General features: G+C 53.1%; 47 protein-coding genes (2 of these 47 cut by a window edge). 17 read left to right on the forward strand and 30 right to left on the reverse strand.

The features are described 5' to 3' along the window. From HW115_RS09300 to HW115_RS09315, 4 genes are all read left to right on the forward strand, one after another. A protein-coding gene (locus tag HW115_RS09300; RefSeq protein WP_178932345.1) for a LamG-like jellyroll fold domain-containing protein crosses the window boundary here: on the forward strand, positions 1-1398 show its 3' portion. It extends 147 nt beyond the left edge of the window; the window shows 1398 of its 1545 coding nt (coding positions 148-1545); its start codon lies beyond the left edge, outside the window; it ends in the stop codon at positions 1396-1398. A 21-nt stretch (positions 1399-1419) separates the two neighbouring features. After that, positions 1420-2187 carry a hypothetical protein gene (locus HW115_RS09305; protein ID WP_178932346.1) on the forward strand — a complete coding sequence of 256 codons (768 nt, stop codon included), beginning with the start codon at positions 1420-1422 and terminating at the stop codon, positions 2185-2187. A gap of 122 nt (positions 2188-2309) precedes the next feature. Continuing rightward, the gene (locus tag HW115_RS09310; protein WP_227021393.1) at positions 2310-3137 is read left to right on the forward strand and encodes a PEP-CTERM sorting domain-containing protein; all 828 of its coding nucleotides are present in this window, start codon (positions 2310-2312) and stop codon (positions 3135-3137) included. A 241-nt stretch (positions 3138-3378) separates the two neighbouring features. Beyond that, complete coding sequence (locus HW115_RS09315; protein WP_178932348.1) at positions 3379-6336, forward strand: sulfatase-like hydrolase/transferase; 2958 nt, start codon at positions 3379-3381, stop codon at positions 6334-6336. 1 nt (position 6337) lies between these two features. On the opposite strand, the gene HW115_RS09320 is transcribed toward HW115_RS09315, so the two are convergent. The 3 genes from HW115_RS09320 to HW115_RS09330 all read right to left on the reverse strand — a co-directional run bounded on the left by HW115_RS09320 (position 6338) and on the right by HW115_RS09330 (position 10084). Further along, complete coding sequence (locus HW115_RS09320; RefSeq protein ID WP_178932349.1) at positions 6338-6679, reverse strand: DUF4870 domain-containing protein; 342 nt, start codon at positions 6677-6679, stop codon at positions 6338-6340. 175 nt (positions 6680-6854) lie between these two features. Next, the gene (locus HW115_RS09325) at positions 6855-8366 is read right to left on the reverse strand and encodes an aldo/keto reductase (protein ID WP_178932350.1); all 1512 of its coding nucleotides are present in this window, start codon (positions 8364-8366) and stop codon (positions 6855-6857) included. 206 nt (positions 8367-8572) lie between these two features. Next, the gene (locus HW115_RS09330; protein WP_178932351.1) at positions 8573-10084 is read right to left on the reverse strand and encodes a S10 family peptidase; all 1512 of its coding nucleotides are present in this window, start codon (positions 10082-10084) and stop codon (positions 8573-8575) included. A 324-nt stretch (positions 10085-10408) separates the two neighbouring features. Here HW115_RS09330 and HW115_RS09335 point away from each other — a divergent pair, with 324 nt between their 5' ends. Further along, on the forward strand, positions 10409-12619 hold the full coding sequence (locus tag HW115_RS09335) for a beta-N-acetylhexosaminidase (RefSeq protein WP_178932352.1): 2211 nt from the start codon (positions 10409-10411) through the stop codon (positions 12617-12619). Between the two features lie 173 nt (positions 12620-12792). On the opposite strand, the gene HW115_RS09340 is transcribed toward HW115_RS09335, so the two are convergent. Further along, a complete protein-coding gene (locus tag HW115_RS09340; RefSeq protein WP_227021394.1) occupies positions 12793-13389 on the reverse strand; it encodes a TetR/AcrR family transcriptional regulator in 597 nt (198 codons plus the stop codon). 60 nt (positions 13390-13449) lie between these two features. Between HW115_RS09340 and HW115_RS09345 the strand changes: the two genes are divergently transcribed. Together HW115_RS09345 and HW115_RS09350 are read left to right on the forward strand one after the other, a co-directional pair. Beyond that, positions 13450-14577 carry an efflux RND transporter periplasmic adaptor subunit gene (locus HW115_RS09345; protein WP_178932353.1) on the forward strand — a complete coding sequence of 376 codons (1128 nt, stop codon included), beginning with the start codon at positions 13450-13452 and terminating at the stop codon, positions 14575-14577. A 100-nt stretch (positions 14578-14677) separates the two neighbouring features. Next, positions 14678-17725: an efflux RND transporter permease subunit gene (locus HW115_RS09350; RefSeq protein ID WP_178932354.1), complete on the forward strand. Its 3048-nt coding sequence runs from the start codon at positions 14678-14680 to the stop codon at positions 17723-17725. A 33-nt stretch (positions 17726-17758) separates the two neighbouring features. Here HW115_RS09350 and HW115_RS09355 read toward each other — a convergent pair whose 3' ends face one another. The 4 genes from HW115_RS09355 to HW115_RS09370 form a co-directional block, all read right to left on the reverse strand. Beyond that, the gene (locus HW115_RS09355; RefSeq protein WP_178932355.1) at positions 17759-18250 is read right to left on the reverse strand and encodes a hypothetical protein; all 492 of its coding nucleotides are present in this window, start codon (positions 18248-18250) and stop codon (positions 17759-17761) included. 145 nt (positions 18251-18395) lie between these two features. Next, on the reverse strand, positions 18396-19055 hold the full coding sequence (locus HW115_RS09360) for a response regulator transcription factor (RefSeq protein ID WP_178932356.1): 660 nt from the start codon (positions 19053-19055) through the stop codon (positions 18396-18398). A gap of 13 nt (positions 19056-19068) precedes the next feature. After that, positions 19069-20562 (reverse strand): sensor histidine kinase, encoded by a 1494-nt coding sequence (locus tag HW115_RS09365; RefSeq protein ID WP_178932357.1) that lies wholly within the window; start codon positions 20560-20562, stop codon positions 19069-19071. A gap of 38 nt (positions 20563-20600) precedes the next feature. Further along, entirely contained in the window at positions 20601-21929 is a 1329-nt protein-coding gene (locus HW115_RS09370) for a hypothetical protein (protein WP_178932358.1), read from the reverse strand. A gap of 192 nt (positions 21930-22121) precedes the next feature. On the opposite strand from HW115_RS09370, the gene HW115_RS09375 reads away from it, so the two are divergent. Beyond that, positions 22122-22994, forward strand: coding sequence for a hypothetical protein (locus HW115_RS09375; RefSeq protein ID WP_178932359.1), 873 nt, complete (start codon positions 22122-22124; stop codon positions 22992-22994). 175 nt (positions 22995-23169) lie between these two features. On the opposite strand, the gene HW115_RS09380 is transcribed toward HW115_RS09375, so the two are convergent. Then, positions 23170-24402: a M28 family peptidase gene (locus tag HW115_RS09380; RefSeq protein WP_178932360.1), complete on the reverse strand. Its 1233-nt coding sequence runs from the start codon at positions 24400-24402 to the stop codon at positions 23170-23172. Between the two features lie 162 nt (positions 24403-24564). Here HW115_RS09380 and HW115_RS09385 point away from each other — a divergent pair, with 162 nt between their 5' ends. Continuing rightward, positions 24565-25443 (forward strand): GH25 family lysozyme, encoded by an 879-nt coding sequence (locus HW115_RS09385; RefSeq protein ID WP_178932361.1) that lies wholly within the window; start codon positions 24565-24567, stop codon positions 25441-25443. 415 nt (positions 25444-25858) lie between these two features. Next, a complete protein-coding gene (locus HW115_RS09390; RefSeq protein ID WP_227021395.1) occupies positions 25859-26731 on the forward strand; it encodes an esterase/lipase family protein in 873 nt (290 codons plus the stop codon). An 8-nt stretch (positions 26732-26739) separates the two neighbouring features. Here HW115_RS09390 and HW115_RS09395 read toward each other — a convergent pair whose 3' ends face one another. The 4 genes from HW115_RS09395 to HW115_RS09410 all read right to left on the reverse strand — a co-directional run bounded on the left by HW115_RS09395 (position 26740) and on the right by HW115_RS09410 (position 29079). Further along, a complete protein-coding gene (locus tag HW115_RS09395) occupies positions 26740-27066 on the reverse strand; it encodes a hypothetical protein (protein WP_178932362.1) in 327 nt (108 codons plus the stop codon). 18 nt (positions 27067-27084) lie between these two features. Continuing rightward, positions 27085-27357 carry a hypothetical protein gene (locus HW115_RS09400; protein ID WP_178932363.1) on the reverse strand — a complete coding sequence of 91 codons (273 nt, stop codon included), beginning with the start codon at positions 27355-27357 and terminating at the stop codon, positions 27085-27087. Between the two features lie 18 nt (positions 27358-27375). Continuing rightward, entirely contained in the window at positions 27376-28158 is a 783-nt protein-coding gene (locus tag HW115_RS09405) for a metallophosphoesterase family protein (RefSeq protein WP_178932364.1), read from the reverse strand. A 177-nt stretch (positions 28159-28335) separates the two neighbouring features. Beyond that, positions 28336-29079, reverse strand: a complete 744-nt coding sequence (locus HW115_RS09410) for a uracil-DNA glycosylase family protein (protein ID WP_178932365.1) — start codon at positions 29077-29079, stop codon at positions 28336-28338. A 61-nt stretch (positions 29080-29140) separates the two neighbouring features. On the opposite strand from HW115_RS09410, the gene HW115_RS09415 reads away from it, so the two are divergent. From HW115_RS09415 to arsB, 4 genes are all read left to right on the forward strand, one after another. Next, entirely contained in the window at positions 29141-29995 is an 855-nt protein-coding gene (locus HW115_RS09415; RefSeq protein WP_178932366.1) for a CPBP family intramembrane glutamic endopeptidase, read from the forward strand. 13 nt (positions 29996-30008) lie between these two features. Continuing rightward, on the forward strand, positions 30009-32342 hold the full coding sequence (locus HW115_RS09420; RefSeq protein ID WP_178932367.1) for a tetratricopeptide repeat protein: 2334 nt from the start codon (positions 30009-30011) through the stop codon (positions 32340-32342). Positions 32343-32972: 630 nt separating this feature from the next. Further along, positions 32973-33347: an ArsR/SmtB family transcription factor gene (locus tag HW115_RS09425; RefSeq protein WP_178932368.1), complete on the forward strand. Its 375-nt coding sequence runs from the start codon at positions 32973-32975 to the stop codon at positions 33345-33347. Between the two features lie 20 nt (positions 33348-33367). After that, a complete protein-coding gene (gene arsB, locus HW115_RS09430) occupies positions 33368-34414 on the forward strand; it encodes an ACR3 family arsenite efflux transporter (RefSeq protein ID WP_178932369.1) in 1047 nt (348 codons plus the stop codon). Between the two features lie 78 nt (positions 34415-34492). On the opposite strand, the gene HW115_RS09435 is transcribed toward arsB, so the two are convergent. From HW115_RS09435 to HW115_RS09455, 5 genes are all read right to left on the reverse strand, one after another. Then, on the reverse strand, positions 34493-35551 hold the full coding sequence (locus tag HW115_RS09435) for a DUF2955 domain-containing protein (protein WP_178932370.1): 1059 nt from the start codon (positions 35549-35551) through the stop codon (positions 34493-34495). A 10-nt stretch (positions 35552-35561) separates the two neighbouring features. Further along, a complete protein-coding gene (locus HW115_RS09440) occupies positions 35562-36773 on the reverse strand; it encodes an HlyD family secretion protein (protein WP_178932371.1) in 1212 nt (403 codons plus the stop codon). Between the two features lie 70 nt (positions 36774-36843). Further along, the gene (locus HW115_RS09445) at positions 36844-37530 is read right to left on the reverse strand and encodes a potassium channel family protein (RefSeq protein ID WP_178932372.1); all 687 of its coding nucleotides are present in this window, start codon (positions 37528-37530) and stop codon (positions 36844-36846) included. Next, on the reverse strand, positions 37527-39062 hold the full coding sequence (locus HW115_RS09450) for an efflux transporter outer membrane subunit (protein ID WP_178932373.1): 1536 nt from the start codon (positions 39060-39062) through the stop codon (positions 37527-37529). Before HW115_RS09450 ends, HW115_RS09445 begins: the two co-directional genes overlap by 4 nt. A gap of 87 nt (positions 39063-39149) precedes the next feature. Beyond that, positions 39150-40265 (reverse strand): AI-2E family transporter, encoded by a 1116-nt coding sequence (locus tag HW115_RS09455; protein ID WP_178932374.1) that lies wholly within the window; start codon positions 40263-40265, stop codon positions 39150-39152. A 228-nt stretch (positions 40266-40493) separates the two neighbouring features. Between HW115_RS09455 and uvrB the strand changes: the two genes are divergently transcribed. After that, positions 40494-42611, forward strand: coding sequence for an excinuclease ABC subunit UvrB (uvrB, locus tag HW115_RS09460; protein WP_178932375.1), 2118 nt, complete (start codon positions 40494-40496; stop codon positions 42609-42611). A 15-nt stretch (positions 42612-42626) separates the two neighbouring features. Here uvrB and HW115_RS09465 read toward each other — a convergent pair whose 3' ends face one another. The 3 genes from HW115_RS09465 to HW115_RS09475 all read right to left on the reverse strand — a co-directional run bounded on the left by HW115_RS09465 (position 42627) and on the right by HW115_RS09475 (position 46126). Then, positions 42627-43796: a right-handed parallel beta-helix repeat-containing protein gene (locus HW115_RS09465; RefSeq protein ID WP_178932376.1), complete on the reverse strand. Its 1170-nt coding sequence runs from the start codon at positions 43794-43796 to the stop codon at positions 42627-42629. After that, entirely contained in the window at positions 43793-45151 is a 1359-nt protein-coding gene (locus HW115_RS09470; RefSeq protein ID WP_178932377.1) for an alkyl/aryl-sulfatase, read from the reverse strand. Before HW115_RS09470 ends, HW115_RS09465 begins: the two co-directional genes overlap by 4 nt. 114 nt (positions 45152-45265) lie before the next feature. Next, the gene (locus HW115_RS09475) at positions 45266-46126 is read right to left on the reverse strand and encodes a DUF4437 domain-containing protein (RefSeq protein WP_178932378.1); all 861 of its coding nucleotides are present in this window, start codon (positions 46124-46126) and stop codon (positions 45266-45268) included. A 120-nt stretch (positions 46127-46246) separates the two neighbouring features. Between HW115_RS09475 and HW115_RS09480 the strand changes: the two genes are divergently transcribed. Further along, on the forward strand, positions 46247-46552 hold the full coding sequence (locus HW115_RS09480) for a PEP-CTERM sorting domain-containing protein (protein ID WP_178932379.1): 306 nt from the start codon (positions 46247-46249) through the stop codon (positions 46550-46552). Positions 46553-46610: 58 nt separating this feature from the next. Here the strand turns inward: HW115_RS09480 and HW115_RS09485 are convergent, their stop codons facing one another. From HW115_RS09485 to HW115_RS09510, 6 genes are all read right to left on the reverse strand, one after another. Continuing rightward, positions 46611-47186: a metallopeptidase gene (locus HW115_RS09485; protein ID WP_178932380.1), complete on the reverse strand. Its 576-nt coding sequence runs from the start codon at positions 47184-47186 to the stop codon at positions 46611-46613. A 35-nt stretch (positions 47187-47221) separates the two neighbouring features. Then, positions 47222-48736 carry a sulfatase family protein gene (locus HW115_RS09490; RefSeq protein ID WP_178932381.1) on the reverse strand — a complete coding sequence of 505 codons (1515 nt, stop codon included), beginning with the start codon at positions 48734-48736 and terminating at the stop codon, positions 47222-47224. Beyond that, complete coding sequence (locus HW115_RS09495; protein ID WP_178932382.1) at positions 48729-50228, reverse strand: sulfatase family protein; 1500 nt, start codon at positions 50226-50228, stop codon at positions 48729-48731. The genes HW115_RS09490 and HW115_RS09495 overlap by 8 nt, the downstream gene beginning before the upstream one ends. Before the next feature lie 85 nt (positions 50229-50313). After that, on the reverse strand, positions 50314-52203 hold the full coding sequence (locus tag HW115_RS09500) for a sulfatase family protein (RefSeq protein ID WP_178932383.1): 1890 nt from the start codon (positions 52201-52203) through the stop codon (positions 50314-50316). A 36-nt stretch (positions 52204-52239) separates the two neighbouring features. Continuing rightward, positions 52240-53622, reverse strand: coding sequence for a sulfatase-like hydrolase/transferase (locus HW115_RS09505; RefSeq protein ID WP_178932384.1), 1383 nt, complete (start codon positions 53620-53622; stop codon positions 52240-52242). A 4-nt stretch (positions 53623-53626) separates the two neighbouring features. Continuing rightward, complete coding sequence (locus HW115_RS09510) at positions 53627-53830, reverse strand: hypothetical protein (protein WP_178932385.1); 204 nt, start codon at positions 53828-53830, stop codon at positions 53627-53629. Between the two features lie 120 nt (positions 53831-53950). Here HW115_RS09510 and HW115_RS09515 point away from each other — a divergent pair, with 120 nt between their 5' ends. Continuing rightward, positions 53951-55114, forward strand: coding sequence for a substrate-binding domain-containing protein (locus HW115_RS09515; RefSeq protein ID WP_178932386.1), 1164 nt, complete (start codon positions 53951-53953; stop codon positions 55112-55114). A gap of 60 nt (positions 55115-55174) precedes the next feature. Here HW115_RS09515 and HW115_RS09520 read toward each other — a convergent pair whose 3' ends face one another. The 3 genes from HW115_RS09520 to HW115_RS09530 all read right to left on the reverse strand — a co-directional run. Next, positions 55175-55798 (reverse strand): PEP-CTERM sorting domain-containing protein, encoded by a 624-nt coding sequence (locus HW115_RS09520; protein WP_178932387.1) that lies wholly within the window; start codon positions 55796-55798, stop codon positions 55175-55177. A 188-nt stretch (positions 55799-55986) separates the two neighbouring features. After that, positions 55987-57372 (reverse strand): sulfatase-like hydrolase/transferase, encoded by a 1386-nt coding sequence (locus HW115_RS09525; RefSeq protein ID WP_178932388.1) that lies wholly within the window; start codon positions 57370-57372, stop codon positions 55987-55989. A 76-nt stretch (positions 57373-57448) separates the two neighbouring features. Next, positions 57449-57671, reverse strand: the 3' portion of a protein-coding gene (locus tag HW115_RS09530; protein ID WP_227021396.1) for a sulfatase family protein. The gene runs 1238 nt beyond the window's last position; 223 of the gene's 1461 nt are visible here — the last part of the coding sequence; its start codon lies beyond the right edge, outside the window — the gene reads right to left on this strand; the stop codon is at positions 57449-57451.

The raw sequence follows: 57671 nt of genomic DNA on the forward strand, positions 1-57671 counted from the left end.
CTGGATCTGGAACACCAACCCAAAGCAGTCACCCAACTCGGAACCTCCAAGGTGATTCCTATCGACCGCATCATCCGACGCCAAAAACGTAGAACCGTCCGGATTGCGCTGACTGCGGCAGCCGCGTGTATTCTGCTCTCACTGGTCGCCCTGCGCCTGTTTTTTGCGACCCCGCCACACACTCCCAGCCTTGCTTTCAAAACCTCACCGGGCACCCAGTTCACCATCAGCCATGAGCAGTCGGCAAACACCCCCACCGGACAAATCATGGCCCCCGGATCGAGACTTCAACTCAGCCAAGGCAGTGTTGAGCTGAACTTCTCCTCGGGAACCAAGGCCGTGGTGATGGCGCCTGCCGATATGACACTGCACGATGGGGACCAGCTCTATCTCCGGCAGGGAACCGCATGGTTTCATGTTCCCAAAGGGGCCGAGGGATTCCGGGTCGAAACCGGCGACCTTCAGATGGTCGATCTCGGGACCGAGTTCGGCGTGATCTCCCACCCCGCTCAACACGATGAAGTCCACATCCTCAAGGGGAAAGTCGAAGTCAGCGCCAAGCGTATTCGCAAACAAACCACCATTCTCACCGCAGGCCAGGCCAGGCGTATCGATCCGATCGGGCGCCTGACCAAGATCCCAAGTAACCCCGAGGCCTTCCTCAACACCCTGCCCACATCCCTTCCCTATCTGCATTGGAGTTTTGACCAAAACAAGCCATACAGCGTGCAAGGGTCCCACCCTTTGGTTCACACTCTTGAAACCCAACCCTTTACTCCTGCCAAGTCATCCCTCTCCGACCCGTCCATCGTCCCGGGAGTCCACGGCAAGGCACTCGATCTCAATGGCGCGGGCCAGCACCTCGTCACCAATTGGCCTGGATTCTCCGATGGTCGACCAGTGACGGCCAGCTTCTGGATCCGACTCCCGGATTCCAGCTACAACGATAACGAAAGCGGTATTCTTGGATGGGGTGACCGCTCACTCAGCACCGGAAAATGGAAAATCACCCTGAAACAACACCCCGACCATGATCGCCCGAACCTGCGCATCTCATGGGGGAACCTCTGGGCAGACAGTTCCACCACACTCAGCCGAGGCACCTGGCATCACATCATCATCACCCACGGACAACAGACCAACGAAAACCCCCAGGCCCAAGTTTATATCAACGGTATCCCAGAAACCATCACCACTCAAAGAAAGTCAAAAGAATCACCAAAAGCCTCCACCCGAACCCGAAAAGCCGTGCCTCTTCTGATCGGTTCCAGCCTGCACTATGCCACCGGACGCCGAAAAACCCTGCACGCAAGCCTCGACGAACTCTACCTCTTCGACGGCCATATGAGCCCGGCTCAGGCACAACAACTATTCCAAGAACAATCGCCCCGCCGCTAATCACAGCCCCAACCATCTCCGATGCTCCGACTCCTACCATGGCTTAGCTTCACAACCCTCGGCACCAGCATGCTGAATGGGCAAATCAAGGAGTCCGTCACCATCCAGGTCACAGCAGCCTCCAACACGCTGAGCCCTCAACATGTCGGCATCGCTTCGATCGGCAAGCTTCACATCCGGCCCGACGACCTCATCCAAGATGATGCCGCCTCAACTGGCACCCTGACCTACACTATCGATCAGCTCGACCTCGATGCCGAAGGAGGCAACAACGACCAAGTCCGCATCAGTTTCAAGATCACCACCGACAGCGGAAACATCCAAACATCCCTCAGTAACAAGTCCGGCTGGCTCAGCCCGAAAGGCACCGCATTAAGCAGCGTCGGACAATTTATTCGGATGGAGTTCGCGTCCCTCCACATCGACCTCAACGGAAAACCCGACTCAGGCGAGGGTAGCTTCACCGCCTTTTCCGCGGTCCAGCTCGGCAAATGGGAAGAGCGGGATGACAACGCCAAGCTGAATTTCAAGCGCATCGTTTGGAGCGAAGGCAATGACTACGAAACCTTCTCCATCCGCCCCAGCAATTACTGGGTTCTGCGCTACGACAACAAAGCCTCCGGCCAGTGGCGCCCACTATCATGGAACTTTTCCTTGGACGTCAAAACCAAGGGAACCGTTCACAACACTCCAAACACACATCCCACACTGGCGGCCCAAGAACCCGCCAAACACAAGAACCCCGGCTCCCTGATCAGCATCGGAGGCATCTCCATCATCCTCGACTAAAATCACCCCCCTCCCAAATACTCTTTCCTGGAAGCAACAGACCACACCTGCAACAGGTCTCGTCCTAACTTCCTAGAACACAACAAGAACACAACAACTAAGAAAAAAGAATACATAAGAATATGGAACATACAACATACGCGCTTCTAGGCGCCATAATAAGCATGAGCTCCGCGCAAGCGGCGGTGATTGCCAATTTTGAAGGGATTGCTTCAGGGGATATTAGTAATTCCGCGAATACAACGGCAACCATTCTTAACAGCGATACGACCACTGGTGGCACGTGGAGCAATGTAACGGCTACAGGAGATGTTACTGATTCCACTTCGGCATCAGTCATTCAAGCTGGTGACAGCACCAGACAAGGAATGACAGGTAACCACCTTTATCTTGGTAGGGCTACTAATGTTGACACCGGCACAACGAGTTCCGCGACAGCTACCTTAACACTCGATAGCGCTCAAACACTTGCTAACACCAGTCTTTCCTTTGATGCATTCATGGATAACTCAGGATCTCAACCGAGTAATGGCTTCATGATTAGTCTGTTTGATGGAAATACTATGGTAATGAGCATCTCACTGATGAATAGCTCTGACCCTGGACCACGTTACGGAGTCGCTGAATACAATGCTTCAGGAGCAAAAGTATCAAATCTCATTACTGATGATATTTTTGCTAATGATACAGGAGCTAACATGACCATCAACCTGTCAGCTACAAGCTACACGGTTGATTACGAGATGTATACAGGTGGCACGACAGGTTCATCTGCTTCAAAAAATTATCTCAACTCTGCTACAGAGTTTAATAAAATCGTATTCACTACTGAAGGGTCAAAATCTGCTTGGGGTCTCGATAACCTCGATATCTCAGCCGTCCCCGAACCCTCTTCCACCGCCCTGATCGGCCTTGGTGGATTGGCCCTCATTTTGCGCCGCCGCAAGTAGAACTTCAACCATAGCCAAGCGTTGGATTCAGACCCGGCAGGATGCCCCTTTCCTGCCGGGTTTTTTACCCCTATGGAGTGCGGCGGCTTGACGCCGCTTTGGCGACTCCCACGAGACAAAGACACCGCCAGCCGCTCCGCAAACTACAAACTACAAACTACAAACCGCCAATCGCCAATCGCCAATCGCCAATCGAAAACAAAGCGGCGTCAAGCCGCCGCATTCCATACATCCACCTGCCATGATCCGCACCCTGTCCGCTCTCATTTTGATCAGCCTCATCCCCTCACTCAGCGCTGAAACCATCACCATCTCCGGGGCCGCCAATACCAGCAGCACTAATGACCAAGGTAGTGCTTCATCCGGAACGTTGACCTGCACCACTCTCGTCGCCGACAACACTTCCGGCACAGCCCCCGGCCAGATCCAGCAGTTCACCATCAGCGGCCTCGACCTCAACAACAGCGGAGGCAGCAACGACAGCGTTGCGATCAACTTCCGAGTCACCGGCTCCGGCAACCTGCAGACCAACACCTCCGGAACCGGGTGGCTCTCCCCGGGCGGCACTTCCCTCAACGGCAACGGCGACGAAATGACCGTCACTTACGAATCCATGTCCGTCAATCTGGACGGAGGAACAGGCAATGGCTCTGGATCCTTCTCTGGGTTCAGCGCTATCACCATGGGCAACTGGGATAACGTCAACGACACCGCCACCATCAACGGCGAACAATTTTCCTACAGTGGAACAACCAACGAAACCCTGCCCCTTACAGACACCACCCAGAGCAGTCTGAGTTTTTCCTACACCACAGCCGATGGAGACTCCGGTGCCTGGCGCCCTCTCGGAAGCCACTTCACCATCGAGGTAAACTCCGCCCCCCCTGCCTCACCCGAACCAGCCATCACTTTCTTCAGCTCCAACCGATATCAAATCGGGTCCAACGAAACCATCACCCTCTCATGGTCAACCACAGACGCTACCAGCCTGAGTATCGATCAAGGGCTTGGTGATGTCACCTCCCTGAGCACGGCAGGAGCCGGCAGTATCGAAGTCAACGCCAATCCTGGAACCACCTACACCTTGACTGCAACCAACAGCGAAGGAAGCAAAACCGCAGCACTCACCGTTCACCCCAAACCCAACAAACCCAACATCCTCGTCATTCTAACAGACGACTGGGGGACGGAAGACGGCACCGTCAATTTCAACCTCGATAAAAATGGCAACCCAATCGCCAAAGGCAACCCCGACAGCCTCGGGCTACCATCATTCAGCCAAACCAACGAGCACTACCACACCCCCACGCTTGAGCAGCTCGCATCCCAGGGCACTATTTTTACCCGCGCCTACGTCTCCCCGATGTGCTCACCCACGCGGGTCAGCTTTATGACGGGACAAAATGCAGCCCGCCACCGAACCACCAATTACATCGGCGGTGGAGGCTCTCATTTCAACCTCAAGTCCCAACCGAATCTGGACCTCACCGCTGCCAACCGCACCCTGGCCGAAGTGATGCGTGATGCCGGCTACCGCACCATCATCTGCGGAAAAGGCCACATCGGTAACGACAACCTCGATATCGACCACTACAAAACTCCCGCTGCCGACCCCGCCAACGATTTCTACGGGTTTCAAATCAACGTCTGCGCGACTCAAAAAGGCCAACACAGCAATTGCTATTCCAACGCGACCCCCGCATTTAATCTCAAGGGAAGCTCCACGAGTGCGACCACCTTCATGGCCGAGTACCAGGATAAAACCTACCATGACCTCGACCCGGTAAAATATGCCGACGCTACTTGGAAAGATGAACCCGTGTTTGTCACCGAGGCAATTACTCTGGAAATGATCGAACGTCTCGAAGACAGCGTCATGCTCGGTAAACCCTTCTTTGCCTACATGTCCCACTTCGCCACCCACCAACCACATCAGCTCGACCCTCGTTTTGCCAATAACCCGAAGTATGCCGGTCTCACTGGCAACACCCTGGATGTCGCCACCATGATCGAAGGCGTGGATCACTCGACCCATGACATCCTCACCCGCCTCGACGAACTCGGTGTGGCCGAAAATACCATCGTCATCTTCTTCGGCGACAATGGCTCCGAGGTCGACCCCGGTGCCGGAGGCAACCCGACCACCCTCGGTATGAGCAATCCGTGCCGCGGCCAAAAAGGGCACCGCCATGAGGGAGGTACCCGCATACCATTCATTGTCTCGTGGGCCAAACCGGATGCCAGTAATCCTCACCAGCAAGCCTTCCCCATCGCCGCCGGCAAGGCCGTCCCCAATATCATCGCCTCCCAAGATCTATTCCCAACCCTCTGCGATGCAGCCAACATTTCCCTGCCCACTCAGGATGATAACAGCGACCCTCTCGTCATCGACGGATACAACCTCGCTGGCTACCTCAGCAACAGCTCAGGTTTTGAAACCCGTGAGCAACTGCTGATTCATTCGCCAACCCCCCACGCCCACGATTTCTTCTCGATCCTCCACCAAGGCGACTGGAAACTCATCTACAATTACAACAACGAAGTCGAGGACTTCAATATCGAGGCTCCGCTCGGCACCTACGAACTCTACAACCTGCACGACGACCCGTATGAAGCCGACAACCGGGCCAGCGCCAGCAGCCCGAATTACAATTCGGGACAAGTCATGCAAATGGCACGAGATCTGATCGCTGAAATCACCTTCCGCGAAGGACAATACCCCTACCTGCGCGAAAACGACGCAGCCATGGCAGCCATCAACCTGCCCGCCTCACCCGGTGACGACCACCCAATCATCCTACCCGCAATCAATGGAATCGACACCGATAACGACGGTTTGGACGACAACGCCGAGGACCCCAATCGCAACGGCATTCAGGACGGATCCGAAACCGATGCCACCAAGGCTAACAGCGACGACGATAACCTTGACGATGGCGAAGAAGCACGGCTCGGAACCGATCCACTCGACCCCGGAAGCTACTTCAAACTTCAGGCAAGACCTGAAAGCGATGGCTCGATCACTTTGACCTGGCCATCCTCCCCCGACACCCGTTTTACCATTCGCACAAGCAATGACCTCGTCGATTGGTCAAGTATCATTGCCAGCAACATCAGCGCAGACCCGGGCAGCCAAACATCCTACCCGCTACCCGCCAGCTCCAGCCCCCGCCGTTTTTATAAAGTCGAATTAGAATAAATCATCGATCCCCGATAAAACGAATCGCCACCGGGTAGCGGTGCCACTCACCCCGGTTCGCAGACAGGCAGGCCATGATCTCCATCACCAAGGCCGCGATGCCAACACCCCAGATCAAGGGGATAACAACAAACAGCCCAATCACGGTCACGACCCCAATCATCATGGCTGCAAAAGAAGCCAGCAACAAGGTCAGCTGAAAATTCAAGGCCTCCCTGCCGTGGTGATCGACAAAGCGCGATTGATCTTTTTTCACCAACCAGAGAATCAACACACCAATGATGCCGGTCAACAAAGCCAGAAGGTGAACCAACATACCCATGGTGCGATCGTCTTCACTCACATGGAAAGGATCAAGAGACACCGGTGCATGTATGGGCGATAATCCGGATGCCGCTGGTGCGGCTCCACCCGGTGGCATCGGCGGTGGCTGAAGAGTAGGAGGATTCGGCTGGGGAGAAGTTTGGCTCAATGCTTGCATTGCTGCTTACAGATTTGATTCATCTAACGGAAATCTATTAATTGGATGCTTTGGTATTGATCGTTGATCCCTTTGGCTGAACATACGATCTATCACCGTTTTCATCAACGGTGCGAACAGCAATGTCCGTATCCGTAAGTTTGTCAGTCTCGAAGACAAAGGGCTTCGATTTTAATATTTGAGGTTGATGTTTGACTTCCCCTATCTTCTTCCCATTCAACAGCACTTCATAATGGGATAGGGGAACATCCTCCGCAAAGGCCGTTTGCCAGGTCACCCTGGTTTTTTCACCAAGCGTTTCCACTTTCACATCTCTGGGAGCACTCAAACCATTTTTCTCCATTTGAAAGTAGTTGGTCCTGCCGTTTTTCATCCTCGCCGCTTTTTCCTCGATCTTGAGAAGTTCCTCATTCGACAGGCTGTTTGGCTTCACCTGGGAGGCATAATAGTTTTGAGTCAACTGGCACTTCAACGGCTCATCATCAATCTGCCCTATACCGATGATCAAGGTGTCCATATTGGGAGAGTTAAGCACATACTCAATCAGTTCATGACTCGGCAGATCTGGTGAGCCCACTTTCCTGTAGATATCCGAAGAGGTCCTCGAAAACCCTTCCTTTTCACCATACATCACTCCGTTTGCAAAGACTTTCATCCCTATAATACCCAGACCTTTCGCCCGAGCGACAGGAAGCACATTGTTCTGCATATTGAAATAAAGTTTATCGTTTGCATTGAGAGCCACCAACATCGCTTCATGAATGCCAAATTCATCCCGCTGGATCATGTCAACCATGACAGCTGGGTTATCGTGACTGGAAAAGCCAAGATGTTTGATCAGTTTTTCTTTTTTGGGGTTGGTTCCCGTGAGGTTGGTTCCATCACGGAAGTCACGCAGCGCAACCAGAGCGCCAAAATTTTCGTCAGGCTTCAAGGGCGTTTCAAGCCCCTTATAGAGAACATCCACTTCCTCAAAGCTCGTGATGCTATGAATCAGCATAAAATCCAGATAGGCGCCTTCGGGGTAATTGCCTTTTCCATCCCCAAAGAGCTGAGACAGTGAGCGCTTGAGATCGTCAACGGCACATTGCACATCCTCACCATTCGATCCATTTCTCACATTATCTATTTCCTCCCATCCTGGTTTTCCCCACCGCATGAGGGTTTTGCTCGTCAGAAAAATCGATTCCCTGAACGATCTGTCATACCCGTCCTCTCCAGGGATAAGATTGAGCTTTTTAAACGCTGCATTGTAGTTTGTCTGACTGGAGCCATACATGTTGGAGGTGTCGAAAAAGTTGACCCCCAGTTCAAATGCTTTTAAAATGATAGCCACCGGATCAACCCCATCAGGAGTCCACTGAATGGACCCCTGGCCACCAAGTCCAAGCGTGGTGACCAAATGATTTGTCTTTCCAAATTTTCGTAGCAATGGAGCCGGAGCCTCAGCTGCATAGGTATAACCAACCGGCCGCAAGAGCGTGCCCGCCGCCGCGATCGTCGATAGTTTGATAAAATCGCGCCTTGATGATGGGTATGTTGCTTTCATGTTAACTCCTTTGTTCGCTTAATCGAAAACGCATCTGCAGCAATAGAGCCCAGATACCCCACCCTAGCCCCCATCTTCATAAAAACCAGAGAAAACTTCCTCGACACCCTGAATGTGTTAGACTCTACAGGAGAGAAGCGTGATTGTCGGGCGATGGAAATGGGTAAACCCCTCATTCACCCCCGCAGTTATACCAAGCTCCCGGGTTACTTAATAAACTCAACCAAATCCTTACGCATTTTTTTCAAATCCGCTTCGTTGAGGTAAAACATATGTCCGGCATCGTACCAGGCCACTTTGATCTGACTCCGTTGAGCTTGAGGTAACTTCATATGGGCCATGCTGTGTAAAATCCCTCCGGGAGGTGTCGCCAAGTCCGTATGCCCACACTGCACCAACACCCGCAGGTGCGGGTTGTCCCGCATGGCTGAGCTCAGCCGCGAAGACATGTTAACATAGCCGTTCTGTTTCCCCCAGTTCCATGGGCCGACGCTGGCAATGATCTCGTACGGACGTTGCTCCACCCACCCCAAGCCGTTGGCCAGATAATCCAGCATCGCTGTTGAAAAGGCCCCCTTGGCAACCGAAAACGATGGGTCATAGCTGGCAAAATCACCTGCACGATCGGCAACCGGCCAGGCCACTCGGGCGTCAAACCTTCCCAGAACCTTCCCTTCGTCCCGCAGCAACTCCTTGCGGAACCTCGACGGGTGAATGCGTAAGTCATAACGCAAAATCAACTCCTCACTCAAACCGGTGAGAATAGCCAGTTCTGAGGCAATTCTGGCGCGCCGCTCTTCAGGGAGCGTGTAACCTTTAAGCAAAGCCGTCGCATAAGAACTGCGCACAAAAGCATGGCACTGATCCAAAAGCATCTCACGATCGCCCTTGATTTTACCATGAAAATGGGCCGTGGCCGTGTACGCTGGCAAGTAGGCCAGATACGGCAGGTCATTTCCCTCACCCGGATGCAGTGTCCGAAAATCAATCAGGCTGGACAGGAGCACCACACCATTGAGGCTCATGCCATAGCGGCTTTGCAGGTGATGCGCCAGACCGGCGGCCCGAACGCCACCATAACTTTCTCCCAGCACATACTTCGGTGACGACCAGCGTTTTTGGTCGGTCACCCAGCGGCGAATAAAATCGCCAACCGAACTAATATCCTCGTCAACTCCATGGAATTTTTCCTCCTTATTCTCCGAACGTGAATAACCCGAAGACACAGGGTCTATAAACACCAAATCCGCGACGTCCAAAATGGTTTGCGGGTTTTCCTTTACAGTCAACGGCGGACTCAACGCCGCCGTCCCATCAGGGGAAGTAGGAACAACCCTCGGTCCAAGCGCTCCGAGATGCAACCACACCGCGGAGGATCCGGGCCCACCGTTGAAGGCAAACACCACCGGCCGCTTTGCCGGATGCTCCACCCCGTTCCGAGTGTAGGCCACATAGAAAACCGAAGCACGCGCCTTGCCGTCATCTTTTTTCAAAACCAAGCGGGAGGTCGTCACGGTATAATCGATCTTTTTACCATCCACCGTCACCGATGCCTGTTTTTGCACCGATTTTTCCTCCACCTCCTGGGGCCTTGGCTCTCCTTTGGCCGCTGGGGTTTTCTCTTTTTTACTCTGCTTGGCAGCAGGCTCCGCCATACTGAACGAGGCGGTAATCAAAACAAAGAGACAGGATACAATGGGGGAAATCATTCGGGACATAAGCAAAAGAAGTGGTCGTCAGACCATGATTTAACCGCTGCCCGGCTAATTTCAAACTGCAAATTGAAGTTTCCCCCGAAACCACCCGTGGCAGAGCTTGATGGCCCCACATGTTTCCCCCCTCCCTGGCAACGCAACGATAACGATGTGAATAGGGAAATCAGCCTCTCTTTTGGAATCTTTGCATCTTCGACCTTCCATTTTTTGTGACCTGACGAGGCTCAACGATGACATCTGTCGATTTTTGTATGATTTTTACCCGTTTTACGTAGATAATGCGCCCGCCCCCGGCAAACACACACAACGATAACCTGACCATTAACCATGAAACACATCCTCGCATCCTTGCTTGCCACCTGCTCGGTCGGCATGACCTCGATGAACGCTGTGGCCGCCGAGCCACCTGTCATCCCCGTGCCAAAAAGCTCCAAATCACTCAGTGGAGCGCCCGTCCAGCTTAGCCCCAACACCCCGATCTACTACCGTGGAAAAAATGCCAAGGCCGTCGCCGAATTACTGTCCACCTCGCTGAAAGCCCAAACCGGAATCCAAACCCGCGTCACGGAACTACAAGGCGAGGCAACAAAAGGTATCACCCTACAAATCAATCCCAAACACCCGGACAACAACCCGGAAGCCTACGCCCTGAAATCCGAAAAGGGCCTGATTCAGATCATGGCTCCCGAATCAGCCGGACTGTTCTACGGATCCCAGACGCTGCTCCAACTCATCCCGGACGGCAAACCTCAGGTTGCCCCCGTTCTGATCACCGATGCTCCCAACTACCCCTGGCGCGGCATGATGCTCGATGTTTCCCGCTATTTCTTCACCAAAGAGTACGTGCTACGCTACCTCGATATGATGGCAATGCACAAAATGAACACCCTGCACTGGCACCTCATCGACGACGCCGGATGGCGGATTGAAATCAAAAAATACCCGAAACTCACCGAGATCGGTGCTTGGCGCGGCAAAGGAGACAAACGCTACGGTGGGTTCTACACCCAGGAAGATATCAAGGAGATCGTCGCCTACGCCAGCGCCCGCAATATCACCATCGTCCCGGAAATCGAGCTACCCGCACACACCCTGCCTGCCCTCGTTGCCTACCCTCACCTCGGCTGTTTTAACAAACAATTCGAAGTGCCCACCCGTCACTTCATCTCCCAGGATCTCTACTGCCCAGGTAAAGAAACCACCTGGACCTTCCTCGAAGATGTCTTCAACGAAGTGTGCGATCTCTTCCCCGGCACCTTCATCCACATCGGCGGCGATGAAGCCAAGTACTCCCGCTGGAAAAAATGCCCGGATTGTCAAAAAGCCATCAAAGACAACCAACTGAAAAACGAACACGCCCTGCAAGGCTGGATGACCACCCGCGTCGAAAATTACCTCGCCAAGAAAAACAAGCGTATCATCGGCTGGGATGAAATCCTCGGCGCCGGCGTCAGCAACAAAGCCGGAATCATGACCTGGCACAAACCACGCACCGCCGTCGATGGCGCTAAGCGCGGTAACCCGGTCGTCATGTCCCTGACCGGCCACGCCTACTTCGACGTCGCCGAAAGTAAGCTCGAAGGCGAACCTCCGACTGCCGGATGGATCCCACCGATCTCACTCAAAAAAGCCTACCAGTGGGAACCGGCCCCCAAAGAACTCAAGGGAACCCCCGCCGCTAAAAACATCCTCGGCGCCAGCGGTTGTGTCTGGACCGACCAATTCCTACACCGGGCCCACATCCTTGCAGATAAGCCCGGCAAGGGAACTTCGGCCTCCGAGGGCTACGTCGACTACCTCAGCCTTCCGCGTATGGCGGCCTTGGCCGAGGTCACTTGGTCGCCTCAAGGAAAGCGCGATTACGCACGCTTCAGCGAGCGCATGAAGCCGATGTACCAGCGCTACGATCGACTCGGCTACCAGTACCGCGTTCCCGTGCCGGATGTTCAAATCCAACGCACCCCGGAAAAAACCTACAAGCTGAGCGCCACGCCTCCGGTTGCCGGTGGTACCATCCGTTACACCACCGACGGAAGCAAACCCACAGCCAACTCCAAGGTCATGCACGGCTCTGTGACCGTCAGCAAAGTCCACGACTTCCGCGCTGCCACCTTCACCGCCGGTGACAAACGCCAGAGCCTGCTCTTCGAATATGCCGACCCCAACAACAAGTTCGCCAAATTCGGAAAACTCGTCGGCAAGTGGGAATCCGGCAAAGTCGGCAACGGCAAAGCCAAAGAGGTCATCTTCGACGCCACCGGCCTGATCAATAGCAACGGAACCTACATCATCACCTTCCAATACACTGGTGGCCGCGAACGCCTGGACATCGACGGGATCGAGGTGGTCCGCAACGACACCGTGCACGTTGGCAAGGACATCCACCACGGCTTCACCGGTGGATCGTCCAAAAACAACCGCTACACCATCAAGGTAGGCAACTACGAAACCGGCGCCTCGTTTAAGATCAAAGCCCAGATCTACGGTGATGTCGGTGATGACTCGAATGGCATGGTTCTGATTCAAAAGAAGAAATAAACAAAGCCAAACATCGGGTCGCATCCATTGACGCCCTTTTTTCCAAGACCCCGGCTAACCCGCCGGGGTCTTTTTTATGTCGAAGCACATAGGAAAGACCATATAGCGAAACAAATGGCAGGATTCAGATCGGGACGATTGCCGGGAGCAAGATTTGATGCATGCTCCGACCATCAACGGACGATCATCGCCCCCAGATACCATCGACGCATATCTTCCAACAGAGGTAAAAGCAGACCCCGTTCGCGAACTTCCCGCTTCAAGCCCAAGGAACTACTCGCCAACATCTCAGCAACCCGCCGGATCGAAAAACCCGCGGCCCGCACGCGTTGCTCGTCCACTTCCTCTGAGGCCTGCAACACCGCTTCAATCTGAGCCGTGTAGGTTTCACTAAAGCGCCGATGCAAATCCTCCGCAAAGGCGTACCCCGCCTCATAGATCTCCCCGGCCTCCGGACTCTTGCTGATTTCCTCATAGGGCTCGACAACCCAAGTCAACATCAAGGACGCTAACCGCTCTTCCAAACTTCCGGCATCCGCCACCCGCTGAGCCGCCAAACACTCCGACTGCTCACAGTAATTCTCGATCACAGCCCGGAAAATCTCCTCCTTGTTCGCATACAATAAATAGAGGGCAGGACGAGACATTTCCGCCGCACCCGCCAAATCCCCCATCGTCGTCCGACGATAGCCATACCTCAAAAAAACCTGCTTCGCCGACTCCAAAACCCGCCCCATTTTGTCCCGTTTACCTCGCTCGTTTCCGCTCATGAAAATCATATTGACAAAAATCGTCAAACTGTCAAGCTGGCGGCGGATTTTTTAACGCGTATGAAACTATTCACCTGGAAATGGATCATCAGCATTTTTTCTTGGATGCCGATACTCACACTATCACTGGCTCTATTGCTGACCTTCACTGCTTGTCAGAGACCAGCGCAAGAAGCGATTGAGACCAGCGCCCGACCGGTGAAGTATATGGAAATTCAAGATACCGGTGCGGTGAAAATCGTGGAATTCCCCGGACAGATTCGGGCCGTTCAAAAAAGCTGGAAGGCCTTCGAAGTTCCAGGCCGTGTGATTGAGCGGTTGGTCAAGGAAGGTGAATTGATCACCAAAGGGCAGGTCCTCGCCCGCTTGGACCCACGGGATTACCAGTATGCCTACGATTCCGCCAAAGCTCGCTACGAGGCGGCCAAAGCCGTTGAGCTCCGCATTCAACAACTCAGCGAACAACGGGCCGTATCCCGACAGGAGCTCGATTTGGCACGCAGGGATCTGCAAACCGCAACCGCTCAGTTGAAGCAGGCGAAAAAAGCCCTCGAAGACACCGAGTTGATTGCGGACTTTGATGGACGGGTTGCCCAGCTGCTGATTGACGACTTCACCAACGTCAAGGAAAAGGAAAATGTGATGATGATCCAGAACAACAAGCTTCTGGAAATCGTTGTCAACGTGCCGGAAAGTGCTGTGGCTTTACCTCTGGAAGGTAAAACCACCGCCGAAAAAGTCCAAATCACCAAACCGGTCGTGATCCTCAGCGTGCTTCCCAACGAATCCTATCCAGCCGAATACCGTGAAGCCTCCGAACGCCCGGATCCTGCAACCCGGACCTACGAGGTGAAACTCACCTTTACCCCGCCGGAGGACAGTGTAATCCGCCCGGGAATGACCGCCAAGGTCCGCGCCCACATTCCGGCCAATGCCTCCGCAAAAACCGAGGGTTACCCGGTGCCTGTCCAGGCCATGGTTTCCGAACAAGGCACCACCCCCTTTATCTGGAGAATCGATCCCGAAACGCTCACCGTCAATAAAGTCCAGGTCACAGCCGGTGCCACAATCGGCACCTCCTGCATCGTCAAAGGGAAATTAAAAAACGGCGACCTCATCGCCACATCCGGCGTCCATCAACTTCGGGACGGTCAACAAGTCCGCCTCTGGAATAAGGCGTGCCCGTAACCCGCAAAGCGGTGGATTGAAACCAATCTACCAGGCCATGTTAACGCTCAAGCCGTTAACCGGGGGCATTTCCACGAACACACATTCACTCATCATTGCAATGAATCTTGCCGAATTTTGTCTCCGCAGAAAGACGACCACCACCGTGCTCGCTGTCGTTCTCTTTCTCGCCGGTCTGTCGTCCTACTTCGGCATGAGCCGGCTCGAAGACCCGGAATTCACGATCAAGGACGCACTCGTCATCACCCCCTACCCCGGAGCTGCCCCGAAGGAGGTGGAACAAGAGGTCACGGATGAAATCGAGATTGCCATCCAGCAGCTGAGCCAACTCGACGAGATGCAATCCCGCTCCGAACGTGGGCTTTCCACCGTAACCGTCAGTATCGAGGACAAGTACAACGCCAAAACCTTACCCCAAGTCTGGGATGAGCTACGGCGCAAGGTCAACGATGCGCAAGGAAACCTGCCACCGGGAGCCGGCCCCTCCATCGTCATCGATGATTATGGCGCCGTCTACGGCGTCTATTTCGTCCTCTACGGAGATGAGTTCAGCTACGCCGAACTCAAACAACAAGCCGACTTTCTCCGTCGAGAACTGCTGCTTGTCGATGATGTTGCGCGGATTGAAATCCACGGCAACCGGCCTGAAGCCATCTACATCGAACCGATCCGTGACCGCTTGGCCCAATTCGACATGGCACCGGAAGAGTTCCTCAACAAACTTCGCCAACAAAATCTGGTTCTCGACACCGGCCGCGCCAGAATCGGCACGGAATTCATCGCCCTCGACCCTACCGGAGAAATCAACAGCGTGGAAGACTTCGAAGAGCTTCCCTTTTCCCACAATCAGAAAAAATTCTACCTCAGGGACTTTGCCAAAGTGCACCGAGCTTACGTCGACCCGCCATCCGATATCGTCCGATACAACAGTAGCAATGCCATCGCCTTGGGTATCTCCACCGTCGCCGGCGGCAACGTCGTCACCATGGGTGAAGCCCTCGATAAACGGCTCGCCGAACTCAAATCCGATCTTCCGATCGGTATGGAAATCGGCATCATCTCCCATCAGGCCACCTCCGTCACCCTGGCCATCGACAACTTCATCACCAGTCTTCTCCAGGCACTTGCCATCGTGATCGCCGTACTGCTCTTATTCATGGGGCTGCGTAGCGGCCTGCTGATCGGCATCATTCTGGTTCTCACCATTATGGGAAGTTTTGTCTTCCTCAAACCCATGGGCGTGGCGCTCGAACGCATCTCCCTCGGAGCACTGATCATTGCGCTCGGAATGCTGGTCGATAACGCCATCGTGATTGTCGACGGTATCCTGGTTGAGCTCAAACGTGGACGCTCTGCCTTCGACGGTGCCGTTGCCACCGTCAAACAATCCGCCATTCCCCTGCTGGGGGCCACCTTGATCGCCATCTTTGCCTTTGCCGCCATCGGCACCTCGGACAATGCCGCGGGTGAATTCTGCAGTTCCCTCTTCCGGGTCATTGGCGTCTCCCTCTTTTTGAGCTGGGTGACCGCCGTCACCGTCACCCCTCTGCTGGCGGTCCTGATGCTCAAACCACCCAAAGAAAAAAGCGACGGCGCCAAGCGCGCCGAACCGTTCAACAACCGCTTCTATCGAATCTACAAATCGCTGCTCCGCCAGTGCATTCGCTTCCGCTGGGTAAGCGTCACCCTCGTGATCGCCCTGTTTGCCACTTCACTCTGGGGATTCGGCTTTGTTAAACAAGCCTTCTTCCCACCATCCACGCGCGCCCAGTACATGGTCGATATTTGGCTCCCCCAGGGGACCCACATCAAAAGCACTCGTGACGAAATCAGCAAAGTCGAAGGTTGGCTGCAAGAGCGGCAGGGTGTCGGTAATGTCACCTCCCTGGTCGGCCGCGGCGGACTCCGCTTTCTGCTCACCTACAAACCCGAACTTCCGAACAGCAGCTACGCCCAACTGCTCGTCGATGTCGAGGACGCCTCCCGGATCGAAGAACACATTCAAGCCACCGAAGACTACATCGCCGAAACCCTGCCGGACGCCGTCGGTTACGGCATCAAATACGAACTCGGCCCCGGGGGAAAAGGAAAAATTCAGGCCCGCTTCCTCGGCGACGACCCCGAGGTGCTACGCAGCCTGGCTTCCCAAGCAGAACAAATCATGCACGATCACCCGAACGCCAAAGCCATCCGAACGGATTGGAGGCAACGGGTGAAACTCCTCCGCCCCGAACTCGTTGAAGAACGGGCGAACCTCATGGGGATTGAAAAAAAGGAACTTTCCGAAGCCATCCGTCAAGCCTACGAAGGAGCCACCGTGGGTGTCTATCGGGAGGGCGACCTCTTATTACCCATCATCGTCCGGGCAAGCGACGAGGAACGTCAGGAAATCACCCAACTGGAAAACATCCAGATCTGGAGCCCGGTCGCCCGCAAGCGAGTGCCCATCACCCAGGTGATCTCAGGAGTCGAACTCGTCTTCGAAGACGAAATCCTGATGCGCCTCGATCGCAAACCGGTCATCAGCATCTTCGCCGACCCGGAGGAAGGCACTGCCAGCGCTCTATTCAAGGAACTGCAACCACAGATCGAAGCCATCCCCCTGCCCGAGGGCTACGAATTACTCTGGTACGGTGAATACAAAAACTCAAAAGATGCCAACGAAGGCCTTGGCAAAGGTATTCCCATGTTTGCTCTGCTGATGGTTCTCACCACCATCGCCCTATTCAATTCACTGCGTCAGCCACTGATCATCTGGCTCTGTGTGCCGCTGGCTCTGATCGGCGTCTCCGCCGGCCTGCTGATCACCGACCAGCCCTTCACCTTCATGGCGCTGCTCGGTTTTATCAGCCTCTCCGGCATGTTACTCAAAAATGCCATTGTGATGATGGATGAACTGAACACCCAGCTCTCGACTGGCAAGGAAAAGCTTCAGGCGATTGTGGACTCAGCTGCCAGCCGTCTGATGCCCGTGGCGATGGCCGCAGCCACCACCATCCTGGGCATGATCCCGCTTTTCTTCGACGACTTTTTTGCCGCCATGGCTGTAACCATTGTCTTCGGACTGATGTTCGCCACCGTCCTGACTCTGGTCGTTTTACCCGTGATCTACACCATCATCTTCCGCATCAAACCGAAAGAGGGATAGCCGAGTAGCCGAGAACATTCAAAACTCAACAGCCTATCTTCCTTCGGCCGTTTTCTTGATCTGATTCATCAAGCGCGTATAGGCGATCTTACCATTGCCGCGAAGTTTCCAGTTGGCATCCAAAAGCTCGGACCCACTGTGCTCACGCATGTAAACATCACAGTGAACTGTGAAGCTGCCATTCCCTTGGTCGATGACAATCAACTCGGGTTCGGCGCTCACTCCGTCGCTAAACCATGAACCGTAGATCAACTTGGCTGAGTCACCACCCATCTTGCGGAAGTGAATGTCGTAGGGACCTTCACTCACCAGCATAAAGCCTTCGCGCTGAAACACGGATTTGATCGCGGCATCCACCGTCGAACGCGTGGTGTTATTGATGGTCGTGTGCACAAACGAGGTTTTCCCCCGTCCCAAACCAACTGAGGAAGCGCAAGAATTCAACACCACCAGCAAGCCGCAAAGAACCAGCATTTTTGCACGGGTGGACTTCAAACAATTCGTGACAAAGCGAGTATTAATCATGCGCCTAGCCAATCACGCTTTGGTAGAATTGCAAGCACTCAGAAAGCCAACACCAGTCAGAATGATCCAGAGCCCTGACACCTCACCCCTCCCCAGCGAGTTCCGTCTCACACGACGTCGCAGTGCAGAACACCAGGCTCGTACTTCATGAACCATATTGGTACCCCACGCCGCGAACCGTCTCAATCCATCGATCTCCAAGCTTTTTGCGTAAATTCGAAATATGCTGATCCAGCGTACGTGACTCAGGAAAATAATCCATCCCCCAACAGTCATTTAAAATGGCATCCCGGCTCACAGCCTTCGGGCTATGTTTGTGCAGCATCTGGAGGATACGAACTTCTCGCGGAGTCAAATCCACCTCCCTCTCTCCCCATGTTGCCCTCAATTGGGTGATCCACACCACCCATTCTCCGTAATGAAACATAGGAGACTCAGGTGTGACCGTGACCCTTCGGAGCAAGGCCCGTATCCGGGCCAGCAATTCTTGTTTCCCAAATGGCTTCCGCAAAAAATCATCGGCCCCCAACTCAAGCCCGACCACCACATCAATCTCCTCTGACTTGGCTGAGACAAAGATAACCGGGATGTTCACATCCAACTTTCGAATCTGGCGGCAAACGTCATAACCACTCAAATCAGGCATCATGATATCCAACAGCACGATGTCCGGTTGATCCACCCCCCATAAATCAAGCGCTTCGTGACCGTCACATGCAGCCATTACTTGATATCCTTCTTCCTGAAGGATTTCAGTCAAGGTCTCACGGGTGAGGTCATCATCTTCTGCCAATAGTACCTTCATCTTGCCATCTCCTCTAGTCTACGATTGAAATGCTCAACTGAAATGCCGCCCCGGATTGCTCATCTTCAGAATCATGTATCATCACCAGATCACCTCCCAGCTGGCGGGCCAATTCACGGCTGATGGCAAGCCCCAGCCCTGTGCCAGTCACCCCTGCGGCTACACGTTCATCCATTCGCTCGAAGGCCCTGAAGATCCTAGATCGATCCGCCAAGGGGATACCCGGCCCGTCATCACGGACCACGATGACCACATTCTCAGGATGATATCTGACCCTGATGCTGGCAGAGGCAACATTACCTGCATACTTATCAATATTGGACAACAAATTGAGAACGATCTGCACAAGCAAATCAGGATCTGTCCTGATCACTTTGTGATCAGGAACATCCACGAGCATCTCTATCTGCTTTCGATTATAGGCAGGCTGAAACTGCTGCACACAAGAGGCCAATAAAGAAGCGAGATCGACACCATCCCGCTTCTCGACCGTCATCTGTCCTTGCTCAATTCGAGCGAAATCAAGCACATTATCCACCAAGCGGCCCAGCCTGTGACTTTCCTCGCGTATCAGATCCATTCTCGATTTGAGTTTTACGTTTTCAATCTTGTCTTGCACCACATCGACGGTAAGCAGGATGTTTGTTAATGGCGTTCTGAGCTCATGCGACACAGCATTGACAAAGCTCACCCTCGCTTCTGCCAACTTGATTGCTTTCTCCTGTTCTTGAATCATCCAGAATCCTCCAAAAAGAATAATCAAAGCCACCACACTCCCACTCATCAAAATCATAGCATTGTAATCTACACTCTTTTCACGCGGAGCCCAATAACGCATGCTCCACTCACCAAAAATAGAGTAATGCCGGACGAGCTCGTCCGCTGGTGCATCAGAGAAAGCATCCCTCCCACTCGAAAAAAGAAGCTCTCCGGCTTGATCACGCAACTCGACATACGCTCCAGCCGGGACATGATCAGGCAAGGGCTTCAACAGCTTGTTCAACTCAGCTTCAACCACTTTGTGTGCCGCTGCCGGACTTAAGAGAAAAACCACAACCTTGTGCTCACTCAATCTAGCAAGGTAGCGCAATGGCTCCCCCGGCCGATTCATCCATTGCCCGGTCTCACCTTCTCCAACAGCTCCCTCTGGCCAAAGTTGATTGACCTCCTCAAGCGTTAGAGCAAAGTCTTGCCGTTCCGGCACCGGAGATTCAATGACTTTATGCTCCACTCGACTTCCATCAAAGTAGCTGACTTGCCTCACGCCCACGACTCTCTTTGCGTATTCACTACGCCTCAACACCTTGATTTTCAGCTCATGCCTTGCGGCATTTTCCACAGCGTGTCGCCAAAGCTGTTCCATGGAATCCAGTGAATCCGCCAGCACCCGGTTCTGTACGGGCAGCCATTCATCCTCAGAGGCCACCTTGCGTATCTCGACCGTCCTCGAAATAAAAAATGCAGCTCCAACGCATAAACAAGCCAGCATGACCACACCTAATTTCAAGCGGTGGCCATGCCTTTCTGTTGATGGAACACTCGCAATCACTGCACTTTGACAAACACAAGAAGTCGTTCCATGTCATTCAGACGACCGTCCTCATTGAACCCACCCATCACGCTGACCAATGAATACTGACCGAATCCAATCCTAAAGCGCGTCATCAAACGCGTCGATAAAAACTGAGGCATCGTCACATCCGGCACCCAGTGTTCTCCATCCTTCACTCGGTGAGAAACGGTATCTCCATGATGACTGACCAAATCCAGAGCGCATGCCACATCCAACATGTCATTTTCAATACCGGAAATCATAAACTCCAAGGTATGACCGCACTTCTTGGTTTCAAAGTCTGCAGGCGCCAATGCCGATTCAAGCGTTCGCGCCGCGATCGCTTTACCCTCTAACTCACGTGGCACATACTTGGTCGCATAAACCACCTCTTTCACGTCCTCAATTCGAACTATTTCCTTCAAACGCATCACCGAGGAACCATCAAAAACAACCGAAGCTTTCCCAGACAAAACTCCAGCCTGCGCCCACTCCCAACTTTGTTGCCTCATGTGATTGAGACCCTTCCTCGAGAATTGCTCGCTCCATGCCTTATGGGAAACCTTCACCACTTTACAATCCAAGCGAATCGCCTCCTTTTTAGATGATGGCTTCTGCTTGAGGGGCCCATCTTGAACAACGTCGGTTTTCACAAAAATCAAGCGGGTCCGCTCACTTTCATGGCCCAGCCTGAGACGTCCAACCAATAAACTTTCATTCAATGGCGACTCACAGCACACATCCATTCGGTCCACACTAAAATCTGGAATCAACAAGTCATCCGCCTTTCTTGTTTTATCCACCAAGGCATCGAATGGGCGGCCACTACTCTTTGATGATGAGCACTCCAATACAGATTGAATGACAACCTTCCCCTTTTTATTGATGCTTAAGACCACATCCTCGCTATATCCAGCACCACGACTTTCAAAATCATGAGGCCTTGGCCATGCGCCCTCCCCCATTTGGGTAAATTCAGTTGGAAAAATCAACTCCTTCAGTGAGCGGTTACTCACTCTTTCACGACCTAACGATGTCTGTAGTGAGCTATGAACCAATCGAGCCTTCCCATCCTTCAACCATTGCCCAGCGATGGCTCTCGAGATGGTTTCCTTCTTATGGTCTTGCTCCCACTGATCAAGCAAGGCATTTGGCACGAGAATATGCTCAATGAGAATCAGTAGATTCTCTCGTTGATCCCCCTGTATCACTGGTTTGGTCGTATCCTTGATAAAGGGGTTTTCCTGCGACCAAGCGTTCAGCGTCAAACCTGCGATGCCAAGGCCGATAGCCCATAGTATATTGGATTGTTTAATCTTCATAACGATTGGAATCTGCCACAAACTGGTCCACAGTGTGTCAAAATCCTAGCTCCACTATGTAAAAAAAAACAGACATTTATCCAATCAAGGGTTCTGCCAAAAAAAATAGAAAGCCTTTCGCAACACGCGCCCCGTGCCAGAGACCCACTTTCACCTTGTCCGCTTCAACCACGCCTGCTAAAGACTCGTGATATGAAATACATCGCCCCTGCCACGGTTTTGACCGCCGTTCTCGCCATTTCCCCCTGTTGCTATGGCCAAAGTATCTTGTTCAAGCCCCACCAACAAACCCCGAACCAAACCGTCACCATCCGCGCCAACTCCGATGCCTCCGGTGCGCAGATCACCGTGATGAACGGGGGCAAAGCTCAAAAGGGAAGCTCGAGTATCAAACGCCAGCGCGCCTGGGAACGTAAAATCATCGGAACCGGCCCAACCGCCAAACTACAATATGTCGTCCTGCTCGACCAGACGTACCGCGAAATGAACCTGGGAAGCAAGTCGGATGCAAGCACCCAATCATCGGGGCTGGTCGGGCAAATCATTCATGGTTTACGTGACGATACCCAGCGCTGGCGACTGTTTCTCAAAGGGAAATCGGCAACCAATCAACAGGCGATCGACCTCGTCGAGCTTGAATCCTATGAAAACCGCCGATGGTTCCAAGACATTCCGGTCAAGATTGGCCAAACCTGGTTCATCGAACCCGAATTCATCCGCAACTTCATCGAACGCGATATGGGCCCAGCCCTCATCGATGCCAAGATGACGTTCAAATCCATCGAAATGATCGATGGTGAACGTACTGCCGTGCTGCCATTCACCATCAAATCGCAGGCCCGCAAGGAAGAGGGAACCAAGTTCCGCACATCCAGTGCCATCGCCAACCTCAGCGGAACCCTCTACGTCGCTCTCGGCACCATGCTGGATAAAAAACTCACCATGTCCGGCACCCTCACCACCACGGTCAGGCAGTCGGGCACCTCTTCCGTCGTGAAATCCCCGGTCACCTACATCGTCACCAAAACGGTCACTCCAAATACAGCTCCCAACACAGCCCGCTGATACGATCATCACAGATCGGCAAGCTTGGGAGCGCGGATCTCATAGCCTGATCATTCCACGGCAGGCCGACAGGATACAATCCTGTCCTACCATCACATGCAAAGTAGGACCGATTTCCCAATCTGTCGACAGACCTAGGGAATTCATCATCCCTAGCAAGATGTATCCAAGCCGTCTAACCCTTCGCCTCATCGAGACGCGGGTGACCACCCTTGAGGTCATCAACACGCACCCCCTTGCCACGGTTCATTTTGTCCAGGTGGCGGAACAGGGCGACCATACCATGAATCGCGGATAACACATCACGGGTATGGCCGGTCTCGGAAATCGTATGCATATTCCGGATCGGGAAACCAATCGATGTGGCAGCACAATCAAACCCGGCCAATGCCGCAGCCATCGCATCGGTTCCGGTGTCACGGCCGGCGAAATCCATCTGATAGGGAATACCTTCCTTCTGACACACGGTCTCGATGATATTGTGCAGATACTCACTGGTGATCGAACCCTTGGTAATCGAGAAGCCCTCACCCATCGTCAGTTTATTCATCCGTTTTGCTCCAATGCCAGGTGCCGCATCGTAATCGTGGTTTACGTCGGACCCAATCAAAATGTCCGGCTTAAACTCACCCGCAATCGCCGTCGCACCAAAACGCCCAATCTCCTCGTGAGTGGCAATCGTGTACAGCACACGGATATTTTTCAGTGGCGACTTCGCCAGAATACGGGCAATCTCAGCGACGACAAAACACCCCAGCCCATTGTCGAGATAGGCACCATAAAAGGTGTCGTCAGCAAAGCCCTTCCGAATCGGACGGTCCAGCAGAATCGGGTCACCGGCCCGGATCCCGAGTTTTTCGATTTGCTCCTTCCGCTTCTTCCCGTGCATTTGCAATTCGAGGTAAATCGACTCCGGTTTCAGTCCCTTGTCGCCCGACCTCTGTCCGGGTTCAGAAAAATGGATTGCTCCAATCGCCTCAATCGTCCCCCCTTCGATCACCCGGTACTGTGATGGCTTTTTCGGGTTCTGGCAGAACAACTTCACCTCATGGCCAACCAAGGTACAGGGAAGAAAGGAATCGGTATTCACCCAAATCTTACCGTCATCATCAATCTTGCGAACCTGCATCCGGATTTTATCCGCGTGACCAATCACCATGACCGATACGCGCTCATCCTCTCCTGGGTGGGTGTCGACGACCAGCCCGGCATTCCCCTTGAACTGATGCACCGCCCAAGACTTCGGCATAAATGATTCAAATTCAGGTTTCAACACGCCGTAAGACATCGCAGCCTCCAAACCAATCGGGCTCGGTGCGGCCAAAACGTCCCGCATCCATTCAAATTGCTGCTTGGGCATCGACTTCTCCCAGATCGCCGGGCTCTTCTTTTTGGTTTTGCTCGTCATCGTAACATCAAATCTGTGAATTCCTTGCCAAGCTCATGGCAAGGCATAGATCAAGCGCCCCAACATGGAGCCCTTGTCTGTGCCGTCCACTTAATCTCTGTCCCGCCCGGATGTCGAGCGGGAATCTCATTCCCTCCTTGCCCTGATCCTGAGCCTTGTGATATGTCTCACCTTATGACCTCCCCCAAGCTCCAACGTTTCTCCCTGGCCCTTCTTTCCGCTTTCGGTCTTCTGTTTCTTGCCTCCTGCTCCCAAGAATATGGTAAAGTCAGTTACTCAGCAGCACCCAAAGTCATCAACGTCTCCGAATACGACCCAAAAGAGCGGCAACGAAGCGGCAGTTCCTATACCCCGCTCAATCAAGCGGCATTGAAAAAAAATGGATCCCTCGGTCTGATTGCCCGCTGCGGCAAAGGCCCTCACCTCGACACCAAATGTGCGGACTTCCTCGTTGGCGCCGAGCGACAGGGGATGCTGCTCGGAACCTACTACTACCTCCTGCCGGACAGCAATCCAACCGCCCTGGCCGAAAAATACATCGCCCGCCTGCGGCACATCAAAAGCAGCCGGGGGCTCCAAACTAAAAAAGTCCTGTTAGCGGCCGACATCCACACCGACTGCAAAGCATGGCAAATCGTAGCCTACCTCAAGCGGATTAAAGAGCTCACCGGCGTCACCCCGGTCGTCTATCTGGAAAACAGCAGCTCCATCCGCCGAACCCTCAATGCTGCCAGCCCCCAACAAAAACGCTTCCTTCGCAAGCATCCATACTGGCTTGCCCTCTACTCCAATGAAAACCCCGGACTCGAAACCCCGCAACGCCTGGCCAATGCCTCCGGAGTCTGGAACGATTGGGTGATGTGGCAGTACGGTGGAGTCTGGTGGAAAAACGGCCGCTCCCAACCCTACAACTACCGTGGAGGCAGCTGGAAATCACCCAAGTACTTCGGTGATTTAAGCCAACCTACCGAACGCAATGGTTTCAATGGCAGCGTGTCGTCCTTTTACAGTTTCTGGAACCGCCATTCCTGGGCATGGTAATAACGGCACCATATCGAAAAATGATAGAACCATTGAAAGGATCAATGGGACAAAGTCTACCAAGTCCATCTAGCATGCTTGCATGTTCCGCTTTCTCCGTCACTGCCTCAGCTTCCGATTTCGTTTTATACCAAGTAGTAAAACAGACGGGACGATAGCCGAGATGAATAAGTTCTTTGGCAAGGCGCGACGAAGGAATGGTGCGAGCACCATGACTAAGGAGAAACAAAGCCAAAGGAGTCATTCATCCGGAACTCTCATGGATCACGCAGTGCTTTTCCAAACACCTCAACAACGATCAATCGTCTCGTCTGTTTTGCGGAGTGGTATTATACCAAGTAGTAAAACAGACGGGATGATAGCCGAGATGAATAAGTTCTTTGGCAAGGCGCGACGAAGGAATGGTGCGGGCACCATGACTAAGGAGAAACAAAGCCAAAGGAGTCATTCATCCGGAACTCTCATGGATCACGCAGTGCTTTTCCAAATACCTCAACAACGATCAATCGTCTCGTCTGTTTTGCGGAGTGGTATTATCCTGCTGCCCTTGTTTCTGAGCCTCACGGCTCTGTTCATCGCGCCTTACCACACGTCCGCACACGCCAGTGACGACCAACGGGCAGCATCACCACAAGAACATGTCATCCTGATCCACGGTATGGCCCGAAGCGCAAGCTGTATGCAATCCATGGCCGAGGCTCTGCAAAAAGCCGGCTACCATACGACCATCCTCGATTACCCATCCCGCAAAAAAACCATCCATGCGTTGAGCGAGCAACACCTCTCCCCTGCGGTCAAAGCTTGCCAAACCAAGGGCGCTACAAAGATTCATTTCGTCACCCACTCACTCGGCGGTATTCTGGTCCGTGACTACCTACACCACCACAAACTCGCCGAGCTTGGCAAGGTCGTGATGCTCGCGCCTCCCAACCAGGGCAGCGAAGTTGTGGATACCATCGGACACTGGAAAGCCTTTGCCCTGGTCAACGGCCCGGCCGGAAAGCAGCTTGGCACCGCGGATAACAGTCCACCCAATGCCCTCGGCGGCGTCACTTACCCCGTCGGGATCATTGCTGGCGACCGTAGTATCAACCCGATCAACAGCTGGATGATTCCGGGATCCGATGACGGCAAGGTCTCCATCAAACATACCAAGTTAGAAGGCATGCGTGACCACATCGTCATTCACTGCACCCACCCGATGATCATGAAACGATCGGACGCCATCGACCTCAGCCTGCGCTTCCTACGTCACGGATCATTCGCCAAAGCCAAGGATACGCCTTAACCCACACCCTAGGCGGCAAGCTCTGCAATCGCATCAGCGGCAGCGTCCAATGGGCAGGATCGGCTCAAAATGAACATCCCGTGGCGGTCGCGGTCAGTGATATGGGTGTAGATCACAATCACATCATCCATCTCCACACTGAGGCGCTTCACCGTGCGCCCTGAGGCTGCGAGCTGCTCCACGCATCCCACCATGGTGGCGATCACCTGCCCGGCGGCTTCATCGCTAAAAAACGATTCATTGTGAACCATTTCACCCTCGAGCGAAGTAATGGCAAATCCTAAAAGCGAATTACTCTCATACAACTTCTGCGCTGTGTCTCTGACCTGTCCCATATCCTGAAATGTTTCTGATTAAATAAACAATGCGTTGAGGCAATCCCTCAGACTTTGCTGATTAGGCTCGAGAGTGGCACAATCCACATCCGCGGCCCCTTCCTCGTCCACCTCCTTGATTCCCACCACCACAGTGTATTCCTGCTCTTCGCTCACGATATTCATCGTCCCCGAATTACGGAACAACTCATTTAAAGGTGACATTGCCTGGGCGAAATACTCCGCATTGGCAGCGAGAAACGCCTGCTGCTCGGCTATCGGGTCCACGCCCTCGTTCAGATCATCACTCATGATTCTTTTTTGAATGTTTTAGCTGTTTGCAACCGGTTCCATCCCCAACTCCGAGGGTTTCAGGGCAGCCGCGGCTTCCATCGCGGACTTTTCCAGGCGCAAGGCATTGTGCTCCGGCAAGCCCGCCTCACGGATCTTGCGGCATGTCGTCGCAACATCATATTCCACCTTGCACGGTTCCACCGATTGCTCATCGGTGTCATAAATCACATATTCGGCCAGTTTCCCGTCACCACGGGGTTGTCCCACCGAACCAACATTCACCAGATACTGGAAATCAGGCTTCAAGGTAAACTTTTCGTAATCCGAGAACGTTTTACGCTCCTCGGTCGTAAAATACATCTGCCGATGAGTGTGCCCAAAGAAACACACCGACGTCTCCTGAAAATGAAAATGCAAAATCGCTTCGATCGCATTCAAAACATAATTCCACGCCTCCGGCTCGTGCAAACTGGCATGCACAATCTCAAAAGGACCTACCCGCCGCTGCATCGGTAAATTTTCCAACCACTCCTTCTGATCCGGCCGAATGTTGGCCCGGGTCCACTCCAGTGACTCCCTGGCCCGTCCGTTCACCTCCGGCGGGATATCCACCCCACAGGTGTAAGCATCATGGTTGCCCTTCAGCACGGTGCAGCCCAATTCACGGATGACATCAATGCATTCCCCCGGATTCGCGTTGTATCCAACAACATCCCCCAGACAAATAAATCGCTTCACTCCCCGCTTTTCAGCATCCTCCAAGACACTATTCAGTGCCTCCAGATTTGCATGAACATCTGATATTATGCCATATTTCATCGTTAAGAATACCCACAGCAAACACGCTCAGACATCGGCTAGAAGCGTATGCTTATGTCATCCTATCAACACAGACCGCCGACTTGGAAGGATAAAGTTGATAAAATTACAGTTTTTAGCGGGCAGAGAACGCAATAAGCTGGTTAGAATTGTAATCACCCTCCAAAGTGCTCCGAACTACCACACGCCCATCGCTTGGAGTTGTTTTTCAGCCTGGGGTGCCCAACCCCGGTTCGCCGCAGGAGAAGCGGGTGACGGATGCAGGATTTTTCCAATATGATACTCGGTTTCTTCTGAACCTGGATCATGAAGAGCCATGGTTTCGGCCAGTTTTTTTTCAGCGTAAGCGCCCACGCCGATCAAGTAGCGGGGTTGCATCAACTCGATCAATCGTGCCAAGTGCTGCTGGCAAGCCTGCTCCACAGTCTGCATCTCCGCCTTGGGCAGTTTATCCGGTGTGATATTGCGTCCTGTTTCCGCCATCCATACCAACGGACAATAGTTCGCAACAAAATGCTCCGCAAAAAATGCCTCTGCCGACGGATACGTTTCCGCAAACAACCCCCACAACCTGCGCCCACTCACCTCCGAACGAGTACAATCAAAGCCATCTACCGGCCGCTTCGGGTGCTCGTGCTCCGGCTTATCCACCGGGCCATCAATCCCCAACCAATCCCGAACCGCCGGAATTTCCCCGAAAGGCACCCCGGTCTGGGACATCCCCCATGGGCCCGGGTTCATCCCAAGAAACAACACCCGCTTTTTTCCCCCGGCATAACGACGCAAGTAGTCACAGTGCCTGTCCCAGGCGTAATCCGTCGGTAAATACACATGGCTAACCGGCTCCGAAAAACGGAGCGGCCGAAGCACTTCATTCAACTCCCACGCGGCATCCATCACAGCTTGCACCTCATCTGACATGCCACTATCTGACATTACATGCTTGAAAGATCAAAGCCGAAACTCGAAACTGCCGCAGCTTATGCCTCTCGACCCAACGTCTGTTCTCAATACCACCTTCTTGCTCTACGTTGGACTGCTCATCGCTGGCATCCTCGGCTACCGCAAATGGCATAGCCCTCCCTTCAGCACCCCAAGCAACGAAAAAGGTCCTACCCGGCTTGATCACGTTGACCTGCTTGGAATCGCCGTGCTCATTTTTTACTTTGCCAGCACCATGCTGGCACAACAGCTTCCAGCCGCCCAGGCGGCAGACGCTGACCCGGCTGCCCAGGCAAAACAAATCACTCCGGCCATCCTGATCACGGGCATGCTGATCCAGCTGTTTCCCGCGGCACTCGCCATCATCCTGCTGGCATCCCGCCATATCCCGCTCGGATCCTATTTCGGGCTCCGGATGGCAAAAGCCTACCGCCTCCTCTACATGGCACCCGCAGCCGTCCTGATCAGCTACCTCTTTATGATTGGCCTCTCAGCCACCGGATTCGAATCCTGGCTGGAGTGGTTGTTCGGCCAACCCTTCGAGCCCCAGCAAACCATCCAACTCTATCAGGAATCAGACGAAATCATCATCCGGGCCCTCTTCATCGTCAGCGTGGTGGTCATCGCCCCTGTGGTCGAAGAAGTCGTTTTCCGGGGCTACGTCTACACCGTCACCAAACGCTACACCTCCCGCATTTTTGCCACCTTGCTCTCAGCCGTCTTTTTTTCCGTCGTCCACAATTTTATTCCCGGGCTTCTCCCTCTTGCATTCCTTGCCATTCTCCTTACTATCGCCTACGAAATCACCGGCTCGCTCTGGGCTCCGATCTCGATCCATGCTCTGTTTAACGCGTGTACCCTGATCATTCAGGAAATTCAACACCACCACCAATAGATCCACGAAGCCCATGTTCCGATCCTTCACTCACTACGGCCTCCCCGCCGCCATCGCCCTCTGCACACTCACCCTCTGTAGCTGTGGAAAAAAAGAAAGCGGCAGCGATGCCTCCCCTCCGGAGGATACCAAGGCAGCCACCAGCCAGCATCGCCCCATCCACCCAAAGGAACATGACGCCCTGTTCGCCAGCATCCACAGCCTGCCCGATCAGAATGCCATCTCCCAAAAATGCCAAGGCTGCCATGAAGAGATCCACGCCAAATGGCAACAATCCGACCACGGCCAGGCCAACCGCCACGTCGACCTCAAGCTCGACGGTGAAGCCTTCTCCGACAAATCCTTCAAGGACGCCACCGCCGAGTGGAAATTCACCAATAAGGAAGGCAAACTTACCATGCACACCGATGGTAAAGACTACACCCCAGGCATGATCATCGGCATCACCCCGCTGATCCAGTATCTCACCGCCGATAGCGGCGGCCGCTGGCAAACCCCCACCGCAGGATGGGACCCCCACAACAAAGAATGGTTCGATGTCATCAGCGGCGACGACCGGACATCCGCCGACTGGGGACACTGGACCGGCCGGGGCATGACCTGGAACACCCAATGCGCCTGGTGCCACATGACCGATTTCCGCAAAAACTACGACAACAAAACCGATACCTATGACTCCCACTGGACCGAAATGGGCGTCGGCTGCACCCAGTGCCACGGCCATTTGATGGAAAAACCCAACCCGGACAACGGCTGCCTGATCGATATCAAACGCGACCGTGACATCGCCAAAAACCACCCCGACCTCGTCTTCGACAACTGCGCCACCTGCCACTCCCGCCGCGGCGAGTTCAACGACACCTTCCATATCGGCGCCAAATACGGCGACCACTACCAACTCCAGCTTCCCAGCACCCCTCGACTCTACTACCCGGACGGCCAAATCAAAGACGAAGACTACGTCTGGGCCTCCCTGCGCATGAGCAACATGGGCCACAAAGGTGTGCGCTGCATCGACTGCCACGACGTCCACAGCACCCGACTCAAGTACCCGCTTGAGAACAACACCCTCTGCATGAGTTGCCACGCCGCGGGAACCAACGGCCGCCTCGATGGCGCCATGGTGATCGACCCAGTGGCCCACAGTAAGCACTTCGGCGTCGGCAAACACAACGACGTCGGCTCCGGTCACGCCTGTGTCGATTGCCATATGACGGAAACCACCTACATGGGACGCGACCCCCGCCGTGACCACGGGTTCCACGTCCCGGACCCCCAACTCACCAAGGAAAATGGCACCCCCAACGCCTGCAACAAGTGCCACACCGACCAGGATGTCGATTGGTCCATCAAGTGGGTCAACGATTGGTATGGCGAGAAAATGCACACCCCGGAACGCAAACGGCAACGCGCCCGCACCCGCGCCCTCGCCGCAGCCTTCGAAGGCCAAGCCAACGCCATCGACCCCATGCTCAAAGCCTACGCCAATGAAGAAAACCCGATGTGGCTTGCCACCCTGCTCGAAGCCATGCGCCCCTGGGCCACCGACGCCCGGGTGCAACGACTCGGCCGCGAGGGCGTCCACAACAAGGATTCGATGGTGCGTGCCGCCGCCTGCCACATCATGGAATTCAGTCTCGGCAACGACCCATGGCTCGAACCCATGCTCAAGGACCCGGTCAAGGAAGTCCGCATGGCCGCAGCCTGGGCCATGCGCACCCGCCTGTCCCAGCGCTCCGAAGTCCTCAAAGAACTCAGGGAATCCCTGTTCTTTGGAGCCGACCAACCAATCGGAGCCATGCGCCTCGCAGAACTTGCCAGCCAGGGAGAAAAACTTGAAGAAGCCAAGGAATGGATGGAAAAAGCCATCGCCTTGGACCAAACCTCCGCTGCCGGACGTGAAGCCTACGCCATCCTGCTCGGCCAACTCGGCAAACCAAAGGAGGCCTTGGAACAGCTCGGTCTGGCATTGAAACTCGATCCAAACAACGGCCGCTACCTCTACCTCATGGCCCTGACCTACGCCGAGCTCAAACAAACCGACAAAACCGAGGAACTACTCAAGCAAACCGTCGCCGCCGACCCGAATCACGACCGAGCCCACTACAACCTCGGACTGCTCTACGCCGGCCAAGACAAACTTGACGAAGCCATCGCCTCGATCCGCAAGGCCGAACGCATCCACCCACAGTCCCCTGACTACCCCTACGCACGAGCCACCATCCACATGCGTAAAGGTGAAAAAATGGAAGCCTTCGAAGCCTGCCGCACGGTGCTCGGCATCGACCGCAATTACCGCCCGGCGCTGCAACTCCTGCAACAAATCGGCAACCCACAAGCAAAATAGAGCTCCAAAGGACACCCCCAAGAGTAAAGATGGCAGGGCGACGAATCTCCTGCCATCGACTGAATCTTGCGAAGAGGGATCATCATCCCCCTCATCCTCTCCTCCCCGCGCCCGCAGAAAACCCAGCCTTCAAACGGAACACCTGATTCCCTCAGGGCTCCTACATTAGGGAGACTATCTCGGTCATGCCTGCAGCGCTGACAGGATTGTCAGAATTTTTTCAAGGTGCTATACCACTCCGCAAAACAGACGAGACGATTGATCGTTGTTGAGGTATTTGGAAAAGCACTGCGTGATCCATGAGAGTTCCGGATGAATGACTCCTTTGGAGGTGTTTCTCCTTAGTCATGGTGCCCGCACCATTCCTTCGTCGCGCCTTACCAAAGAACTCATTCATCTCGGCGATCGTCCCGTCTGTTTTACTACTTGGTTTTACAGGATGTTTAATTTTCAAAGATCAAGGTTTGCCCAAAACCGATCGCTACCTTCTAAAAAAATCCTGCAAATCCTCTTCCATCACGTAAATCTTGTCAGCGCCGCAGGCTGTTAGTCTCTAGTGGATTCTCCCTGTTGATCCCGCCAAACTTTATAATTTGACATTTAGCTAAATGAGTAAACATTGAATTCATCATGCATGACGAACTCAAACTCATCAAGGCACTGGCCGACGGCAACCGCTTGAGGGTTGTCGCAGCCTTGAGTCGATACCAGGAACTCTGCGCCTGCCAAATCACTGAGCTACTGCAAGTCAGCGGCGCAACCACCTCGCGACACCTCGCTATTCTTCAGGATGCCGGGCTGGCCAGCAGCCGCAAAGACGGCCGCTGGGTTTATTTCAGCCTCAGCCGACCTAAGGGCTCGGCCTCACTCTTCCAGTGGCTGAATCAGAGCCTCTCAAGCTCCGAGACATGGCACAGCGATACCGAAACGCTCAAGCTCATCATGGCGATGACACCTGAAGATCTCTGCAGAAGGCAACGCGGCGAAGTGTGCTGCCCGGCATAAACCCACAACCCAAAGGACACATGAACAAAAACTCAGGAATCAGTTTTTTTGAACGCTACCTCACGGTATGGGTAGTACTCTGTATGGCGAGTGGCATCCTTATTGGCCGCTACCTTCCCGCCATCCCGGATTTCCTCGGCTCACTCGAATACGCCAACGTCTCCATTCCGGTTGCGGTTCTGATCTGGCTCATGATCTACCCCATGATGATGAAGGTCGACTTCAAGAGCGTAAAACACGTCAGGGACAACCCCCAGGGACTGTTCCTCACTTGGGTCATCAACTGGCTGATCAAACCCTTCACCATGTTTGGTATTGCCTGGCTGTTCTTCCATGTTGTGTTCAAAGCCATTATCCCGCCCGACCTCGCGAAGGATTATCTTGCTGGTGCCGTGCTCCTGGGAGCGGCCCCCTGCACCGCGATGGTCTTTGTCTGGAGTCATCTCACCAGAGGAAACCCGGCGTACACCGTTGTCCAAGTGGCAACCAACGATCTCATCATTCTCTTTGCCTTTGTCCCGATCGTCAAATTCCTACTCGGCATCGGCAATGTCGAGGTTCCGTGGGACACACTCATCCTCTCTGTTCTACTTTTTGTCGTCATCCCCTTGGCCGCCGGCATCCTCACCCGGGCCCACATGCTCAACACCAAAGGAAAGGAATACTTTGAACATACCTTTTTGCCCAAGTTCAATGGCACGACGATCACCGGATTGCTACTCACTCTGGTCATCATCTTTTCCTTTCAAGGCAAAACCATTCTGGCGAACCCACTGCATATCGGCCTGATCGCCGTACCTCTGGTTATCCAAACGGTGCTCATCTTCTTTATCGCCTACCTTGCCGCAAAGGCCATGAAGCTCCCGCACAACGTCGCCGCACCTGCCGGCATGATCGGAGCCTCGAACTTCTTCGAATTAGCCGTGGCCGTGGCGATTGCCTTGTTTGGAGCAAGCTCACCGGTTGCCCTCGCCACGATCGTCGGAGTCCTGGTCGAAGTCCCCATCATGCTCGCCCTTGTCAAGTTCGCCAACCGCACGACGCATTGGTTCCCAACCAAAGGCTAATAAACCACCATCCTAACAACCATTTCAACGTTGAACAGCGACACAAACGGCAGGGCTGATTGGCCTCGAGGAAGAAAGTTAAGCTCCGCTATTGAGAGCTTTACCCATCAATCTCCACCGCTTTTTCTCTTGGCTACGCTGGATCAGGTGTTCAGTGACAATGATGGCTCCAATACAAAATATCCCGGCGAAGAGAACCTGGGCAATCCGCAGATAGAAGGTGGAACTTGCACTGCTGTCTCCACCGGTCGAGCTACCGAGCAAGACCAGAAAAGTGGTAAACCCTGATGTCCAGGCAGCGGCACTCGGCTTTCCAGAGGTCATCTTGATGGAAAAAAACAAGGACAAGAGCAAGGTGATGCCGACCAAAAAGTCGTAGGTCGGCACACAAACTAACAAATTATAGACAATCACGATGGCAATCCCGCCAATCAAACAAGCTGTGGAGTTAGCCTTAAGCACCTTGATACTCGCATTGGTATTCGGCGTGCTTGCCATCATACAGATATAGAACATCGCCAGAGCATACTGCGCTAAGTTGAAAGCAAAGAAAATCAAGACCGCGGACGTTGCCACTGCCGTGCTGACCAGAGCCAGACGGGCGCGTTCTTCTCGCGACGGCGTCGGTGGCGGGGCCGGACGTTGAGGAGGAGGCGCATTGGGATCGATCTTTGCGAGGCGATTGGGGATAAACAGATGCCCGAGCCAGGTGAAGACAAAGCCCAGAGACATACTGATGAACAAATACGTCACAATAAAATGCGAACCCAACGAAGTTTGGAGTCCGAGAATCGGCACCATGGTGATGCCCATGGTCATAAAGATCGTTGCCAAGGGAGGTGCGGTGGCATCCTTGAAAAAGATCCAAAAGAACAGCAACGCATACAACGGCACACAAACCAGTGGCATCCGCAGGAAAAACTCACTGATGATCAAGCCCATCAACAGCCCGGAAGACAGCCTGCGTATGATCTGAATCGCCATCTTCCACCCAAACCACGGCCCGGGCATGGAAAGGAACATCACCGCAAAAATCGGCATAATGTAGGACAAAGGCCAAGCCACCCCATAAGCAACCGCTACGGCGAGCGTTGCTCCTAGACTGATGCGCAATGCGCGGACGTTGGCTAATGTCATCCGTGGAAAATTAATAAATGTGGGAAAGTTTGCTCATCGTCCACATCCAGATTTTACCTGCACCATTGAGCAAGGGGTTCCCTCCGGTGTAAACAATCACGTTGGCCTGTCCGCCGGCACGCTTGAACCCTTTCGATGCTTCCATATCCTCAAAATCCACGATCACCGGAAAATTCTGTGGCTGACGCAGCCAGCCCGATGTCGGCTTCACCGATTGCAAACCTCCCATCTGATTCTGGGTATCATCAGACACCCCCCAGCCAACGCTGCGGACCGAACCAGCAAACACCTTGCCTGGTGCGGAATCGAGTACGATCTCCACCTTGTCACCGGACTCGATATTCCCCAGACTGTTTTCCCGCATATCTGCCTGAATCCAGACGTCTTTAACCGAAATAAAGGTCATGATCGGAGAACCGACGTTGGCGTAATGGCCAACATCCACGGTGAAGTTCGCAATGATGCCCTTGGATGGAGCCCGCACCACCGCGCGGTGTAAATCCAGCTGGGCTTTTTCCAAGTTCACCAGCGCCTGCTTCACCTTGGCATTGTCGATACCTGTCGCCCCTAGGTTACTTTTGGCTTTTTCCAACTCGGACTTGGCACTCACCAGTTTGGCCTCGGACGATGCAATCCGTGACCGGGCGTCGTCGGCGCGCGACTTTGATGCAGCGCCTTGCCGGGCAAGTTTGATGATACGCTCGCCTTTGACTTGGGCGTTGCGCAAGTTGGCTTCTGCTTCAGTCACCCTGGCCTGAGCCGACATCACCGAAGCGGTATCGGCATCGGACGCCTGAGTAGCGGTCTGGAGGTCTGCCTGGGCCTGGCGGACGGCAAGTTCATACTTGGCGGCATCGATTTCCACGAGTTTGTCTCCTTCTTCGACCAATTGGTTGTTGGAGACATACACTTTGGACAACTGCCCGGAGACCTGGGCAGCCAAGGGCACCACGTAGGCCTCAACACGGGCATTCGAAGTATAAGGCACGTACTTGTCACTGAGGATATGACCGACAAAGACCACGATCAGAACAATCAAGGTGGTGCGGGTCCAGAATTTGATCGGATCTTTCTTTTTTCCTTCCTCTTTTTTGCTTTCAGCTGCAGGAGCTTTGTCATTGGCGGAAGCCTCTGGAGCTGGTTTTTTTTCTGCTCCGGCCTCAGCCTTATCGCTTTCTTTGGCGCTCTTTTCCGGGGTGCTTTCTGGTTTCTCGGTGCTCATCGTACAATCGCTGGGTTAAAATGATTCAGGGTGATAAAAAAAGGGTGAAGAAGAAAAGAGTTTGGGGAGGTTACTCCTGCTCAGGCTGTTGACGCCCCATGGGTTTGCCATACATGCCAACCAACCAGGCGACGAGAACCGCGGTAAAAAACTGGCCGATAATCGCCTCCATTTGGCAAAGTGATGCCGCTTCAGGAATTTGAGGTGTGATGTCGCCGTAACCCAGCGTGGTCAGAGTCACCATGCTGAAATAGTTATACAAATGCAGCTTACTCGTCTGTACATTTTCCAACAGGGTGCCACCAAAGGCAGTACCACCCGACAGGGCATCCATCAGTGCGTAACCGGCACCCCATAACAAGCCGATAACCAAATAGATACACAGCGCAACCATGATCACCTCGCCCGTCACATGCCGGGCCCGGATCAGTCGCTTCCCAAAGGCATGAATCAGCAAAGCATAAAATACAACGAATAGAAACAAGGCGCCTTCTCCACTGAAGGGCAAAACCTCGTAAATCCCCAACCAATGCAAACACACGGCAACCAGCACCAAAACCACAATCAGCGTGCGATGCTTCTTTTTGTTCTGCGCAACACTGGCGGCAAACAACAAGGTGACCGACAACCAGATCTGGACGATCACCGTGGTCCAGGAGTTTTGGGGAATAAATGGCGTCAAAAACAAATACGCCAAGAGAAAGGCCAGTAGCCTAGTAAACTGTTTTTCTGACTTCCGGCCTTTCATGGTTTTCATTCATTGTCACTGGCTTTTGCACCTTCAACACGGGGAGCCTGATCATCCAGCATCTTACCCCAGTTCGTCCGGTTCTTCATCTTCTCTTTGACATCCCCTGGGATCGCCTGAGTCCGGTCACGAATTTCCCATCCACCTCCGAGAGCCTTGTACATCGAAATCAGATTCGTTGCGATGCTTCCCTGGATGGCGGCATACTGGTCCTGCTTTTGCGTCAAGGAACGGATAGAATCGAGCACCCGCTGATAATCGGCAAGGCCTTCTTTATACTGTAGCATGGACAACTCGGATGACTTCTTCGAAGTTGCAACTCCCTGACGAACGTAAGCGGCTTCTTTTTTAGCCTGCACGAATCCAGTCATTCCGTCCTCAACCTCACGGGCCGCATTGAGCACCGTGTTTTGATATACGGTGATCGTCTGCTCGAACCTGGCATCCTGCACCCGGACGTTATTTTTAATACGACCGTAGTTGAGGATATTCCAACGGAATGCCGGACCAAAGGTGAAGCCATAGTTTTCAATGTTGAAAATATCATCGAGGTCCGCAGTTCCGGCATTCGACGAAGAAGTGCCAAGCGACCCAATCAACGTGAAGCTCGGATAGAGGTCCGCCTTGGCCACTCCGATCTGGGAGCTCTGCGCAATAGCGGTCATCTCAGCCCGGCGAATATCAGGGCGACGACGCAACAATTCAGCGGGAAGCCCTACGGCTACCTTCACAGGTGCCTGAGGAATGCCCTTACTCTTCTTCAGAGTATCGCGTAAGCCTCCGGGGCTTTCGCCAAGCAGCACGGACAAGGCATTTTGAAATTGAATCAGGGACGATTGGAAATTGGGTATTTGCGCCTGAGTCGTGGTGAGCAGGGTCTTGGCCTGAAGTACGTCCAGTTCCGTCACCGTTCCAGCTTCAAACTGGAGCTCCACCAACTTCAGTGAGTCCTTCTGCAGCTTCTCGTTTTGATACGCCAAACGGATCCGTTCTTCGAGCGTCCGAATGTTTACATAGGTATTGGCGACCTCCGCGGTCAAGGTCACCAGCACATCATCGTAATCGGCGACATCCGCCATCAGGCTGGCATCCGCTGATTCAATGGATCTCCGGAACTTACCCCAGAAGTCGAGTTCCCACGCCGCATCAAAGCCAAAGGTGGCCGAAGTGACATACTGGTTGGCTGGCGGGTTACCCGACTGGCGGGTACGGTAAAGGTCACCGCCCAGTGTCTGGCTCTGAGGGAACATATTACCATGCGTAATGCCCAAAAGAGCTCTGGATTCGAGAATACGCAGGGCTGCTGTGCGCAAGCCGAGGTTCTGCTTGTAGGCGGACTCAACAAGTTGATTCAGCGTCGGGTCATTGAATTGGGTCCACCACGCCATATTGACTTTGGCACCGGGACCTTTGGCCAGGCTCGCATCATATTCATTCCAAGCAGCTTCCAAGTCGCTGACGGGTTCAGAATAATTCGGGCCGACCATACAACTGCCCAGCATCACTGGCAGTGCCGCAAGAAGAATGGGTGAATATTTCATAATCTTGAACAATTCATATCGAAGTTTCTCAGAAGGTCAATACGTGGCAGAGAGATTCTCCCCGCCATCAAAGGAATTTCGCGTGGTTCAAGCCGGCTCCTGAGCTTCCTCATCATCCGAGGACGCCTCCACCTCATCCACTTTTTCTTCCACCCAGGCCATAAACAAGGTGTAGGTGATGGAGAAAACAACCGCTCCGACAAACAAGCCGATGATACCGGAAAGCATCATGCCCCCGATCGCACCCAGCAAAATGACCAGCATCGGGGTGTCTAGCCCCCGGGCCATCAACACAGGTTTAATAATACCGTCACATCCGCTCACCAGCAATGCCCAGATCAGGAAGATCACAGCTGGTGTAGTATCGTATGCGGAAAAAGCCCAGGCGGCAATCGGTCCAAGAATGATGATTGGCGGCAACTGGGCAATGGCACAAACCATCACCAACAAGCCCCAGAGTCCTGCAGCGGGAATCCCCATGATCACCATCCCGATCGTTGCCAGAATGGCCTGAATCAAGGCCACGCCAACCACGCCATTCATCACCCCTCGGATTGTGGCCGTAGCCAATTTCGTAAAATCTTCACCGCGTTCACCGGCCACACTGGTGATCACCTTGCTAGATGCCGCAAAGCCTTTTGCCGGGTTTAACATGAAAAATGCGGCGATGATAAAGGCAATCACAAACTGTAACACCGAACCCAATCCGTCCCCGATCGAGCCCAACAGGAACTTGGAAGTATTCGCTGCAAGTGGAGCCGTATCCTGGATCGCCTGCTTCAAATCCTTGGATGCGGTGTTCCACACATGGGTCAGCTTCTGCCCGACCAATGGCACATCCGCCAGCTTTTCCGGCGCAGGAGGAATATCCAATTCGTTGTTTTTTAAGTCTTGGGCAACTTCCTGCACCACATGAAAGGTTTCGGCTGCGAGAAAATAAGTGGGGACCACCAGCAATCCAACAGCAAGGCAAGTAAACAAAGTAATCGTTAGTTTGCGCCGCCCGCCCATGACCTTAATCATCTTTTCAACGAATGGCCCCAAAGCCACTGCAATAATCACAGCCCAGGCAACCGGCATGATAAAGGGCTGAATGATCTTATAGGAAATGACCACCATGATTGCCAACAGGCTTATCTTGATTGTAGCGTCGATGGCATTTTTAACAAATTGCTTGTCAGTAGGGGCGGATGGAGTGCTCATATAAGGTAAAATTGTTGGAACAAAGATCATATTGCATAACCCTCGATAAAGGTCAAGATCCCATTTGTTGCAATCTCCGTCCTTGTGTCATGCGTTTTCCAACGAAGTGATCATCCCAAACTCGGACTAACAAGTCATGTCTCTCTGGTTAAAAGGTTGAAAGGAACAAGTTCTTGTCGATTCGTGGTTTCCAATCTTTAGTCCCGGGATTAGAATCCTTTCCACGCCATGTCCTTCACACTCCACAGCGAATACGCGCCCTCCGGCGATCAGGCCCCGGCCATCGACAAGCTGGTCAAATCGATCCAAGCAGGTAATGCCCACCAGACGCTGCTCGGCGTCACCGGATCCGGCAAAACATTCACCATGGCCAATGTCATCGAACGCATCGGCAAGCCGACGCTCCTGATGAGCCACAACAAAACCCTCGCCGCCCAACTCTACTCGGAGCTAAAAAACTTCTTTCCCAACAATGCGGTCGAGTACTTCGTCTCCTATTTCGATTACTATCAACCTGAAGCATATATCCCACGATCCGACACCTACATCGAGAAAGACAGCTCGATCAACGATGAGATCGAACGACTCCGGCTCAGCACCATGGGTTCATTGATCACCCGCGAGGACGTGATTGTCGTGGCCTCGGTCTCCTGCATTTACGGCCTAGGATCTCCAGAGGACTACCAGAACATGATGCTACCGGTCAAAACCGGTGACGAACTCGACCGCGAAGATTTTCTCTCCGGCCTGGTCAGCCTGATGTTTGAACGCAATGACATCGCCTTCTCCCGGGGGCAATTCCGGGTCCGTGGCGACGTCGTGGAAGTCCACCCGGCCTATCTGGAAGATACCGCCATCCGGGTTGAATTTTTTGGTGACGAAATCGAACGCATCTCGGAAATCGATGTCCTGACCGGCAACCGGATCTGCTCACTCGACAGCCACACGTTTTTCCCCGCCAAACAGTTTGTTACGGAGAAAGAGAAGCTCAACCGTGCCATCCACGCCATCAAAGCAGAGTGCACCGAGCGAGTGGAGTGGTTTGAAAAGCACGACAAACTGATCGAGGCACAACGCATCCGGATGCGCACCGACTTCGATATCGAGATGATGCAGGAAATGGGTTTCTGTCAGGGAATTGAAAACTACTCACGCCACCTAACCGGACGCAATGCCGGTGCCCGACCTTACACCTTGCTCGATTTTTTTCCGGACGACTACCTGCTGCTGATGGATGAATCCCACGTCAGTGTCCCTCAGGTCGGCGGTATGTATGAAGGAGATAAAAGCCGCAAGACGGTACTCGTGGATCATGGGTTCCGCCTGCCCAGCGCGCTGGATAACCGCCCGCTCCAATTCAAGGAGTTCATGCAAATGACCAAGCAGAGAGTCTATGTTTCGGCAACGCCGGGCCCCTTCGAATTTATCAATTCCCGACCCGACAACAAACGCTACATCCCATGGAAACGGGGCGAATTATCCGCCGCCCAGGCGCTGAAACAAATCCGAAAAAATATCCGCCCGAGTGGTGCTGATCAGAATGTGGATGATTTTAATGTCAGCTCGGCAGGATCGAACCTCATCGTCGAACAAATCATTCGACCTACGGGACTGCTGGATCCCGTGATCACACTTAAACCCCTCAAAGGACAAATCGATGAAACCATCGACATGTGCCGCGAACGCGTCGATCGCGGAGAGCGGGTGCTGGTCACCACCCTGACCAAAAAAACCGCTGAAGACCTATCCGACTACCTCAAGGAAACCGGACTCAAGGTAAGCTACATCCACGCTGATGTCGGTGCGATCGAGAGGGTCGAAATCCTGCGCTCTCTACGAGCCGCAGAAATTGACATCCTCGTGGGAATCAATCTGCTCAGAGAGGGACTTGACCTGCCGGAAGTTTCACTCGTCTGCATCCTCGATGCCGACAAAGAAGGCTTCCTGCGCAACGAGACCTCCCTGATTCAGACCGCGGGCCGGGCAGCCCGTCATGTCGCCGGCGAGTGTGTGCTCTTCTGTGACGAGGTCACCGACTCCATCCAAACCCTGATGCAGATCAGTGCTTACCGCCGCGAGCGGCAAATTGCCTACAACGAAGAACACGGTATCACCCCCACCTCGGTAATCCGCGCGGTCCAGGAAAGCCTCAGCCAATACCAATCGACCCAGAATGATGCCAACACCCTCAATCAGGGAATGGTTGCCGAGGACGAAGCCAGCTACAATGCTGTGCAAGTGATTGCCGAACTCGAAGAGGAAATGAGGGAAGCTGCAGCCAAACTGGAGTTCGAACGTGCCGCCCACCTGCGGGACCAGATCAAGCAGTTGCAGAAGCAGCAATAGCAAGCAGCGACGGCATTACTCACTTTTTTTAAACGCACAGGCACCGATACCTGACAGGCGGCGGTCACGGCTCTTTACTTTCGATTTGAATGTAGGTGTTTGCTCAAGCATTGGGTCGACCTGATAGACGCCCTCTGTTTCCTTGACCGGCAGTGACGGGCGCCTGTCACCATCACTGCAGAACCAAGCATTTTTATGGAAGTCAAAGGTTTCAGGCTTCGTGTTCGGGCCAACATTCACAAATGTCTGCACCCGCTTGTCATAAACAACCAGATTCGCTTCAAACACTCCCTGTTGACAGGGTTGGAAGGTATCTGTGGGCTGCTCTTGAAGAATGCGCACGACCCATTTTTGAGGATACACCATCGTATTCATGCGCACCTCACACTTGATAGAAGTCACAAAGGCAACCGGTGACATACTACCGACGAAGTAGTTTCCCTGGACTTTGATCTCCTTCGCCTCGTAACCCTTTGCCTTGGGACGGAAAAATTTCAAGCCCGTGCTCCCGCCAAGGTTCACAGCTCTGAGTCCGGCGTCCTTAAAGAAGCTGCGCATGATGGTGACTCTTTCACTTCCCCCTTTGGCCTGAATGCCACTCTGCTGGGAATACCCTTGTTTACCCCTGAACTGGCATTGATCAATGATGCCGTCGCGGCATCCCACCATATCAACCGCTGATCCGCCCCAACCGGAAATCGAGCAACCCTTCACTACAAACTGAACAAGTCCCGAGAGCTTCAACCCATCGCGATTTCCGCTCGGTCCGATATTCTCAATCCTCACATTTTCGAATCGCATGCCCGTCGACGGCGAATCATAAGAACCTCCATCATCGGCATTGATCCCATTCGCTGAACAGCCAGAGACATGAACGTTTTGCAGCGTAATGAAATGACAGTTCACAAAGTGCAGGGCTTCCTTCCCCCCGCTGAACACTGGTGGGTTTTGTTTATCCGCACCCGTAATCAGAATCGGCCGATCTTTGGTTCCCTTGACGTTTTTAATCCAAAATCCATTCCCGTAGTTTCCAGGGGCGAGGGAGAGTGTTACTCCAGGTTTCAATCGTCCCAACTGCCTGCGCAGTTCATCCGTATTATCCACCTTGAGGACTTCACCACAGGCAAATCCGGAACAAAACAGCAGCCAACTGCACAGCCATGCGGCTTGACTCTTGCTCATCATTCCTTGGATGATGGTTTACGAAGTTCCTGGGCAACGGTGAGGTAATAGTTTCGCCCCGTCGCTGTGACCAATTTTTCAGCAAGCATTTCCAGCGCTTCTGCCTTCAACGTGCGGGCGGAAGCATCGTCAGGATGCAACGCGAGAAGGTGATCACATAACTCGGCGCACCATTGCGCATCGTCATCAGCCAAGGCTTGTTTGGCCGCTTTACGTAGCGCTGGCTCTCCGCCAGCCAACGTGACCATACGCTTGGCTTCTTCAGCCGGTGGCAGTGAAAACAAATGTGTCGGATTACCATCAAACCATCCCAGATAACCAGTAAAAATCGCACGCACCCCCCACTCGATGTTCCCGTAGTATTCACGCAAGTAATCCAGATTTTGTAAGTGCTCGGGCAATTCGACATAGGAGACCAACTCATCAGGAGTCATTCCCTGATTGATGCCCTCGATCGTTTTGTCAAAGATATGCTGGAGTGCATCGCGGTAATTCGTCAAAACTTCAACCGTTTGTTTTTCCCCGAGTATCGGCCGAGTGTGGCCGGGCACCGCATGAAGTGGCTTTTCCTTGATCATCATATCCAAGCTCCGGATCCACCCCCGGACATCACGGTAAGCGGTTCCACGAATGGCATAGAGGTTTGGCCATGATTGATAGAAATTATCTCCGGTAAACACCACACGCTCTTTGGGAAACCAAACGTAAAGTTGGTCCGTTGTCTCACCCGGTGCGGCAACCAGTTCCAGTTCAAGCCCCGCAACGCTGATCTTCTTCCGCCCGTCTCGAAACGTTTCTGTCGGAACCGGAGGATCTCCGATAAAGACGTTGCGGTTCTTGGGAGGATACACTGCTGGTGCAATCCCATTGTTGATTCGTTTTTCCGGAGGTAATCGGAATCCGCCCTGCCGAGCTCCTCGTAGTCCATTGATGGTAACACCTCCGTCATCAAAGTGATTCCCCTCCGTATTAAAAGGAGTCCGTGCATAAATCGCCGGCACCCCTTCACCCTCGCTCATAAAAACCGAGGCTCCACCGGTGTGATCACCATGGCCGTGTGTCAGAATGATTGCCTTGATCGGCAGATCGGATGTTTTTCTGAATTCCTTCAATACGGCCTTGGCGTGGTCAGCAAACATCCCGGTGTCCACAATCACCAAGCCTTCCGGCCCTACAATCATGGAAATATTCGCCGGACTGTATCCCGATGCACAATACACCGACGATGAAACCTTCGTGATAACAGGCTTCAGGTGCTCCGATCGCTGCTTAAGCAACTTGGTGGCATGAGATTCTTCAGCATGAATCACAGACAATGGCTGAGCCACGATCATAATAAATAGAATGACCTTTTTCATCTTAGAGTGATAAAATCATCATCGACTTTTGCAAGTCGAAGTTTTCCCCCACTGCAAAGTAAAGCAATCGATCATTCCTATCAGGCTGCCTTACTTCCATTGCCCGGCTCGGAGCTATGGTTTTTTAATACGATACTTGCCGAGGGCGCGAACATAAACAACACATCCGTGCTCATCTGCACAATCAATCTGCTGGGTCTTGCCGGTCTCAAGCCTGGAGTATTCACCCGGCTTCAACGTCTTGGCTGTATTCTTCTCCGCTTCCCCAATAGTCAGAGCCCCCTTGACAATCACAACATGCATTGTCCCACCTTCAGGGATAATTTCACCCTTGAATCCCGTGGGTAATCGGACAAACGATCCACTTACCGTCTCATTGCCGGGTTTGCCCCAGAGAAATGCCATTTCAGGAGAAGCCGCGGCCGTTTGATCGGAAGGACTTTCTATCCAGGTCGTTTCCGAAGCTGACAACCAGACAATATTCGAAGGTGCCAGATTCACCGGCCGTTCCCCCAGGTCTTCCGCTTTCTCCTTCGGGAGAACCAGATATGGACCGCTATCGATCTCTATGTAGGCCAGCACGTTTTTTCCCTTTGCAGCAGTGATATGCACTTCTCCAGCAGGCTGAGTCCAAAACGATCCCGGAGGCATCCACATTTCGGCCGCTTCAGGATCATCATTGTGAACCTGCCCACTGATCACCACACCTCGGTAAGTGACATTGTGAATATGGGGTGGCGATGAGAAACCATCGGCAAATTTCACAAGAAACCCCGAAGCGGCCTGCTTTGTGCGATCGTTCCACAGATTGCCTGCTCTCGGTCCTTTCTCCCCACGGGCTGGGTTCAAGGCTCCCCAGTCGATATCGCCTAACGTCACCACACCGCTCTCTGTTGAAGCCTTTTTTGTTGCCTCCTCAGCACCGGCACTCACCGCCAAGCCAAACCAAACCACCAATAAAAGATCATTTTTCATAAGCTGTAATTTACGTTTAAAGAATTCCGATGCATGGACTCATGCAAAACCAACCCGTGAAGCTACATACTATCAGCTGTCATGTCAACATGAAGTCACATGCCAGGTTAAGCTACAACAATGCCAACATCCCTCGAACGCGCGACTACACAATTTCTCATCGCCATCACTCCCATTGGAACCCCGGGCTCAGGTTCATCAGGCATTGCCAACGCCCAGACTTTCGGATTCGATTTCACGGGTGCCAATTGGGACAGCATCACCGACAGCGTGGAAATCCGCCTCTACGGGTGGGACGGAACCGGCAATATGCATTTCCAGGACACTACCATTACCGGGGCCTCGGTGACCCTCATTCCTGAACCCTCGTCCTGCATTCTTCTGGGACTGGGTGGCCTCGCCTCCATCCTGCGCCGACGCCGATAGACCACCCGTCATTTCCATTCCCCAGCCCGCGCACATCGGTATAAAAAACCGGTGAAGGCTACTCGTTCACCTTCCAGACCGACTCGATCATTCGGTATCCCTCGGGGTCATGGCGCTTGAGCTCATCTCGGTTAAATGGATAGAAATCGTTTTTACCAAAGTAGGCTTCGGTAAGCTCGGCGAAGTATTCCTTCTCGTTGTTCATTGCATAGGCACGTTTCTTTTTCCCGCTCACATGCATGACCGCGTCATACGACCCCGACTTTTGCGCCTGTTGAAATGCCCGGGTGATCCCAGGGTGCTTAAAACCATGAACACGGTGGTGATAGGCATGGGCGAGTTCATGCAAAACCATCATCGGTTGCTTGTCAGACCAATCGATCAAATTGTCGATGTTCTGTAGCTCGATCGTCCGCACTTTTTCCGGCATCCGATCATTCGCTTCCAACCATTTCGGGTTGGGATGGTAGCAGGCTCCGCGACGAATATCCTTGTTCAACCAAATCGGCACCTGCATCAGGTCAGGTAATACCACAGCGGGGACATGCTCTTTCACATAGCTCAATTTGGCATCCAACAAGTCCAACGCTTCCTGTCGGCGTGCGTGCCCCTGCAGGGATTTTTCGACATGCACCGTCCACCCCTGAAGTTGGACGGGTTCGTAGTCACTTACTTCGAGACTTTTTTTTTAGCCTTCTTCTTCGGAGCATTGACTGAGGCTTCTTTTTTAACCGCATCGAACTCCGGGTTCACGCAGCGTTTGCCCCAGCGTTTATAGGTTGCTTGAATCCCCTCTTTTGACTCAGGGTATTGCCCCTTGTCATCGGTTTGTTTGATCCACGTGTCCAAGATCTCTCGGTGCCGCTTGAGCTCGGCAGCATACTGTGGGTCATCGGCCAGATTGTTCACTTGTTCCGGATCTTTTTTCAGATCGTAGAGCTCTTCTTTCGGTCGCTTGCCAAAAAATGCCCACTCGGGAACCTTGCCCAATTTGCCGCTGGCGTGCAGTTCTCGCAGGCGCTTGGTTGGTGCTTGTCCGTCACGATACTGCGGCTGGAGCAGGATGCGGTCGGTCATGAAGTTGCGAATATAACGAAGCTTCTCCGTCCGCACCGTCCGAATCCGGTCGATGGTGTAATCGCAGCGGTCACGCGCCGAGATGACATACTCACGTGCTTTGTGGTTCTTTCCGAACAAGTCCTGGCCATCCAGATAATCGGGCAACGGAATACCTGCCAATGCCAGTGTGGTGGCCGAAATATCCAGCGTGCTCATCAGTTCCGGACGCGTGGCATTCTTGGGAATTCCCGGGCCGGAAATAATCAGAGGAACATGCACACCGCCCTCATAACAAAACTGCTTATGCCGCAGCGAGTGGTTGTTGCCGTGATCGGAAAAGAAAAACACAATCGTTTTATCCAACAGACCATCCTCCTTGAGCTGCTGCATGATTTTGGCGACATGCCCGTCCGTTACTCGCACCGTATCGTAGTGATGTGCCCATTCCTTACGGAACATTTCCTCATCAGGAAAATAGGCAGGCACCTTCATCGTAGAGGGGTCCACCTTGTCCTTGAGCCCCTTGGTGCTTGTTTTTCCACCACCAAGCTGAATCTGACCAAACCACGGTTTACCTTCCGCCACGTCCCGCCAATGGCCACTGCCTTTTTTGCCGTAGAAACCCTTCTTGGGTTTCGGGTTGCCCAAGGTGTAGTGCTCGTCTCGCTTGTATTGAAAATTGTAATCGTCTTTACCGCGGTTAAAGGTGGCATATCCGTTCTCCTTGAATATCTGTGGCAAAGTCTTAATCCCTTCGGGCAGCTGGATCATCGCTTTCGGATCGCGCGACGAGCGGTGGTTGTGCGTCCCTGTGGTCGTCTGATAGACACCAGTGATCATACCGGACCGGCACGCGGAACAGACCGGAGCTGGCACGTAGGCACGCTCAAAGCGGACACCGTTGGTCGCCAGTTGATCGAGAGTCGGCGTTTTTCCCGCATTCCCCGGGTGTCCGTAGGATGCCATCCACGGCGAGAGGTCTTCACAATAAATCCAGAGGATGTTCGGGCGTGTTTCCGACCCGGAAGTCTCTGCAGCTTGACTCGCGAATCCGCTGGCACCAAATAATGCCGCGGCAACGGCTGTTCGTAATCGTTGGCTGATTTTCATAATCTGTTTATTCATAATTCCACTTGAGCACCCAGGGGTCACTTGTTTCCCGCTGGGATTGCTTTAGTTTTTTCTGATACCGTTCGAGCAGCTCGGCATACTCCGGGTTGCTTGCCAGATTGTTGGTTTCGTCCGGATCTTTGGCGATGTCGTATAATTCGAATGCCGGCCGTTGGATATAGGATTCCACGGTGCGATTTCCGTATGTTGCCTGTTTCCCCTTTCTGTATTGGGCCTTCCAACTCGATGCCGCCCACAAATCCGTGGCGAAGGGATACGGCTGATGGTGGGCAATATTCCAAATCAATTTGTACTTCCGGTCACGGATCACGCGCATCGGATAATACATCTGAATCTCATGGAAGGTGTGCGATGCGGAAACTTGATCCCAGCCCTTCACTGAGGTTTGATCCAGGATAGGCAACCAGGACCTCCCTTGATAGGACTTGAGTTTTTTACCCATATTTTCAAATTGCTCCCGCTCGGGGATCGCTGCCATTTTCTTCGGACTCTGATTTTTTGCATTATATCCGCCTGCCATATCAAGGATGGAGGGCGTGATATCCAGGTGGGAAATCATCGCGGTCGAGACCACCCCTTTTTTCTTTTGACGTGGATCACGCACCACAAAGGGAACCCTCAAGCCAGCTTCGTAGACCGTCGTTTTTGCCCCGGGAAAGGCCATCCCGTGATCCGCTGTAAAAATAATCACCGTGTTCTCCCATTGACCCGCCTGCTTCAAGAGCTTCACCAACCGTCCCAACCCTTGATCCACTCTGGAACAGGACTGGTAATACTGGGCGATTTCAGCCCTACACGTCGGCGTGTCAGGAAGAAACCCGGGAACCAACACATCCTTCGGATCATAAAACACTTCTTTAACCCCCTGATGGTGGGCCTTATCGGGAAGGTTCCCAAACAGATTCGGCTTCAATTCCACATCCGCATTCTTGTCCACTCCACCACTTCGATGAGGACTATGAGTTGCCAGATAGAGGAAAAATGGCTTCTCATCATCGGCCTCAATAAATTCCCGGGAGCCTTCCACCATGCCAACCGCATTGTGATGGCTCGCTTTGAGGTATTGGTCAAAATGATAGACCGATTCCGGTGCCACGTGGTACTTACCCATCTGCGCCGTGCGGTATCCATTCAAACTCATTTGCAATGGGAGGCTAATCGACGCCATCGCCTTAAAGGTCGAAAACTTATGGTAATCATGCGCGTGGCCAAATTGCCCATTGGCATGGTTGTGAACCCCCGTCATGATCACCGACCGACTGGCCGAGCAGCTCGCCGTCGTCGCGAAGGCTTCAGTAAAACGAGTCCCTTCCGCGGCCAGGGCATCAAGGTGAGGTGTCTGGATCACCTCATTGCCATAACATCCGGCAATCGGCGATTGGTCATCGGTCACAAACAAAATAATATTCGGTTTACGATGATTGCCTTGCGCAAGGCAAGGGACACAAGCGAACAGAAGGAGAAAGAGTATTCGATGGATATTCATTGGATTATTTGAATGATTTGGATTCGTGTCAGATAGATGGATGTCGGTGGAGCGACGCAGCGGGTATAAAAGGAGCCCGATTTACCTACTTAGAGTTGCTCTTTCTCTTTTTCTTCTTTGTGGGAGCAGGTTCCGGCAGCCCCAAATGCCCGCGCATGCGTGCGATGTAACTTCCGCCATAGCCCTCGGTCACCGCATTCAGCTTGGCCAGTTTTTTTATCACCGACTCCGGTAATGGCTGCAAACGATCCAAAGCATTATAAGCATAGATGCTGGTAAAGGAATCGCTCTGCTTCGTATCCGCGAATGCGACCAATCGCTGCACTGCCTGTTCGGCCTGCTGTTTATTTCGGGGGCTTCGGGCCAGAATTTCGGCTGCGACCAAAGCCGGCAAGCCTCCCCGCTTCATCGTCCTTAGCAAAAACGCCTCATACTTCACCACGTCACTCTCCGGCAAAGTCTGTAAATAGACGGCGAGCCAGTATGACTCCAGCAGGGGTAGATCTTGTGTTGTCCACTTTTCCAAAGCTCTGTCCGCCTCACCCTTGGGCAGCAGTGACAAGCGGGCGTAGGGTAAGATGCTTTCCGGGTCGTAATGCTTCTTGGCCAGCTCGGCCGGCGTAACACCTAACTTTTCAGCTTGCTGGTGCATCATCGGTTCGGGAAGTAATACAAGATCGCGGGTATTCACCACTTGTTGTTCATGGGCTTGTCGCATTGCCAACAAGGTCTGATGATGTTCCGGCACAGCGGCCAAATTGACCGTCTCATGAGGGTCCTTGCTCAGATCGTAAAGCTCCTCCGCCGGGTGAGATTTCCAAAATGCCGATTGCACGGTATTGGTTTCCCCCTTCTGAAAAAGCTCGAACCATACACGTGTCGCAGGTGTCTGCATTTGGTAATACAATCTCTGACCATGAGGCAAAAAGGGCAGGTAATTGCGGATATAAACAAAGCGTCCGTCGGTAAGCGAACGACTCACATCCGGCCGCTCATCCATCCGCCCCCGAAAACCAAAAGAATACTTGGGAGCCTCCGTCTGGTATTTTCCGAGAAACGCACGCCCATGCTGCCATTCCGGCGGTTTCACTCCGGCCAAAGATAACACGGTGGGCGCAAGATCGACAAAACCAACCAGCCGCTCACTCTGGCCACCCGCACGATAACCCTCCGGTGCCAGATGCCGGAATTTTTCCGGTACATGCACAATCATCGGGACATGCAGCCCGGACCAACCGGCATAACGCTTACCACGTGGCATCCCCGAACCATGATCGGCATAATAAAAGACAATCGTGTCGTCTTCCAAACCCGCCTGCTTGAGCTCATCCAGACAGCGTTGCGCCTGCCGATCCACCTCCGTGAGCCGATCATAATACTGTGCCCAATTTTTTCGGACCTCCGGTCGATCCGGATGGTATGGAGGCAAGCTCACCTTGGATGGATCGTGCTGCGGGTTAGGATGCGCATTCCGGATCTGGCTTTCATGCGATTTGGTAAAATTGAAGATGGCAAAAAACGGCTTCCCTTCCGGGCGGCTTTTCCAGTGGGCTTTGGACGAGGATTCGTGCCAACCTTTGTGTTCCACCCGAATATTGTAATCCTCCTTGGCTCGATTCGTACAATAATAGCCGGCCTCACGCAGTAAAGCCGGATAGAATGTCAGCCACTCCGGAGCCTTCACCCGCGACCGCATATGCTGGGCACCCAGAGACGGGGCATACATCCCAGTGATGATCGTCGTGCGCGCCGCAGCGCAAACCGGGGCCGTAGAACTCGCTCGCGTGTAGATCATCGATCTCGATGCGAGAGCATCCAGATGGGGCGTCGTCGCATAGGTATCACCATAACACCCGAGATGTGGGCCATGGTCCTCTGCCGTAATCCACAGAATGTTGGGTCGCTCGGCCGCCAGTGCAACAGAGGACGCAAGTAATAAAACCAAAGCAGGCAGGTTGCAGAACAAACGTATCATATCGGCTTCTAATTACGCTACCCGCCTGCAATCATTTCACTTGTTCTTTTTTGACTTCTTCTTTTTTGGCTTGGCTTGTCCGAGAGGTTTTTTAGCCGACCCGGCTCCCCAGAGCGGCTCTTTCATCTGGCTTTCCCATACCTTCATTTTGGATGTGAGCTTTTTCGTTACCTCCGGATGTTCGCTCGCCAGGTTGTTGCTCTCGGAAATATCTTTACTCAAGTCATACAACTCGGGGGCGGCCCCCGCTTCATTCCGGTTATGAATCAGCTTCCATTTTCCTTCACGAATGGAAATGCTACCCTTGGATCCATGCTGACGCCAATGAAGAGCCCGGACTGGAAGTGAGCTTTTCTCACCGGTCAACAATGGTAAAAAGCTGCGGCCATCCAGCTTCCAATCGGAGACTACGGCATTTCCGGATGCCTCGATAAAGGTGGGCAGAATATCCAAGGAAATAATGGGATCATCAATCACAGAACCGGGCTTGATTTTATCGGGCCAGCGCATCGCCCATGGCACACGGACCCCCCCTTCCCACAACGTGCCTTTCTTACCTTTCAGCGGGGTGTTGTTTGCCCCCAATGCGGTCTGGCCACCGTTGTCATTGGTATAAATCACAATGGTATTCCCCTCAAGGCCACTCTCCTTGATCACTTTCAGGATCTTACCCACATTATCATCTAGCGAAACAACCAGACCGGCATAATTTTTCCGCCCTTTGCCTGTGATGTGTTCCAGACGCTTCAAATCTTCTTTCTTCGGTTGTAAGGGGCCGTGCGGGGAAGTGAAAGATACAAACAAATAGAACGGCTTATCCTTGTTCTCTTTGATAAAGCGGCATGCGGCGGTTCCCAGTCGGTCCGTGATATAGCCTTCCTCTTTGGTCGGCTTGTCATTGTCGAGAATCACCCGGTGCGGGCTTGGTTTCTCATAGGGGAAATATCCACGGGATCCTTGGAGCAGCCCGTAAAACCAGTCATACCCCCGCTTGTTTGGGTGCATTTCTTCAGGGTAGCCAAGATGCCACTTTCCTATCAAACCCGTCCGATAGCCCATTTTCTGCAAACGCTTCACACCAAAGGTTTCATTCAAATCCACTCCATTCTGGTGTCCCGGAGGCAGGTTGTTATCGTATCCGAACCGCTGTTGGTAACGGCCGGTCATCAGGCCCGCGCGCGATGGAGAACAAACACAGCCTGACATGTACGCATTCGTCAGACGAACCCCGTCCCGGGCTATCGTGTCAATATGCGGAGTCAATTGCTTCATGTCCTCTGCGCAGTTCGGCTGAAATCCAAAATCCGCATATCCGGCATCATCCGAATACAAAATCACAATGTTAGGTTTCTCCGCTGCTTGAAGGGAGGTCAGGGACATCACCCCCATGGCCAACCATTTGAATACGTTCTTTTTCATTTGTTTATCCTTGTTCATTGTTGCTGGACGATTGATTTTTAAGGCTGCTGAAACCGTCATATTCAGGCACAAAAAAGCGTTCGCTTTTTACATTGCCGAGATAGCCATTGATTTTCCATCTCCTTTTCTCTAGTTTGCAGCAAGAGTCCTTCCGATCGATAGTAATCATATAAACTGCATAATCCCAGTCAGGCTTTCGTTTTTTCATCAACAATTTTCCTCCCCCCCGCCTAACCTTCCCCCTTATCTTCGCCCCGCTCCACCCTCGGCCACCAGTTGACTACTGGCTGATTTTCTGAAACCAAACATTCCATCCACTGACAAGCTCATGGGAACCGATAAACGTTACGACATCGCGATCATTTTTCCTGACTGGTATGCTTTCCTGCACGACGCCATGGAGGGGGTGCTAGAAATCAGAGGCATCCGGCGTCACTGCCATTTCAGAAACTTTATCTCCAAAGACTTTAGCCAAGCGGTGGATTTCCCAAAGGGATATCGCCCGGATGGTATCATCGTCTCTTACGATGCCGACCACATGGACGCCCCCTGGCTTGAGGAGCTCGACATCCCGGTCGTCAATATCTTCTCATCAACCAATCGTATTTTCCCGACTGTTGGCGTATGCCCGGTGTCCATGGCCCAGACCATTGTCGAACACTTTTCAACGCTCGGTTTCCAAACACTGGGCATCACAGGAACCATCCACCAGACGCACTCCTCTCCGGTCCACCAGCATATCATCGAAGAATGCACAGCGCGGGGAATGGACCACTGGTATGTCGAAGTTCCAGACGGCATCCACGCCGGCGCATGGCATATGCTCGAGGAGCATGCCCCCGACCTTAAAGAAAAGCTTCTCCTAAGCTCGGCCAAAACAGGCGTTTACACAGTGCACGACATGCGCGGCCGTTTGGTCGCGGATTATTGCACGGAACTGGGGATCAAGGTTCCGGAGCAAGTCGGCATCCTTGGCCGATTCGATTCCATTAACGCCCGACTCTGCACTCCGGAGCTCTCCAGTATCGTGATGCCTGCCAGACAAATCGGCGGGCAAGCCATTCAATTACTGATCCAATTGATTGACGGCAGTCCTGTCGACGAGCTTTACCCGATGGTCGAGGTCCACGAAGTCCGGGTCCGGGAATCCACCGTCGGCAAGTCCGACCCCGACATGATTGCCCTCCAGGCTCGAACCATCATCCGGGAGAAAGCCTGCAAGGGGCTGACCGTCGACGAGCTGATTCAATCGCTGCCTCTTGCGCGCAGCACCTTCGAAAAGCGATACCGGGCACTGACAGGCTCATCCCCTGCCCAGGAAATCCGAAAAATCCGAGTCGAAAAAGCCCGCCAGCTCCTGCTGACGAGCAAAAAAACCATCGATGAAATTGCCTACGAAGTCGGGTTCACCGACCCCCGGCCCTTTGTTGTCTTTTTTAAACGCGAGGTCGGCGAAACCCCAGGCGGGTTCCGTAAAGCCTATGTCGAATGATAACCGCCGGAAGCGAGCGGAAAATTTTACGGCAAGACTCAGACTTCGGCATCTCCGGCACTACTTCCTGCGCCGAACGAGAAGAGCCGTTGCCCCAAGCCCGAGAAGAGCTGCGGATGAGGGCTCGGGCACTGTGGTGACAAATTCAATTTGAAAGCCTTCAAGGCGGGAGTTGCCGTTAGCATCAGGTGAATTGTCGATCGCCTCCAATGATAATGATGCTCCTTGCCCAGTGGTCAAATCTACGGTGTTGCCAGTAGCGGAAATGGTTTCACCATTCACAAGCCAGTTGTCGCCTCCATTGTTATCGAAGCGGTCCACCGTCACAAATTTCCAGGAGTCAACCGAACCCGGGCTGGTCAGAGTCACATCACTGATGGTAAACAGCGCAGTCTTCGTATTGTCTGTTCCAGTCGTACCGCCATTGAATCGCACACGCTGGGTGGAAAAAACCACCCCTGAAGTGCCGTCGTTAAACGTAGCATCCAGAGTGAGATCAAACGTAAAGGTCACGCCGTCTGCTACGACAGCGATATCTTCAATGGTGATTGGCACACTCGTGCCCGTGTAGCTTGAGAAGTCAGCCCCTGTGTTATTCGTAAAAGTATAGGTAATGGTCGCAGCCTGCACAGACCCGATTGCCCCAATCAGGCTCAGTAAGCATAGAATAGGATTACGTTTCATAGTATGTGTATTGGTGTTTTGCGGCTCATGTGAAAAAACATAAACCATTATTAGTGAACATCTTAGCAAATAAACCACTGGATGTATATAGGAATTTCAACCGTATATCTTCAATGCTTCACCACAAAAAAAACCGGCAGACAGGACAAAGCCCATCCGCCGGTTCCTACACACAATGAAAGGTCAGATTATGGTTTCTTTTTCGGCTTTTCTTTAGAGCCTTTACCCACTTCGCCAAGCGTTGGGTAAACTTTGTCAGCATCGCGCCACTTGATATTACCATCCTTGCGTACGGCTACCCATCCCTGGCCCTCCTGCCAGAGCGGCTCAACCAAGCCTGTTTCCCACGTGGCAACCAACTTCAGCAACTCCTGAACCTTCTCCGGGTTGCTTTTGGCAACATCGTTGAGCTCACTAAGATCCTCGCCAACTTTGTAGAGCATCGGATCCAGGCCTTCAGCGCGGATCAGTTTCCATTTTCCTTTGCGAACGGCAGCCTGTTCAAGCTTGCGCCAGTAGAGAACATCATGCGGGCTGCCGGACTTCTCACCGGTGAGGTAGGGCATGACATCCACTCCATCGAGAGGATTCGGAGTTTTACTTCCTCCGGCCAGCTTGAAGCTGGTTGGGAAAATATCCATGGCTGAAGTCAAGCCGTCGAATTTCTGTCCACCCTTGATTTGAGCAGGCCAGTTCACAATAAATGGTACGCGGTGTCCGCCTTCGAACTCGACCCCCTTTTTACCATTGAGTGGATAATTAGATGCGGCGCCGCAGGTTCCACCATTATCACTGACAAACCAAATCACGGTGTTCTGGCGCAACTTGTTTTTTTCGAGATAAGCCACAAGACGGCCAATGTTGTCGTCCATGTTCTGAATCAAGGCGTGGTAAGCATTGCCGTTGGCCTTCGCCTTATCTTCAGGCGTCACCTGCAGCGGGGTGTGTGGTGCAGTATAGGAGAGAAACATAAAAAAGGGAGCCTTCTTGTCAGCCTCCACCATCTCGATTGCGGCATCGGTCATGCGATCGGTGAGATGCCCTTCGAATTTTACATGTTCACCATTGTGCTCCATGGAATGCCAATTCCCGTATTTCTCTTTTTTGCCATAGAAAAAACTGCGACTTCCTTCCCGCAGTCCGTAGAACTCATCGAACCCCCGCTTGGTCGGATACATTTCATCCAGGTTGCCGAGGTGCCATTTCCCGATCATGTAGGTTTTGTATCCCAACGACTGAAATGCCTGACCAATCGTATATTCGGACGTCACCATCCCTTGCTTGCCACGCGGGCAATTCGCCTCGTGCCCAAAGCGTTGCTGGTATCTGCCGGTAATGAAGCCAGCCCGCGAAGGACTGCAAACCGAGGCTGCCGCATGTCCATCGGTAAAGATCACACCATTTTTTGCCAACTTGTCGAGATGCGGTGTCTTGACGACTTCGGATCCTTGGAACCCGAGGTCCTTGTAACCAAGGTCATCCGCCATGATCACGATCACGTTAGGTTTTTCTGCCGTAGCAGCGACAACGCTGAAAATCAGCGAAGATGCGATGGATAATAGTTTCTTGTTCATGAGTATCATCTGATTGTGAGTGCGGAGACTCTCACCGATACGATGAAGAATGGAGTCATCATTCTCCGATTCATCGTCAATTTTTATGGCCTCCGTTTCTTGGTTTTTTACTTTTGGGGGCTGGAAGTGTTTGTTCACACCATTGATCAAACATCTTTTTCATTTGCCCTGCTTTTTCGGGCATGGAGGAATATAAATTGTTCTGCTCACCCAGGTCGTTTTTCAGGTTATAGAGGAAATCCCCCTGCACGTCATCATAGCGGTAATGCTCACCTACCGTAAACAAGCGCGATGACGTG

Source organism: Oceaniferula marina, assembly GCF_013391475.1.
Classification (GTDB): Bacteria; Verrucomicrobiota; Verrucomicrobiia; order Verrucomicrobiales; family Akkermansiaceae; genus Oceaniferula; species Oceaniferula marina.

Coding starts and splice junctions, on each gene's coding strand:
- HW115_RS09305 (WP_178932346.1), top strand. CDS start 1,420: ATGCTCCGACTCCTACCATGGCTTAGCTTCACAACCCTCGGCACCAGC.
- HW115_RS09310 (WP_227021393.1), top strand. CDS start 2,310: ATGGAACATACAACATACGCGCTTCTAGGCGCCATAATAAGCATGAGC.
- HW115_RS09315 (WP_178932348.1), top strand. CDS start 3,379: ATGATCCGCACCCTGTCCGCTCTCATTTTGATCAGCCTCATCCCCTCA.
- HW115_RS09325 (WP_178932350.1), bottom strand. CDS start 8,366: ATGAAAGCAACATACCCATCATCAAGGCGCGATTTTATCAAACTATCG.
- HW115_RS09330 (WP_178932351.1), bottom strand. CDS start 10,084: ATGTCCCGAATGATTTCCCCCATTGTATCCTGTCTCTTTGTTTTGATT.
- HW115_RS09335 (WP_178932352.1), top strand. CDS start 10,409: ATGAAACACATCCTCGCATCCTTGCTTGCCACCTGCTCGGTCGGCATG.
- HW115_RS09340 (WP_227021394.1), bottom strand. CDS start 13,389: ATGAGCGGAAACGAGCGAGGTAAACGGGACAAAATGGGGCGGGTTTTG.
- HW115_RS09345 (WP_178932353.1), top strand. CDS start 13,450: ATGAAACTATTCACCTGGAAATGGATCATCAGCATTTTTTCTTGGATG.
- HW115_RS09350 (WP_178932354.1), top strand. CDS start 14,678: ATGAATCTTGCCGAATTTTGTCTCCGCAGAAAGACGACCACCACCGTG.
- HW115_RS09355 (WP_178932355.1), bottom strand. CDS start 18,250: ATGATTAATACTCGCTTTGTCACGAATTGTTTGAAGTCCACCCGTGCA.
- HW115_RS09360 (WP_178932356.1), bottom strand. CDS start 19,055: ATGAAGGTACTATTGGCAGAAGATGATGACCTCACCCGTGAGACCTTG.
- HW115_RS09370 (WP_178932358.1), bottom strand. CDS start 21,929: ATGAAGATTAAACAATCCAATATACTATGGGCTATCGGCCTTGGCATC.
- HW115_RS09375 (WP_178932359.1), top strand. CDS start 22,122: ATGAAATACATCGCCCCTGCCACGGTTTTGACCGCCGTTCTCGCCATT.
- HW115_RS09380 (WP_178932360.1), bottom strand. CDS start 24,402: ATGACGAGCAAAACCAAAAAGAAGAGCCCGGCGATCTGGGAGAAGTCG.
- HW115_RS09385 (WP_178932361.1), top strand. CDS start 24,565: ATGTCTCACCTTATGACCTCCCCCAAGCTCCAACGTTTCTCCCTGGCC.
- HW115_RS09390 (WP_227021395.1), top strand. CDS start 25,859: ATGACTAAGGAGAAACAAAGCCAAAGGAGTCATTCATCCGGAACTCTC.
- HW115_RS09395 (WP_178932362.1), bottom strand. CDS start 27,066: ATGGGACAGGTCAGAGACACAGCGCAGAAGTTGTATGAGAGTAATTCG.
- HW115_RS09400 (WP_178932363.1), bottom strand. CDS start 27,357: ATGAGTGATGATCTGAACGAGGGCGTGGACCCGATAGCCGAGCAGCAG.
- HW115_RS09405 (WP_178932364.1), bottom strand. CDS start 28,158: ATGAAATATGGCATAATATCAGATGTTCATGCAAATCTGGAGGCACTG.
- HW115_RS09410 (WP_178932365.1), bottom strand. CDS start 29,079: ATGTCAGATGAGGTGCAAGCTGTGATGGATGCCGCGTGGGAGTTGAAT.
- HW115_RS09415 (WP_178932366.1), top strand. CDS start 29,141: ATGCCTCTCGACCCAACGTCTGTTCTCAATACCACCTTCTTGCTCTAC.
- HW115_RS09420 (WP_178932367.1), top strand. CDS start 30,009: ATGTTCCGATCCTTCACTCACTACGGCCTCCCCGCCGCCATCGCCCTC.
- HW115_RS09425 (WP_178932368.1), top strand. CDS start 32,973: ATGCATGACGAACTCAAACTCATCAAGGCACTGGCCGACGGCAACCGC.
- arsB (WP_178932369.1), top strand. CDS start 33,368: ATGAACAAAAACTCAGGAATCAGTTTTTTTGAACGCTACCTCACGGTA.
- HW115_RS09435 (WP_178932370.1), bottom strand. CDS start 35,551: ATGACATTAGCCAACGTCCGCGCATTGCGCATCAGTCTAGGAGCAACG.
- HW115_RS09440 (WP_178932371.1), bottom strand. CDS start 36,773: ATGAGCACCGAGAAACCAGAAAGCACCCCGGAAAAGAGCGCCAAAGAA.
- HW115_RS09445 (WP_178932372.1), bottom strand. CDS start 37,530: ATGAAAACCATGAAAGGCCGGAAGTCAGAAAAACAGTTTACTAGGCTA.
- HW115_RS09450 (WP_178932373.1), bottom strand. CDS start 39,062: ATGAAATATTCACCCATTCTTCTTGCGGCACTGCCAGTGATGCTGGGC.
- HW115_RS09455 (WP_178932374.1), bottom strand. CDS start 40,265: ATGAGCACTCCATCCGCCCCTACTGACAAGCAATTTGTTAAAAATGCC.
- uvrB (WP_178932375.1), top strand. CDS start 40,494: ATGTCCTTCACACTCCACAGCGAATACGCGCCCTCCGGCGATCAGGCC.
- HW115_RS09465 (WP_178932376.1), bottom strand. CDS start 43,796: ATGATGAGCAAGAGTCAAGCCGCATGGCTGTGCAGTTGGCTGCTGTTT.
- HW115_RS09470 (WP_178932377.1), bottom strand. CDS start 45,151: ATGAAAAAGGTCATTCTATTTATTATGATCGTGGCTCAGCCATTGTCT.
- HW115_RS09475 (WP_178932378.1), bottom strand. CDS start 46,126: ATGAAAAATGATCTTTTATTGGTGGTTTGGTTTGGCTTGGCGGTGAGT.
- HW115_RS09480 (WP_178932379.1), top strand. CDS start 46,247: ATGCCAACATCCCTCGAACGCGCGACTACACAATTTCTCATCGCCATC.
- HW115_RS09490 (WP_178932381.1), bottom strand. CDS start 48,736: ATGAATAAACAGATTATGAAAATCAGCCAACGATTACGAACAGCCGTT.
- HW115_RS09495 (WP_178932382.1), bottom strand. CDS start 50,228: ATGAATATCCATCGAATACTCTTTCTCCTTCTGTTCGCTTGTGTCCCT.
- HW115_RS09500 (WP_178932383.1), bottom strand. CDS start 52,203: ATGATACGTTTGTTCTGCAACCTGCCTGCTTTGGTTTTATTACTTGCG.
- HW115_RS09505 (WP_178932384.1), bottom strand. CDS start 53,622: ATGAAAAAGAACGTATTCAAATGGTTGGCCATGGGGGTGATGTCCCTG.
- HW115_RS09510 (WP_178932385.1), bottom strand. CDS start 53,830: ATGAAAAAACGAAAGCCTGACTGGGATTATGCAGTTTATATGATTACT.
- HW115_RS09515 (WP_178932386.1), top strand. CDS start 53,951: ATGGGAACCGATAAACGTTACGACATCGCGATCATTTTTCCTGACTGG.
- HW115_RS09520 (WP_178932387.1), bottom strand. CDS start 55,798: ATGAAACGTAATCCTATTCTATGCTTACTGAGCCTGATTGGGGCAATC.
- HW115_RS09525 (WP_178932388.1), bottom strand. CDS start 57,372: ATGAACAAGAAACTATTATCCATCGCATCTTCGCTGATTTTCAGCGTT.